The following is a 56,937-nucleotide window of genomic DNA, read 5'->3' on the forward strand; positions in this document are numbered from 1 at the left end:
GGCTATACGCCGCTGTCGGAAAATCCAGGTCTATGGTTCAAGTCGATGATCTTCCCCTGCCTGACGCTGGCCTTCCTCTATATCGGCCTCTACGGACGGATGTTGAGGACCGGCATCATCGAAACCTATCAGGAGGATTTCATCCGCACGGCTCGCGCGAAGGGCCTGACCGGGCGCACGGTACTTTTGAAGCATGCGACCCGCAGCGCCATCATCCCCATCGTCATCATGTTCGGAATGGATTTCGGTGTGCTCGTCGGAGGTGCTGCGGTGCTGACGGAGGTGGTATTCGGCATCAACGGCGTCGGCCGCCTGACCTATCAGGCGCTCAAGGTCCTCGACCTGCCGATGATCATGACGACGGTGCTCTATGCCTCGTTCTTCGTGGTGATCGCCAATGCGTTGGTCGACTTCGTCTGTATCCTGATTGATCCGAGAATGAGGCGGGCATGAAGATGGCCTTGAAGGAAGATGCCGCCTTGCCGGCACAGAAGGGCGCAATGCTGTCGATCCGCAACCTCAACGTTTCCTTTCTGGGGGCGCGGGGCAAATGGAACCGCGTGGTCAAGGACCTGTCCTTTGAGATCGCCGCCGGTGAGACCGTGGCGCTGGTCGGGGAATCCGGGTCGGGCAAGAGCGTGACGTCGCTGTCGATCATGCGGCTGCTCGATCCGGCGACCAGCCGGCTGGAAGGCGAGATCGTCCTGGATGGCAAGGATATCCTCAAGCTCGACGAGGCGGGGATGATCCGGGACATTCGCGGCCAGACCGCCGCGATGATCTTCCAGGAGCCGATGACCAGCCTGCACCCCATCTATCGGGTGGGCGAACAGATCATCGAGGCGCTGACCTCCCACCGCAGATTGCCAAAGTCTGAGGCACGCAAGGAAGCGATCGCGCTGCTGGAGCGGGTTCGCATCCCCAATGCCGCGCAACGGATGGATGACTATCCGCATGCCTTTTCGGGGGGGATGCGACAACGGGTCATGATTGCCATGGCTCTCGCTTCGCGCCCGAAACTGCTGATCGCCGACGAGCCGACGACTGCGCTTGACGTGACGGTGCAGGGAGAAATCCTGGATCTGCTGAAGGACCTTCAGGCCGAGTACGGCATGGCCATGCTTTTCATCACTCATGACATGGGTGTGGTGGCGGAAATGGCCGATCGTACCGTGGTGATGTATCGCGGCAACCCGGTGGAGCAGGGGCCGACCGCGGAGATATTCGCCAATCCGCGCGAAATCTATACAAGGGCATTGCTGGCAAGCGTATCGACGCTTGGCAGTATGAAGGGAGAGCCGGCCCCGCTGCGCTTTCCGGAAGTCGACATGGGAACCGGCGAGATAAGTGCGCCTGCACCCCTGGAGCGGCAACCGGATATGAGCCGGCCGCTTCTGGACGTGCGAAACCTCGTGACACGTTTCGATGTCCGCGGCGGTATGCTCAACCGACGTATTGCGCGTGTGCATGCGGTGGAGAATGTTTCGTTCTCGATCTTTGCGGGTGAAACACTGTCTCTGGTCGGTGAATCCGGCTGTGGCAAGTCGACGACCGGCAGATCGATCATTCGGCTCAACAATCACTCGACCGGCAGCGTCCGTCTTGACGATGACGAACTGTTCAAGCTCCCAGCGGCAGCGATGCGCCGCAAGCGCTGCGAAATCCAGATGATCCCGCAGGATCCGCTTGCGAGCATGAATCCGCGCATGACGGTCGGTGACGCTCTGGTGGAGCCGTTTCGCGAGCACGGGCTGGGCAGCGCGGAAGAGGCAAGGGCCAAAGCCGTCAGACTGATGGAGCAGGTCGATCTCTCACCGTCGATGCTTGAACGCTATCCGCACGAATTCTCCGGCGGGCAGCGCCAGCGCGTCTGCATAGCCCGGGCGCTGATGCTGGACCCGAAGGTGATCATAGCGGACGAGTCCGTCTCGGCGCTGGATGTTTCGGTCAAGGCGCAGGTGGTGAACCTGCTCCTCGATATCCAGGACAGAATGGGCATCGCGTTTCTGTTCATCTCGCACGATATTGCCGTGGTCGAGCGTATCAGCCACCGCATCGCCGTGATGTATCTTGGCGAGATCGTCGAAATCGGGCCGCGGGCCGAGATACTTGAGCGGCCGCAGCATCCCTACACACAAAGGCTGATCGGGGCGGTGACCGTGCCGGATCCTTCCCGCAGGCACCTGCGGCGAAACCAGCCGATCAACGAACTGCGCACGCCCCTGCGTCCGCTTGACTTCGTATCCCCCGAGCGGCGCTACAGGGAAATATCGCCCGGACATCTGATACGGGTCGACGGCTGATCGATGTTGATACGAAAAGGGCGGCTCTAGCCGCCCTTTCTGTTTTCTGATCAGCCCAGCTTTCGCAAGCCTGCGCTATTGCTGGTGATCCATTCTTCCAGAAGCTGTACGCCGAAGCCCGCGCCGCCCGCCCGCGCCAGGAGCCGATCCTCGCCGATCAGTTCCTTGCCGGCGATATCGAGATGCACCCACGGACGGCCTTCAGCGAAATTCTTCAGAAAAGCTGCCGCAAAGAGCGCATCGCCATCTTCAAGATCGCGCGAATGCTGGCGCAGATCGGCCACATCGGAACGGAGGCCCTCGTCATAGGCCGCGTCGAGCGGCAGGCGCCAGAATCGTTCGCCCGTCTTCTCGCCGGCCGCCAGAAGGCCCTGGGCCAGTTCGTCATGGGTGGCGAAGAGGCCGGCGAAGGCATGACCGAGCCCGCGCATCACCGAATAGGTCAGCGTGGCCAGATCGACGATCGCACAAGGGTCGAAACGCGTCGCCGTGTAATGCAGCGCATCCGACAGCACCATTCTGCCTTCGCAGTCGGTGTCGTATACCTCAACCGTCCGGCCCGACATGGTCGTAACGATATCACCCGGTTTGTAGGAGTTGCCGGAAAGCATGTTTTCTGCAACGGCCAACACGCCGACCACATGGACGGATGTCTTCTGACGCGCCAGAGCCAGCATGGTGCCGACCACCGCGGCCGCGCCGCCCATATCCGCTTTCATGGTGAACATCTGCGGGCCGGTCTTTATGCACAATCCACCTGCATCGAAGCACATGCCCTTGCCGACCAGGGCCAACGGCTTGCCGGTTGCACCTTCGCCCCGATAGGTGAGCGCGAACAGGCGCGGCTTGCGGTCGGAGCCGTTGCCGACAGCGAGGATCGCCCCCATCCCCAGACGTTCGAGTTCGGCGAGCGACAATTCCTCGACCTTGATTCCGGCTTCGCGAAGGGGCGAGAGGTGGTCGCCGAAATTGTCGGGGTGCAGATGGCTGGCGGGATAGTTCACAAGCGTGCGCGCCAAACTCACGCCATCGGCAACCGCAGACAGCCTGTCGATGGCTGCCTGGTCAACCTCGTCGGATACAAGGGTCAGCGCGATATCATGCGCGGTTTCCTGCTTCGACATGAGCGCGAAGCGATAGTTTCTTAGCCGCATGCCCAACAGCAGGCGCGCCATGATTTCGCCTGCCGGGAACGCAGCATCCGTCACCTGATCCGCCAGCAATGTCGCAGCTGACTCGGCTTCCGTCTCCAGTCTCCTGGCCAGTTCAGCGCCGGCCTTCATTGCAGAAAGCGCAGTGATCTTCGACTTTGACCCCAGATCCAGAACGATGATGCGGCGCGCAGATACGCCGACCGGCGCCAGCAGATCGATGATCTCGCCTGACTCGCCTTTGCAACGTGGGCTGGCGCATGCGCGGCTGAGCATGCCGCCGGTCTGTTCGTCCAAGGCCGCTGCACGCCTGCCGAAGCCGCCGTCAAGGCGTAGCGCTACGATTACGGGGGAAGCCGGCGCAACAGCGTCAGAACCGGTGAGTAGACTGAGCGAGATTGACATTCACAGACCTTGTATTTGTTTGTGCTGCCCACCGTCTTAAACTTGGCGGTTGCAATTGGAAAGGAGGCACGTGACAGCGACGGAACGAGGTCCAAGTCGTCAGGGCAACAGCGTTGCCTTCTGACCGAGATCGAGATAGTGACCCGACGACGCGATATGTTCGGCACCGACCTTGGAACCAGATGAGGCTCTATGATAGCGCTATACGCTGACTATATCGCGAATTTGAGGGCGTTGTTTTCCGAGCTGGATCGCCGTCCTGAAGACTTTCAAACCTTCAATGTTCGGCTGGAGTTGGCCGCAGCCGGTGGCCTCATCGTCTACGAGACGACAAGGCGCAAAGGTCAGACAGACAGCCTGTACTATGGGCGCTCCGCTGCAGGGGCGAATCAGCAGATTTCACAGGCATCGGCCTTCTCGGCGATTGATCGGTTTTTTGCCCTCGGTCAGTTCCTTGCCCTGACGGTCGAGACAAACGGACCTAAAGGGTCGAGTGTAATTGATGCACGGTACCCACACTGCGCAGTGAATTTCTCGTATCGAAAAAAAGGGCAGCCATTGGCCCGATCGATGCTGATGGTTTTCATTGGGTTCAATGACGAAGCAGATGCGCTGCAGTTTGCGGCAGCGACAATAAATTCATCTGCCCTTGTCGCGGAACGGCCGCATTGCATGGAGCGATCCTACGAGTGGAAGTGAAGGCGATTGAGCAACAGATGAATTGCTCGAGCCGCCCAATACGGAACATGCCATGCTGAAAATAGCGGCGCATGCTGATATTTGAGCGAGTTGTGGAAAATGTTCCGGCTCCAATAACTCGATCGAGCGGCTATGCGCCCCCGTGCCGGCGAGCAACGAAGACAAGAATTGTAGGGACATAGCTATTCGCCGCGGGTGGTCTGCGGTCCGAATCCTCTCAAGACTATCGCCTCTGCGTCCAGCCCGATGGCTAGTTTGACGAGAACTCGCTCCGGCGATTCCAGCCTCTCATCGACGGGTGGGAGCTGGTGTTAGTCTCTGATGCATACGGATACATCGCCAAGGTGGTGAGAGGTGCTTCAAAAATTGTAGCCTTCAGAAATGTCTCGCTGGAGCGCTTCGTTCGCGGCCTTTGCATCTCCTGCGACGATCGCGTCGTAGACGTCCTTGTGGTTCTGAGCTGAACTATGGAAGAGCGTTTTGTTGGGTACCGAGTGACGTACGGACGGCCCGATATGCATCCACAGCGGTTCCAGAAGCTGGCCGATGAAGGACAGGCGGCTCATTTCGGCGATCAGCATGTGGAAGTGGTAGTTGGCTTCGAGGAAGAGGTCGAGATCGTCAATTTCCGCCGAGCGGCAAATATCGATGACGTGGACTTTCAACCTTCCGAGTTCTTCGTCCGTATGGTTTTCTACGGCACGCTCAAGTGCGGCGCTTTCAAGGATCGAGCGCAAGATGCGGATATCCTGCAATTGCTTGCTGGTGAAGATCGGCACCATCATCGTTCTGTTGGGCGTTGATACAACGCTGCCGACACTTTCCAATCTCTGGAGCGCGTCACGGACTGGCATCAGGCTGGTGCCGAGGCTTTTTGCCAGCCCTCGCAGGGGAAGCTTCTGCCCGGGCATGAAGCGCCCCATCATCAGGTTGCGCTTCAGCATCTCGTAGATCTGCTCGTGCAACATGTCCCGGGAAACCGGAGACAGTTCCGGCGCGTTGGCCCCATCATACGGGATTTCACGGCTCGTCAATTAGGCTCTCCCTTTGTGCGCAACTCGTCATAACACCCAACATGTGGCTTGACACCAAAAACATGGGAAGGCATGTTCGTTGTGTTATAACACTAGACAGAAGAAAGGACAGTGCCTTCTTTAGCCGGAAGCGGTCCATTCTAGGATAGGACGCCACCACAATCTAGGCGCGCGTTGCCGAGATTGCAGTCGCGTTCAGGCTTCATCTGTCGCAAATCGTCATCGAGCCGTTTCGACGACGCTATCGCGCCGGATTTCCGGGGCGATGACGGGCGAGCGTGCGGCGTGCCACTGCCACCGCTGAAGGCGGGCGCCTGTCAGGCCGCCTTCAGTTCCCGAACGGTCATCCGCGAGGATGTCAAGACAAACATGCGAGCGGCGGAGGCCTTGCTTCCGCCGCCGGGGTTCCGCGCACTCGCGGAAACGCCCCAAGGAGGAACAGACCATGAGCGGCAAGCTCTCCAATTCTTTGGCCCACGCGGACATCACGACAACCCTGCATCCCTACACGGATGCCCGTGCGCATGAGCGCCAGGGTCCGCTAATCGTCGACCACGGCAAGGGAATCTACATCTATGACGACGCGGGCAAGGAGTATATCGAAGGCCTCGCGGGTCTCTGGTCGGTTGCCATCGGCTTTGACGAGCCGCGTCTAGTCAAGGTTGCGGCCGAACAAATGGCCAAGCTGCCCTATTACCATACGTTCAGCCACAAGTCGCATGAGCCCTCCATCCGTCTCTCCGAGAAGATCGTCGAGATGACGCCCGAGCCGCTGACCCGCGTCTTCTTCACCAGTTCCGGTTCCGAAGCCAACGACACCATGATCAAGATGGTGTGGTACATGAACAATGCGCTCGGCCGGCCGCAGAAGAAGAAGTTCCTCGCCCGCACGCGCGGCTACCACGGCATTACCATCGCTTCAGGCAGCCTGACGGGTCTGCCGAACAACCACCGCGACTTCGACCTTCCGGCCATCCCGGTCCGCCATCTGACCTGCCCGCACTATTATCGCTACGGCCTGCCGGGCGAGACCGAGGCGCAGTTCACCGAGCGCCTGATTGCCGAAGCCGAAGCGGTGATCCTCGAGGAGGGCCCGGAAACCATTGCCGGCTTTATCGGTGAGCCGCTGATGGCTGCAGGGGGCGTCATGCCTCCGCCGGCCGGCTACTGGAAGGGTATCGAGGCGCTCTGCCGCAAGTACGACATCCTGCTCATCGCCGACGAGGTGATCTGTGGCTTCGGCCGTCTCGGCACGACCTTCGGCTGCGAACATTATGGCTTTACGCCTGATATCATGGTCATGTCCAAGCAACTGACCTCGTCCTACATGCCGCTCGCCGCTGTCGTCTTCACCGAAGCGGTCTACAATGCGATCGCCGACAACACGGCCAAGATCGGCACCTTCGGACACGGCTTTACCGCGTCGGGTCACCCAGTCGCGACTGCCGTCGGTCTTGAGAACCTCAAGATCATCGAAGAGCGTGACCTTATCGGCAACGCCGCCCGCATGGGCTGCATCTTTCAGGCACGCCTGGCGGAACTGGCAGACCATCCGCTGGTGGGCGAAGTGCGCGGTGCGGGCCTAATCGCCGGCATCGAAATGGTTGCAGACAAGGAGACGCGCCGTCCGTTCGCCACAGCCGGCAAGGCAGGCGCTCGCGCGTTTGCGGCCGGCCATGAGCACGGCCTGATCGTCCGCGCCATCGGCGACGTCGTCGCGCTCTGCCCGCCGCTCGTCATCAACGAGGAGCAGGTGAACGAGACCGTGAACCGTCTGCGCAAGGCGCTCGACGACACCGCGCAGTGGTGCGCCGCCGAAGACCTGAACTGACGCATTGAAGAGCGCCGCGTCGATCGCGGCGCTCTGTTCTTCCATCTTTTACCTGCCTGACCCGGAGAACCAATCCCATGAAGACCTATTCGATCGCGCTCATTCCTGGCGACGGCATCGGCTCAGCCGTGACCGAAGCGGCCTGGGCTGTTCTCGAAAAGGCTGCAGGCAGCGATTTCAGGCTGGCGGGCACGACGCTGCCGTGGTCCTGCGCCTTCTACAGGGAAACCGGCGCGATGATGCCGACCGACGGCATCGAGACGCTGCGTGCCTTCGACGCCATCCTGCTCGGCGCTGTCGGCTGGCCGGCCGAAGTTCCCGATTCCGTTTCGCTGCACGGTCTCCTGCTGCCGATCCGCAAGGCCTTCGTACAGTATGCCAATATCCGGCCGCATCGCCTCCTGCCGGGTGTCAAGGGGCCGCTGTGGGCCGAGGGCTTCGATATCCTCTGCATCCGCGAGAACACGGAAGGTGAGTATTCCGGCGCGGGGGGCCGCGTCCATCAGGGCACGGCGGACGAGGTGGCGGTGGAGACTTCCATCTTCACGCGCACGGGCGTCGAGCGGATCTTGCGTTTCGGCTTCGAGCAGGCCCGTACCCGTCGCGGCAAGCTCGCTTCCGTCACCAAGTCCAACGCGCAAAAATATTCGATGGTGTTCTGGGACGAGATCACCCGGCAACTCGCGGCCGAATATTCCGATGTCGAAGTCACCAGCTATCATATCGATGCCATGGCGGCCCGTATGGTGATGGCGCCGGAAAGCCTTGACGTCGTCGTCGCCTCGAACCTCTTCGGGGACATCCTGACCGATCTCGGCGCGGCGATCCAAGGCGGGCTCGGCTTTGCCGCTTCGGCCAACATCAATCCCGACCGAAGCGCGCCCTCGATGTTCGAGCCGGTGCACGGCTCTGCGCCTGACATTGCCCATCTCGGTATTGCAAACCCGATCGCCGCCATCTGGTCCGGCGCCATGATGCTCGATCATCTGGGCGAGCGCGATGCCGCGGCCCGCGTCATGGCCGCCATCGAGCGGACGACCGCGCGGGGAATCGGCGTTGCGCCGGGCCAGGACAAGACGGATACCATCGCAGCCGCCGTCCTCGCTTCGTTCGACTGAGACTATTGAAGCCGTGGCACTTCCTCGTCCTTGAAACGGTGGAGGCGCCACGAACTTTCAGATGGCGCCGGGGAAGGGGCAATCGAGCTTTATTGCCCACGGCCGGATGTCCTCAACGATCGTATCGATGAGCCCAACGCCGTTTTCGAGCTGGTCGCGCTTCAGGGCAAGCGATCGATCTCCGGGAATGCGCACAGGCTCGTGGCCGGGAGCCACCGCACTCGCTCTGCATTGCTCGGCAAGCTTCCCCATTTCGTGTTCGAATGCTGTACGGCCAGCGAAATGGGCGGGGTCGATCGCCTGTACGAAGACTCCATTTGCCTCGCTGTCACCCGTCTGCGAAGCACGGCCGAAACCACCGAGCGCCCCGGAAAGCGCTTCGGTGAGAAGGGCGATGCTGAAGCCCTTGTATCCTTGCCCGGCGCCTCCGATGGGCAGGATGCCGCCATCTCTCTCGAGGAATTCGGCAGGATCGTCGGTGATCTCTCCGCTTTGCGAGACGATCATGGGCAGCGGCAGCTTCTTCCCGAGCCGGTAGCTGCGGTTCAAAGGTCCCTGCGCGGACATCGCGGCCGTCGTATCGATCAGAATGGGATCCCGGTCTGTCGGAATGCCTGCGGCAATCGGATTGCAGGAAAAGACTCGGCTCAATCCGCCGTGAGGCACCACGACCGCCTCGGTTGGCGTGCTCGCCGTGATCATCACCATGATGCCGCGTCGAGTTGCGCGTTCCAGGTAGCTCGCCAGGCAGGCGATGTGCTGTGCCCGGCGGATGACCACGGTTCCGGTCCCTTCCGCCTCCGCGATGTTGCAGGCGCGGTCCACCGCCTTGGCCGTGATCCACGGGCCGGGCAAGAACTGTGCATCCCAGACCTCGCTGCTGCGTGCAGCGCTCAGAACCTCGTGGACACCGTCCCGGCGCGTTTCTCCGCTGAGCAGCCACTCGACATTCGTCGGCAAGCGCTGCATGCCGTGGGTCGAGTAGCCGAGCAGATCGGCCTCGAGGAACAGCGAGCCGACGGTTTCCGCCCGCTCGTGTGCAAGGCCAGCGCGGTTGAGCAGCCGCGTGGAGAATTCCATAAGGTCCGTATAACGGTATCGTTGCATGAATGCTCCCCTTGGCGGCTGTCTGTGATGTGATGGTGCGATCCTAGTGCAGGATCTGGCTGAGGAAGAGCTTCGTCCGCTCGTGCTGCGGATTGTCGAAGAAGGCGGCGGGCGTGTTTTCTTCGACGATCTGGCCCTGGTCCATGAAGATGACGCGGTTGGCGACCTGGCGGGCAAAGCCCATTTCGTGCGTCACGCACAGCATGGTCATGCCTTCCTCGGCGAGCGACACCATGGTGTCGAGCACTTCCTTCACCATTTCCGGATCGAGTGCCGAGGTGGGCTCGTCGAAGAGCATGATCTTCGGCTTCATGCAGAGCGAACGGGCGATCGCCACGCGCTGCTGCTGGCCGCCGGAAAGCTGGCCGGGATACTTGTGGGCCTGTTCCGGAATCTTGACGCGCTTCAGATAGTGCATCGCGATCTCTTCGGCTTCCTTCTTCGGAACCTTGCGTACCCAGATCGGGGCAAGCGTGCAGTTTTCGAGGATCGTCAGGTGTGGGAAGAGGTTGAAGTGCTGGAACACCATGCCAACCTCTCGGCGCACTTCGTCGATCTTCTTCAGGTCATCGTTGAGTTCGATGCCGTCGACGGCGATCCGGCCCTTCTGGTGTTCTTCAAGGCGGTTGATGCAGCGGATCATCGTCGACTTGCCGGAACCCGAGGGGCCGCAAATGACGATGCGCTCGCCCTTCATGACCTTGAGGTCGATATCCCTGAGAACATGGTACTCGCCATACCACTTGTGCATCTTTTCGATCGCGATGGCGACATCGGTCGCCGAGACCTGCATTTTCGTGGTGTCGACGTGAAGATCGTCGGCACGTATGATATTTTCGCCCGCCATTCGAGCATCCTCCTGCATTGCGCGCCTTGCCTCCTCGGCGGCGCGGTTGATCTTTATTCCACGCTATGCGGCTCAAAGGGTCGCAAGCACCTCGTCGCAGACTTGCACCAGTTCGTCCGCATCGGCGATGGAGAAGGGCAGCGGCGGCCTGATCTTCAGGACATGGCCGAGCGGTCCCGATGCGCTGATGAGCACGCGGCGGCGACGCAGGGCATTGACGAGGTCGCCTGCTATGCGGGGGGAGGGCGAACCGTCAGCGCTCAGAATATCGACGCCGAGAAACAGACCTTGGCCGCGGATTTCGCCGATGGCGGCGTGGCGACTTGCCAGCGCCTCGAAGCCGGCCCTCATATACGAACCGACGCTGGACGCATTCGCCAGCAGGTCCTCGTCCCTGATGATATCGAGGACGGCGGTGGCGGCGGCGCAAGCGACGGGATTGCCGCCGAAGGTGTTGAAGTAACGCGCTTCGCGGGCGAAACGCTCCAGCACCTCCTCGCGCGCCACCACGCCGGCGATCGGGTAGCCGTTACCCATGGGTTTGCCCATGGTAACGAGGTCGGGCACGATCCCGTGACGCTGAAAGCCCCACATGTGCGAACCCATGCGGCCGAAGCCCGCCTGCACCTCGTCGGCGATGAAGAGGCCGCCCGCCTCGCGGATCGCGTCGACTGCGCCGGCAAGGAAGCCGGCCGGCTCGGCGAAGACGCCGTCGCTGGAGAAGATCGTGTCCACCAGAAGCGCAGCGGGACGAATGCCGTGGCGCTGCATGTCGGCAATGGCCGCCCGCACCTCACGCTCGAAGAAGGCGCCGACCTCTTCCGGTGAACCGGCAAGGCGCGGATCGGGGGCTGCGACGGTGCGCACGTCCACGGCCAGCGGCACGTTCAGGCCGAGTGAGGGGGACATGGCGGCAATCGCGTGGCTGATGCCGTGATAGGCATTGGCGGTGACGATGAAGCCGGTGCCGCCGGTGTGGTTGCGGGCGATGCGCAGAGCAAGGTCGTTGGCCTCGCTGCCGGTGCAGGTCAGCATCAGCCGGTTGGTCTCGGCAGGGAAATGGCCGAGCAACCGCTCGGCATAGCCGACGATGCTCTCGTCGAGATAGCGCGTGTGCACATTGAGCCGCGCGGCCTGCTCGGCGATGGCCGCAACGACGCGCGGGTGGCAATGGCCGACGCAGGGCACGTTGTTATAGGCGTCGAGATAGGCATTGCCCGCAGCATCGTAGAGACGCACGCCGCTTGCCCAGTCGAAGTGGACCGGCTCCTCGTAGAACATGCGATAGGGCTGGCCGAGAACGCGCTGGCGGCGCTCCACGAGGTCGCGCGTGCGCTCGTCCAGGTTGGCGGCGTTCTTGCTGTCGAACGCATTGATCATCACGGGTACGCTCATGGCATGCACCTTCGTTCTCTAGAGGGTGTTCCTGAATGGATTTCGCGAAAGCGACGACAGCCGCTCCAGCCGCATCCAGGAGGCGGGGTTGTTCTTCATGATATAGGGTCGGTTGGCCGGGTCCCGGTCCGCAAGAAATTCCGTGACCACGACGTTGATGACGCAGCGCGCGATCATGAATTCAGGCAGAAGCTCGATCTCAACATCCTGCAGTGGCGAGGCCTGGTGGTAGGCGCGGATGACGTCGGCGGCATTTTGCAGATCGTCCTCGTCAGCGCGAACCTGCAGCAGCGCCGCGCCGGCGAGATCGACGAGGCGGGGCGCGTGGACGAGGTCGCCGAAATCGAGAAAGCCCGCAAGACGATCCCTCGCATCGCTGTCGACGAGGATGTTCTGGCCGTTCATGTCGCTATGCACGGCCTGCGCGGGCAGCACGGCGATATGCGGTCTCGCGACCGTCTCGAAGCGGTCGAGCATCGCCTCGGCAAGCGGCCGGCGCTTCTCGTCGATCAGTATGAGGGAGGGGCGCAGGCGCGCGATGTTCTTGACGTCCCAGATGAGATCGCGCTGGCGCGAGAAGGGATGGTCGAAGCTTGCGAGCGCCGCGTCGAGGCGAGCGACGGCCTCTCCGATGGCATGGCGCAGCGCCGGCGTCGGTGCGTCGATGAAGGAAAACGGCGTGCCTTCGACGTAGGTCAGCAGTCGCAGGTAGCGGCCGTCCTCGGCCCCGAGGAAAACGGAACCTTCGCCGGTGAGGGCGGGCACGACACGCGGCGCGGCTATGTTCGGGGCGGCGTGCTCTATGTGCTGAAGTGCGGCACTTTCAAGTAGAGTGCCGTCCGCGCTCTCCTGTGGGTCCGAGACCTTGAGCGTGAAGGTAGTGCCCATTGGCGTTCGGATGCGGAAATTCTGGGTGCGTTCGCCGCCAAGTTCGCTCGCGCGACCACTGACGCCGAAATGGCGGAGGACGACGGCCTCAGCTTCGGCGGTGTCGAAACGCGCGGTCATTCGTCCGCTCCCTGGAAGGCATCCGCAAGGATACCGAAACAGTTGACGACATCGGACACCACGGCCTTGCGGGCACCAGTGGCGTCGTTTGCAGCTATTGCCGCAAATGCCGTCTCGTGGTCGGGAATGGCGTCGGTCAGCTTGCCGGGCTCGGCCTTGGCGAGGCGCACCGAGGGACCCATGCGCAGCCACAGCGGTTCGATCATGTCGCGCAGGATCGGCGAGTTGCTCATGTCAGCGATATGCAGGTGGAAGCGGGCATTGGCGCGCAGGAACCGGCTGGTGTCGTTGGCGTGCGCAGCCTCGGTCATGGCGTCGAAATGGACGCGCAGGCCCGCGAGGGTCTCGGGCGTTGCTGCCCGTGCCGCGCGGGCGGCTGATAGGCCTTCGAGGGCGACGCGGATATCGCGGATTTCCGTGAGTTCCGCGATGGTCAGCCGGGGGACGACGAAGGTGCGTTCAAGACGCAATGCCCCAAGGCTTTCGAGCTTCTGGAGCGCATCGCGGACGGGAACCACGCTGGTACCAAGGGCGGAAGCGAGGTTTCTCAGGACCAGCCGGTCACCGGGGCGGAATTCCCCGATGATCAGCTTTTCCTTGATCTGCTGGTAGATCTGCTCGTTGAGCGTATCCTGGACGAGCGTCTTGTAGGTCTGCATGAAGCCCCCGTCCGCCTGCGATATCTCCTTGCCGTCCATCCTCAATGCTTCTCGTTGGCGAACTCCCGCTCAAGGCGGCGGGAATGGATGGAGAGGATGAAGCAGAAGACGAAGAAGGCGCCGCCGACGACGAGATAGGCCTCGCGATAGAAGCCCAACCAGGCACCGTCGGCGATCGCTCCGCGTGCTCCGCCAAGCACGTCGATGAGACCGATGATGCTGATCAGCGTCGTGTCCTTGATGGACTCGATGAAGGTATTGATGATCGCGGGCAGGGCGATGCGGAAAGCCTGCGGCAGCACGATCAGGCGGGAGATCAGGCCATTGGAAAGGCCGAGGCTGTGACCGGCCTCCGACTGGCCGCGCGGCACGGCTTCGAGACCGCCGCGGATCGCCTCGGCGAGATAGGCCGCCTGGAACAGGATCAGCGCCACCTGCGCACGCAGAATATTGTCGATGAGGTTGCCGCCCGGGAGAAGGAAGGGCAGCATTGTCGAGGCGATGAACAGCACCGCGATCAGCGGCAGGCCGCGTACAATTTCCACATAGAGCGAGCAAAAGCGACGGATCACGGCAGCCTTGGACCGGCGGCCAAGCACGATGAAGACCGACAGTGGAAGAGCCAGCACGATGCCGAAGGCCGACAGGCCGACGGTGAGCGGCAGGCCGCCCCAGCGGCTGGTGGAAACCGAAGGCAGGCCGAAGATGCCGCCGCCCATCAGGATCAGGCTGATCACCATAACCGCAATCCAGGCGAGCGCGAGGGCCGGTTTCCAGAAGCGGCGGAAGCCGCTGAGGATGAGGATGGCGAGCACTAGCACGACGGCAAGCGTCGGCCGCCAGTACTGGTCGGCCGGATAGCTGCCGAAGAGGATGATGTGGTAGCGCTCGTGCAGGAAGGCCCAGCAGGCGCCAGCCGCCGCACGGCAGGTTTCGGGCGACGCCTGCCCGAAGACCGCGTCGGTGACGGTCCACTGGTAGAAGCGCGCGAGCAGGTAGAAGAGGCTGCCGGTAATCGCCACCGTCAGCAGGGCGTGCGGCCACGGATGGAAATAGGGGCGCAGCCAGCCGGTGAGGCCGCCATTGGAGGGGCGGGGGAGTGCCGCGGTAATTTCGCTCATGACTTCACCAATTGCGCGCGCTTTTCCAGCCAGCGGATGACCGCGGAGGTCATCAGGCTGAGCGACAGGTAGATCAGCAGATAGATGGACACGGTCTCGATGGCCCGGCCGGTCTGATTGAGTGCGGTGTTGCCCACGGAAACCAGGTCCGGATAGCCGATGAGAACGGCCAGCGTCGTGTTCTTGATGGCGTTGAGATACTGGTTTGCGAGTGGCGGCAGCATGAGCCGCAGCGCCTGCGGGGCCAGCACCAGATAGAGCGTCAACAGGGGGCTGAGACCCAGTGAATGAGCCGCTTCCGACTGGCCCTTCGGCAGCGCCGCGAGACTGCCGCGGACGATCTCGGCGATGAAGCCGGACGTATAGAACGAAAGCCCCCCGAGCATTGCCAGATATTCCGGCGTCATGCCCATGCCGCCGCGGAAATTGAAGCCCATGAGCGTCGGTTTCTGGATTTCGCCCCAGCCAAGCGCATAGACGATGACGCCGACAAATGCGGCGATCGAGAGGAACAAGCCGCTGGTCGCCGGCCGCGGGAAATGGCCCATCTCGTTACGGCGGCGCACCATGATGCGCCAGAAGAGGAAGCCGCAGACAAGGGCGAGCACAGTGATGGCGGCCAGAATTGGTCCGGCATCACCGACCAGCACCGTCGGAATGTAGAGGCCGCGGCTCGAAATGAAGATCGATTCCCCGAAGGTCCAGGCCTGGCGCGGCGACGGCAGTACGCGGACGGCGGTGGCGCAGACGACGAGAATGAGCAGCAGCGGCGTGTTGCGCGTCACCTCGATATAGGCTTTCGCGAGGGCGCGGAGCTGCGGATGGGCTGTGCGTCCCGCAAGGCCGATCAGAAGACCGAGCACGGTGGACAGCACGATCGCTGCAAAGGCCAGCTTGACGGTGTTGAGCAGACCGACGAGCAGGGCCCGGAAATAGCTGTCGCCCGAACCGAAGGAAATCAGCGACTCGCCGATCGGGAACGACGTGGCATTCCAGAGGAAACCGTAGTCGATGCTGACGCCGCGGGCGGCGAGGTTGGACGCAAGATTGTGCGACAGCCACGCAAAAACTGCGATAGCTGCCGCGACAAACAGCGCGTTTTGAAGGCGCTCGCTACGCATTAACGCAACGGTGCTGCATACATGAGGCCGCCCTTCGTCCACAGGTCATTGAGACCGCGGTCGAGCTTGAGAGGCGAGGCCTTGCCAAGGTTGCGTTCGAAGCTCTCGCCGTAATTGCCGACGGACGAGACGATCTTGACGACCCAGTCTTCAGACAGGCCGAGGTCCTTGCCGTTGCCCGGGGTCGTGCCGAGGAGCTGCTTGACTTCCGGATCGGGCGAGTTCTTGGCGAGGTCGGCGACATTGGCCTGCGCGATGCCGAGACGCTCGGTTTCGACGAGAGCGAACATGACCCAGCGGGCGATGAGGAAGAGCTCTTCGTCGCCGCTCTTTACGGCCGGCGCATAGGGCTCCAGCGTAATAAAGTTCGGGAAAATGATGTAGTCGTCAACATTGCCGTTACCGGCGCGGGAGCCGGCGAGGTTGCCGTAGTTGCCGCCGAATGCGTCACAGCGGCCGCCGAAGAAGGCAGCGTCGAGCTGTTCCCAGGCACTGAGGACGAGCGGCGTATAGTTCAGGCCGCGCGACTTGAAGAAGTTCTCGGTGTTCACTTCGAAGGTCGAACCCTGCAGGATGCAGACGGTGGCGTCAGCGAGCTGGTCTGGGCTGTCGACGCCGAGGGACTTCGAGACCATGAAGGTGTAGCCGTCGAAATAGTTCGGCGAAGCGAAGCGTGCGCTCTGGGCGCCTTCACGGTTGAGCGTGGTCGTCGTGTCGTGGGCCAGAACGTCGATTTCGCCGGAAGACAGCAGCACGAAACGTTCCGAGTAGGACGCCTGGCGATAGGTTACCTTGGAAGCGTCGCCGAGAATGGCGGCGGCCATCGACTTGCAGTAGTCGATGTCGATGCCGGCGAGTTCGCCATTGGCAGCCGGTGCGGAGAAGCCCGGAACGGCCTGGCCGACGCCGCAGACGAGATTGCCGCGGGCCTTGATGGCGTCGAGCGCCGCGCCAGCCTGTGCGGAGCCGGCGAAGGACATCGCACCCATAAGCGCGGTAGCGCAGGCCAGAACTCCCAGTTTCAATGAATTCGCAAGTTTCACGTATTTCCCCTTTTTCATGCGCGTTCAGATGTGGCCCGCAAGCACCATTGCCTGCGAGCTGCGTTTTCCGGCCGGCCGTCAGGCTGCCGATTGGGTGATGCAGACGTATTTCAGCTCGAGGAATTCCTCGATCCCGTATTTCGAGCCTTCGCGGCCGATGCCGGATTCCTTCACGCCGCCGAAGGGCGCAACCTCGTTCGAAACCAGGCCCTCGTTGACGCCGACAATGCCGGATTCGATCTGCTCGGCGACCCGCCACATGCGGTCGAGGTCGCGGGTGAAGATATAGGCGGCAAGGCCGGAAGAGGTGGCGTTTGCGGCCTTGATGACGCTCTTCTCGTCCGAGAAGCGCTGAACCGGGGCGACGGGGCCGAAGGTCTCCTCGCTCTCGAAGAGCATGGTGGCGTCGACATTCGTCAGCACGGTCGGCTCGTAGAAGGTCTGGCCGAGGTCGTGGCGCTTGCCGCCGACGACGACCTTGGCACCCTTGCCCAGAGCATCCGCCACATGGCGCTCCACCTTCGTGACGGCCGCTTCGTTGATCAGCGGACCCTGCTGCACGCCATCAACGAAGCCGTCGCCCACCTTGAGTGCGCCGACAGCCGCCGAGAGGCGCGCTACGAAGTCGTCGTGGACATTTTCATGCACATAGATGCGGTTCGGGCAGATGCAGGTCTGTCCGGTGTTGCGGAATTTCGCGTTGATGACGCCTTGCACGGCGACGTCGAGGTCGGCGTCGTCGAAGACGATGAGTGGGGCGTTGCCACCGAGCTCCATCGCCACCTTCTTCACCGTATTGGCCGACTGTTCCAGAAGCAGCTTGCCGACGCGGGTCGAGCCCGTGAAGCTGATCTTGCGCACGATCGGATTGGAGGTCATCTCACCGCCGATAGCGGTGGCGTCGCCCGTGACAATATTGAAGATGCCCTTCGGAAGGCCGGCGCGTTCGGCAAGCTCGGCCAGCGCCAGAGCCGAATAGGGCGTGAATTCGGACGGCTTCACCACGACCGAGCAGCCAGCGGCGAAGGCCGGGGCACATTTGCGGGTGATCATGGCGGAAGGGAAGTTCCAGGGCGTAATAGCGGCAACGACCCCGATCGGCTGCTTGAGCACCATGATGCGCGAACGGGCGCGCGGCGCGGGGATGAGGTCGCCGTAGGCGCGCTTGGCCTCCTCAGAGAACCACTCGACAAAGGAGGCGGCATAGCGGATTTCGGCCTCGCTTTCGGCGAGCGGCTTGCCTTGCTCTGCCGTCATGATGGCCGCGAGATCGGGAAGGTTGGCGATCATGAGGTCGAACCAGCGGCGCAGCACTGCGGCGCGGTCCTTGGCTGCAAGAGCCGCCCAGTCCTGCCGGGCCTCCTCTGCCATCTCGATGGCGCGGCGGGTCTCATCAGAGCCCATGTTCGGCACAGTGCCTATCTCAAGGGCCGTAGCGGGGTCATTTACCGTGATCGTGCTGCCATTGTCGGCACTCATCCATTCTCCGCCGACATAGGCTTGATTCCTCACGAGCGAGGGGTCCGCCAGACGACTGAAAAGGGGATGGCGCAAAGTCCTGTGCACGGTCATGGTATGGCTTCCTGTAGAGCAATTCGTATAGTGTTATAACAAACGACAAATAACGTTTAGTCAAGCCCGGTTTGTCAGGTGAAGGGATATGCACCGCAAAAAATCTGAGGCCGAGGGGCGCCGGGTCGCTGAGCGTGAACGATCCGTTTGCGTATGAGCGGAAGCTCGATTTCCTTCCGGCGCTCGGAAGTTCGAGCCAAGAACCGAGAATGCGCCTCAGGGCCTGACGCTCGACGCCTCTGCGGCAAATCGAGCCCTTGAGTTGCCCATGAAGTGGGCGCGGCCCGGCCGACGGGGCCGTCGCGCTTCTGCTGCACGGCTGGCCCTATGACATCTACAGCTATGTCGATGTGGATCCGGTTCTTGCCGAAGCGGGCTATCGTGGCATCGTGCCCTATCTTCGCGGCTACGGCGCAGGCGTTCGCCCAGGCCGTGATCGACGTTGCTCGGATGTGAGATGCCACGTCGGATCACCGTCAAGACACGGCGGTATGAATGGAGAATAGAGTCGGAGCGCTCGATGTTTCCTGTCGATTGCGCCAACTACCGCGATCACTGACACACTTAAGTGAGGGCGCACCCCGCTACATATCGATATCTATTTCGATTTGAAATGACATCTCTATTTGGCGCATAAAAACTCGCCATCCCTAGTTTCCGCCCAAAATATGAGCATTTTTAGTCAATTTTACGTCCGAAAAATAATTCCCTCTTGCCTTTCGGGCAAAATTGGTGTGATTTCCGCCTCGGCATAATGATATCATTAGGAGGGCTTAGTGGCATCAGACATGGCCTTGAGCGGAGCCAGGACACTGGAGCCATACACAGCATTTGTACTGCTGTGCGGTAGTGGCCAGGCCAGTGCAGCTCAACGGAGCCGCGAGGGCGTCGATCCGTGCCGTTAAATCATCCGTCTTGATCTTCGGCGTCACCACAGGCGCTTGTCTATTCTCACTGGAGGACGTCCTCATGAATCTGCGGCAGATCGAAATCTTCCATGCGGTGATGACCAACGGTACGGCCTCTCGCGCTGCTGAGGTCCTCAGGATTTCGCAGCCCGTCGTTAGCAAGGCCATTCAGGAACTGGAGCACAGTACCGGCCTCGCCCTCTTCCACCGCACCAACGGCCGCCTATTGGCGACCTCGGAGGCTCGGCTATTCTTTCGCGAGGTTGAGCAGTCCTTCACCGGACTAACTCGCCTTCGCAGCGCTGCGGCGCGCATCGGCGATTTCGGCTCAGGCGAAATTCGCTTTGCCAGCCTGTCGGAACTGAGCACAAATGTAATTCCAAAGGCGTTGCATGCTTTTCAGAAGCGCCACCCCGAGGTGACGATTACATTCCAAACCCAGAGGTCCACTCTGGTGAAAGATCTCGTTGCCTCCGGACAGCTCGACGTCGGAGTGGTAGCAGACGAGACAGAACTGGCCGGTGTCGATGCCCGGCCTTTCACGAACTACCGCGCGGTGGTTGCGCTTCCGGCCGACCACCGTCTAAGGGAACGGGCAGTCGTACTCGCGAAGGACCTGCACGGCGAACCATTCGTTGCGCTTTCTCCCGAAGACACGATTCGCCGGCAGGTAGATGCCATTTTTGAGACGGGAGCGATAAAGCCCAAAATCGTGCTTGAGACTCAACACTCGACGACGATCTGCGCGCTGGTCAATGCCGGACTCGGTTGCGGCGTGGTGAACCCTATAACGGCTGAACCTTATCTCGGCAGGAACCTCATTGTCCGCCCCTTCGAGCCGGCTATATATTTCCGCACGCTCCTGCTACTGCCGGCAAATCGCCAGCCCTTGAAAATTGTCACAAACCTTATTAGCGACCTGAAAAACCACGCCAGTTTGGATGACGCGACCACTCATCAAACAGTGCCCTTGCTTTGAAGGAGCACCCGTTCAATTCCTTGCGACGAAATCGATATTCCGACGCGGACAGGTAAGCCGCACCGCGCCATCGACTTCTGATGTTCCTCGTCGACACAAATGTCATTTCGGCGCTCGCGCCGTCAAAGCGGGGAGGGGAGGGCGCCCTGGTCAATTGGCTGGACCGCGCCAGTCCATATCTATTTCTCTCCGTCGTGTCAGCGGCAGAGGTTGCAGCAGGCATCGCAAAGGCGCAACGCGAAGGTGCGACGACGAAAGCGCGCGCCCTTCGCGACTGGTGGAGCGCCATTGAGTATCTCTATTCGGAGAGGCCGCTGCCATTTGACCTGAAATGCGCGAATGCGGCTGGCGCCATCCTTGATCACGCCCGTGCGCATAAGCCTGGTTTCGAAGACATCGCTATCGCAACGGCTCAGTGCTGGGGCTCACCGTTTTGACAAGGAAGACGTGCCATTTCGAGCCGCTCGGTGTGCCGGTAATCGATCCCTTCGATACGCTGCCCAAGCTGCCGTGACGCCGACATCGAAGAGGTCGCTCACCGCCCCGTCGCCGGGAGGCGAGAGCCGTGCCGGAACAACCAATGTTCACCACTATCCTCTATGTTGCCTCCCGGGAGGGGGCCGAACATCCAACTTGCCACCGCTTTCTCCGGTTAATCGGATCTCCTTGACCGACAGGGCAGCCTCAATCTGCAAGGGAAGCAGTAATCTCGATTTCGACTTTTGCACCGCGTGCAGGAATTTGACATATTAAGAACGTGCTGGTGGGTCGAATATCCTTGAATACCTGTGCAAGTACCGGCCCTACGGCCTCGGCCGCTTCGAGGTCGGCTACGTAAACGCGACTTGCCACGGCATTGGCGAGGGTGGCCCCTGCTTTGTTCAATGCATCCTCAATATCCGCGAATGCATTGCGTGCCTGATCTGCCGCATCCGGAGGAAACAGACCCGTGGCCTTATCACGACCTGTCGTGCCGGAAACATAAATCGTTGTCCCATCAATCACAGCCTTGGCGTAGCCTGCGGTCGTTTCGGAGGGGGCACCGGAAAAGATTCTCTTTGGCATTTTAATCTCCATGTTCATGGTCGCCGATGTCGTCAGGCGGATCGAGTGCTGTCGGTTCATTTGGGTGGTTGTTGGAATCGCGCCGGCGAAAGAGCCGAAATATCGGCCGACGGGGTTTGGCCTACTGCGAGTTCGGCCATGATTTTCCCAGCCATCGGTCCCAATCCGAAACCGTGTCCGCTAAATCCGGTAGCGACGAGAAGCCCCTCGACGGCTTTGACCTGACCTATGACGGGAACCACGTCGGGGAGGGTATCGATGATGCCTGCCCATACGGTTTCGATAGCAACCTCCGCCAATGCAGGTATAAATCTCTGCAATTCATCTTGGGCCTGCCGGACGCGGTAATGGGCAGGCTGCACGGCTTCTCGGGTTGGTGCGATATCCGCTATCGGTGCGGAGCGATGCGACCGGACAAACGGCTGAATTGGACCAAGATAGTTGATCCGCGCCGCATCTGGATTGCTTCTTCTCGTTTCCCGATAGTGGCGCATGTATCGCCAGGAATCGAGCCGTACGTCATATTCCCCCCCCGCCACCGACAAAACGATTGCCCCGTTCACATCCTGCCGAAGGCCAGTCTGGGGCAGCGAGACACAGGGATGGATGGTGAGGCCCGGCAGCGGCAGGGAACGCGCCACGGTCGCCCGTATCTTTTCCTGGGGAAGAACGTATCCGATCGGGCGCAGGAGCTTGCCGCTTCCCGTGCCGGCGGCGCAGAGGACCGTGTCGGCACGATAGAGCTTACCGTCGATCCATACCCCATGGATGCGCCCGGCCTGAACATCCAGGCGCTTCACGCTCCCGCCAAGAATAACCGAGACCCCAGCTTCGACCGCGGCCTCGAACAACGCCCGCGTGGCGCGTCCCGGCTCAGCCCGCCCGTCCGAGGCGGTGAACATCGCGCCTCGAATGCCGGCTTTTTCGGAAAGGATGGGAAGTTTTCCGGCGACCTCGGCCGGCGTCAGCAGCTCGGTGTCGAGACCGAAATCCTTCGCTTTGGCCTGCCAGTCCGCCTGATGCGCCATGTCGCTGTCATTGACCGCCAGAACGATGTTGCCGCCGCGAAACCAGCCGACGCTGCGTCCGATATCCTTTTCGAGACCGTTCCAGAGGCGCAGCGAGGCCATGGCGAGAGGAAGCTCGCGGAAGTCTCGTCCCTGTTGGCGAACGAAGCCAAGATTGCGGCCCGATTGTGCGGAGCCTGGCATGTCACGCTCGACGAGGAGGACGCGCAGGCCGGAACGCGCCGCGTAAAATGCGGCCGAACACCCGACGATACCTCCGCCGATGACGATCATATCCCACTTGCTGGATATGTGGACGTTTCTTCGAGCATCCATTTAATGAACCTTCGCCATGAAGGAGCGGGTGCGCTCGAAGGCGGGGCTGCTGAATATCTCGGAAGGCGCCCCCAATTCCACGATCCTTCCCGACTGCATGAAGGCGATTCGATTGCAGACCTCACGCGCGAAAGACATCTCGTGGGTGACCACCATCATCGTAAGGCCCTCGGCCGCCAGCGATCGCATGACGTCGAGGACTTCGCCGACCAGTTCCGGGTCGAGCGCGCTTGTGGGTTCATCGAAGAGCAGGACCTTGGGCTTCATCGCCAGCGCCCGTGCAATGGCAACGCGCTGCTGCTGGCCGCCGGACAACATTCGGGGATAATTCTGCATCTTGTCAGCCAGACCGACGCGCGCCAGAAGCTCGCCCGCGAGCGCTTTGGCCTCCCGTCTTCCGATGCCGAGAACATGGACGGGCGCTTCCATGACGTTCTCGAGAGCGGTCTTGTGTCCGAACAGATTGAAGTTCTGGAACACCATTCCGATCCGCGCCCGTTGCCGCGCAATTTGCTTCTCCGATAGCTCGTAGGCGAAGTTTCCGTCACGGCGATAACCGATCAACTCCCCGTCGACAGTGATGCTTCCCTGCTCGATCCGTTCCAGGTGATTGACACAGCGCAGGAGGGTCGACTTGCCGGATCCGGATGGGCCGATCAGGCTGATGACCTCTCCCGCGGTGACTTCCAGATTGATGTCGTGCAGCACCGGCAAGCTGCCATATCTTTTCGATACCCGGTCAAAGACAATCATCGGATCTGACATTTTTATCGAACCTTCCGGCGAAACAGGCGTCTCATTGGGGTGATGGCAGTTACGGTCGATCGGCTGAAATGCCGCTCTATTCGCACCTGGGCGGCGCTCAGGAGCGTGGTGGCCGCTAGGTACCACAGGCAGGCCACGATCAGCAGCGGGATGGTCTGGAAATTCCGGGAATAGATCGTCTGCGCGGAGTAGAGCAGATCGGCCAGCGAGATCACGCTGACGAGGGACGAAGTCTTCAGCATGCCGATCGTCTGATTGCCGGTCGGCGGGATGATCACGGGCATCGCCTGCGGCAAGATGATGCGCCACAGCGCCTTTCCACTGGTCATGCCCAGCGATTTCGCAGCCTGCCTTTGACCCGGATCGACCGACATCAGGCCGCTGCGGATGATTTCGGACATATAGGCGCCCTCATTCAGTCCGAGCCCGAGAACGGCCGCTGTAACGGGCGATATGAGTGTATTGGTGGGAACGGAAACCCACAGGGACGTGAACGGGATTCCGAGGGAAAGTTCCGGAAAGAGAGCGCCGAGATTGTACCAGAATATCAGCTGGACAAGAACCGGGGTGCCGCGAAAGAACCATATATAGGCATTGGCGACGGTCGAGATGACAATATTGTCCGTCATCGCGAGAATGGCGAAAATCGTTCCCAGGACGACGCCGATCGCCATCGTGACCAGCGTCAACCACAGCGTCAGGGAAAGGCCCGAAAGAATACGTGCGTCGAACAGATAGTCTCCGACGACAGCCCATCCGAAATTGGGATTTGCCGCGATCATATTCGCGCAATACAGCACGAAGATGATCAGTAAGGCTGCGGCCAGCCGCGTCTTCCAGGCCGTGGCCGGGACATATGTCAGCGCCGGTCGATCCGATGGGGCCGACAACGCCAGAGTTGAATCATTCGACATGATCGCTGTCTCTCAATAATGGCCGGTTGGATACGGCCGGTGGCCGGAGCCACCGACCGCGTTTTTCATTCCGCAGCCGGAACCGTGGCAAGGTTGATGCCCGGCTCGTGTTCCATCGCCATCGGCGAGACCGTCCATTTCTCGTAGATCTTGTCGTAGTCGCCGCTCGCCCTGACCTCCTTCAGAGCCGCCAGCACGGCCTCGCCGAGGTCCGTTTCATCCTTGCGAAACGCGATGCCGCTCGGCATGCGGGCGAGGACCGGCATCTTGAGGACCTTCACGGGACGCGGCGCCGCCTTCTGGATTTCGCCGGCCAAGGCCGCGGAGGTCAGAACGAAATCGCTACGCCCGGAATAGAGGGAAAGCAAAGTCGCCTCCGACGTTCCGAATTCGGAGACGGAAGGCTTCTCCTTGCCGGCGGCGGCGCAGGCGTCGCCGATTTCCGTCGTGATCATGCCGACCCATTCGGTGCCGCTTTGCGCGGCTCCCTTCAGGCCGCAAAGGCTGAGATGGTCGTCGATCCCGCTGCCCTTTTCCTCAAGGACATAGGCGGAGGAAGTGGTGTAGCCGTAATCGACGAAGCTGACGACCTTCTGCCGCTCCGCATTGTCGGTGATCCCTTCCATGGCGAGATCCCAACGACCGGACTGGACGCCGGGGATGAGCGAATCGAATGCGACGGACGTTACATCGATCTTCACCCTGAGGCGCTCTGCGATCGCGTCCCAGAGATCGACTTCGAAGCCGACCATCTCGCCTGCGTCGTTGATGGACTGAAAGGGAGGATATTTCGCATCGGTCACCAGTTTGATGACCCCGGAATCCTTGTATTTCTGGGGCAGAATGTCGGCCGCCGACTGCGCATTCGCGGCGCCTGCCACGACAAGCAGGCCGATTGCGGTGATGGCACCCACCGCGGAGACATAACTGTAGCGTTTTACTCTCTCGAAAATCATGGCGTCCTCCCGTTTGTGGCCTCAGGTTGGCGACGAGCCACTCGGCCTGTTGCGGCTCGTCGTTTGTGTGCGGATGAAATCGGCGCCGCGCTTCAACCGATCACGAAGGGATTGGCGATCTCCTCCGCGGTCGAGAGCCAGACGGCCTTGGTCTGGAGATATTCGTAGATCCCCGCCACGCCGTTCTCGCGCCCGATGCCGCTTTTCTTGTAGCCGCCGAATGGCGTGGTGTAGGAAATGTCGCGATAGGTGTTAACCCAGACGCTGCCGGCCTCGAGCTGTTCGGACATCTTCAGGGCAAGGCGCATGTTCGAGGTCCAGACTCCGGCGCCGAGGCCGAATTCGCTGTCATTGGCGATGGCGACGGCCTCTTCCGGCTCGTCAAAGGTTATGGCCGAAAGAACCGGGCCAAACACCTCTTCCTGCGCGATGCGCATATCGTTGTTGACGCCGGTGAAGATGGTCGGCTCGATGAAGAAGCCGGCGCCGCATTCTGCAAGGTCCGGGCGCTTGCCGCCGAGGACGAGTTCAGCGCCTTCCTGGCGAGCGATGTCGATATAACCGAGCACCTTTTCGAACTGCATGCTGTTGGCGATCGGCCCGATCTGGGTCTCGACCTTGCGCGGATCGCCGATGCGTGCCGTTTTCGTGAAGGCGGCGAGCTTTTCCAGAAAGCGGTCCTGGATAGAGCGATGCACGAGGAGACGCGAGCCAGCGATGCAGGTCTGGCCGACTGCGCCGAAGATCCCGCCCACCACGCCGCGCACGGCATTGTCGAGATCGGCATCGGCGAAGACGATGTTGGGGGACTTGCCGCCGAGTTCCAGGCTGACACGCTTCACGTCCCTCGCCGCCAGCGCGGACAGATGGGCGCCCGTCTTCGTCGATCCGGTGAAGCCCAAGTGCCGGGTCAGCGGATGCGTAACCAGCGGCTCGCCCACCTCTGGGCCGTAGCCGGTGACGACGTTTATGACGCCGGTCGGAAAACCGGCCTTCTCGACTAGCTCCATGAGCTTGAGCGCGGTCGCGGAGGTAAATTCTGCGGGCTTCATCACCAGCGTGTTGCCCGCCGCCAAGGCGGGGGCCGCCTTGAGGGAGAACAGCAGCAACGGCGCATTCCACGGCACGATGCCGACGCAGACGCCTAGCGGCTCATGGCGCGAGAAACTGAGCGCCGGCTTGTCGCAGGGATGGACCGCGCCCTCGATCTTGTCGGCATAGCCAGCATAATAGTGATACCAGTGCGGAATGTAACGGATCTGGTGCCGCATCTCCTCCAGCAGGCGGCCGTTGTCGCGCACCTCGATTTCGGCAAGCGCATCGGCATGTTCCTCGATGAGGGCGGCGAACCTCTGGATAATACGTCCGCGCTTGGTCGGGTGCATCCTGCCCCAGGGGCCTTCCGTGAAGGCGCGATGCGCCGCGCGCACCGCACGGTCGGCGTCCTCTGCATTTCCGCGCGGGATCAAGGCCCAGGGCTTCGCGGTAAAGGGATCGACTGTCTCGATATACTCCCCCGAGGCCGGGGCGACCCATTCGCCGTCGATGTACATAGACAGTTTCGGTAGGTCTTGCATGGGCATGGTCTCTCCTTTTCGCGGCATGAAGTAACGCCTTGAGCGGCATAGCGATATCTGTTTCGATTAAAAATGATATGCCTAATCGCTGTCAAGAACAGAATTGCCGATCTGATAAATTACTTTGCTGCATAAAATTTAACCAATACCGCAGCGCAATGCATAAATAATAAGCAACTACGCTGAGTTTTCACAAAAAAATGGATTCCCTCTTGTCTTCTGGGCAAAATTGGTGTGATTTGCGTTCAGCATAATGATATCACTTTGGAGGACACGTTGGCGTCAGACCAGCCCCTATACGAGCGCATCAAATGCGTGATCGATCGCCGTATTGAGACCGAGGAGTGGCCGCCCAACTTCCAAATCCCCTCGGAAGAGGATCTTGCCAGCGAATTTGGCGCGTCCCGCCTCACGGTGCGCCGGGCCTTGCGCGAATTGCAGACAGATGGCGTGCTGCTACGCGTCCAGGGCCGCGGCACGTTCGTCATAGGCCCGCGCATGCAATGCGCCGTGTTCAATCTCGCCGACATATCGGAGGAGATCGCTTCCGGCGGCGGTGCCCATAGCTGCCGGCTGCTCCAGCATTCGATCCTCACCAGGGACGATCCTGGCTGGAACATGCTCCAGCTCGGCGCCGGCGATACCGTTTTCCATTCGCGGCTGCTTCATCTGGAGGACGGCAGCCCGATCCAGTTGGAAGATCGCTATGTGAACGCCGTGGAGGCGCCGGACTACATCGAGCAGGATTTCTCGAAAACTAGCCCGCATGCCTGGCTGCTGCGCGAGACCGCCGTCACGACCGTCGACAACACAATCCGCTCCATCCGTGTCGACGACGAAATCCGTCTGCACCTGCAGATAGGCGCCGACCAGCCGTGCCTCCTGCTGGATCGCTCAACCTGGCGTGACGGAGTTCCCGTCACGCGCAGCCGTTTCATCTATCCCGGCGACCGCTACCGCATGCGCTCCACACACGAGGCGCGCACCAACCGCATCGTCACCATTCCCGCCCTATCCGGCACAAGCCGCTGAAACCCTGACAATAGGAGCCGCCCATGAGAAATTTTGTTCGCAAACTCCAGGAACGCGGGGACCTGCTGGTCGTCGACCGCGAGATCGACCCCGCCCATGAACTTGCCGCCGTCACCCATCTGGCGCAGAAGAAATGGGCAAAGCCCGTGATGTTCACCAATGTGAAGGGCACGCGCTTTCCGGTGGTCACCAATGTCTACAGCACCCGTGAACGGTTGGGTGAGGTGATCGGCATCGACGCGAACGATTTCTGCCGACAGTGGAGCAAGCTATCCTCGCTCGGCTCGGCCGAGATGCGCGACCCCCTCGTGCCGGCGAACGAGGCCCCGGAATACGAGGAGGTCAAACTATCCGACCTGCCGCTGATCACCTATTCGGACCGAGACGGCGCACCCTATTTCACCTCTGCCATGTTCATCGCCAAGGACCCCGAGACCGGGGTGGGCAACCTCTCCTATCACCGCTCGATGTTCATCAGCGACAACGAGCTGCGCTGCCGCCTCGCGCCGCGTCACCATCTGACGATCTATCACGAGAAGGCCGAGAAGATGGGGCGGCCGCTCGAGGCGGCCATGCTCATCGGCCCGCCGGCCCACGCCTTCCTGACCGCCGCCGCTCCGCTGCCCTATGACGTGGACGAGTTGGAAGTGGCTGCGCGCCTGCGAGGCACGCCGATTGCCATGCGCAAATGCAACCATATCGACCTTGAAGTGCCCGCCGAGACCGAGGTGGTGATCGAGGGCCGGTTCCTGCCCAACGAGCGCCGCCCGGAAGGCCCGTTCGGCGAGTTCATGGGCTATTACGTCCCCGTCGGTCCCAATGCCGTCTTCGAAGTGCTTGGCGTGACCGTGCGCAAGGACGCCATGTTCCATTCGATCCTGTGCGGCTCGCCCGAGGAGGTGCTGACGCTGGAGCTTTCCGTCTCGGCCAACATCTACCAGCGGCTGAGCGCGGCGCTTCCCGGCATCGTCAACGTGACATGCCAGCCCTTCGTCAACCATGCCATCGTGCAGATCGAACCGCAGTTCGAAGGCCATGCGCGCCAGGTCATGCTGGCGACGATCGGCGCCGAACCCATCTGGGCCAAGCAGATCACCGTCGTTGATAAGGATGTCGACATCTACGACATGGACGACGTGCAATGGGCGATTCTGACCCGCTGCCGCCCCGACAAGGACACGCTCGTCATTCCCGAGACCCCGTCCTTCTACCGGGATGAGGCCAAGGATCACTGGGGGCGCCTGCTGGTCGACGCCACCAAGCCTTGGGGACGGGAAGAGGAATTCGAGCGTAAGCGGCTGCGCATGGTGAATGACATCCGTCTCTCCGACTGGTTCGCGGGCGCCTGACCATGAGCACGCGGCGGCTGATTATCGGGATCACGGGCGCTTCGGGTGCGGCCTATGGAATCCGCGCCCTTGAGCTTGCGCGGGCGGCGGAGGTGGAAACGCATCTCGTCGTTAGTCGCTCGGCCCTTCTCACACTGAACCAGGAACTCGGCCTGCAGAAGGCCGATCTCGAGGGCCGGGCCGATGTGATCTATCCGGTCGCCGACATCGGCGCGACGATCGCCAGCGGATCGTTCCGCACCATGGGAATGCTGATCGCCCCCTGTTCCGTGCGGACCATGTCGGAGATCGCCACGGGCGTGACCCCCACCCTGATGAGCCGGGCCGCCGACGTGGTGCTGAAGGAGCGCCGTCGCCTCGTGCTCATGCTGCGGGAAACGCCGCTGCATCTGGGGCACATCGAGACGATGGGGGCGCTCACCCGGATGGGGGCCATCATCATGCCCCCCGTCCCCGCCTTCTATGCCAAGCCGCAGAGCATCGAGGAACTGGTCACCCATTCCAGCGCCCGCGCCCTTGACCTCTTCGACATCGATACCGGCGCCATACGGCGCTGGGGCGGCCTGAAGGGCAGCCTGATGGAGGATACCTCTGACCCGCGCGCATCATAGTCTACGGCACGATGCTTTCCGCGCGGCGATCGACGATCTCATCCCCTCGAACTGTACGGCGATCGCTACCGGTTGCGGCTTTCTCGCCGAAGTGCCGTGATGCCCATCACGGCACTTCGGCGAGTCGTTCGCGGGAACGAAGGCCCGGGGCCATCCGGCCTTCCGATGGCGGCCGTGTCGCCGCGGTTCGGCCTGCCAGGCTTCGATATAGTCATCCTGGCGTCTGCCGCCGAGATCGTGGCATGCCGGTGCGAGGGGGCACCCGCGGCGAAATCCGTGTGGGGATGCGCAGGACGCTTCCCGCGCTGCGGCATGGGCCCTTGCCAGGGGTGAATGTGCGGCAACGACGCTGGCTAGCCTAGCCACGTCGGCCCACGGCCTCTCGATCGAGGTGTTGACGCTCCGCCTCATATCGCTCTGGGAGATCGCGGATATTATCGAGCCGCGACGACGCGGGTCCCCCGCGGCTGCCGGAACAGCCGCTTCACCTGATTTTCTTGTGTCCCTTCGGCGTCAATGGTCCATTTGCGTTCACAATGCGGTTCTGGCGCGCTTCGTGCGAGCTCCGCATCCGGTAACGATCGCCCGGGTAGAGGAAGCGGCTGCGGGTCACCGGGGTCCCCTCGCGCCAGGTCGACCGGTCTAGCAGGAGGCACGGTTGGGTGCTGTCTATCTGCAAGAGCCGGCACGCGTCCGCGTCCGGCCTGATGGCGCGGATCGTATTGTCCACGGATGTCACCGTCGTCTCGCGAAGCAGGTAGGCGTGCGGCGTGATCCTGCTGAAGTCCTGCTCCAGGAAGGACGGAGCCTCGCTTGCATTGACGTAGCGATCTTCGAGTTGGATCGGCGTACCATCCTCCAGGTGCAGCAGCCGCGCATGAAAGACAACCCCATCCGGCCCCAGCGCCAGCATGTTCGATTGCGGGTCTTCCCGCGGCACGACGCCGAGCTGGATCACGTTGCAGGCATGGGCGCCGCCGTTGAACACGATTTCCTCGGCCATGTCGGATATATTGAAGATAGCGCATTGCATGCGCCGGCCGACCACGAAGGTTCCGCGCCCTTGGATGCGTATCAGAACGCCCTCGGCCTGCAATTCACGCAAGGCACGTCTCACGGTCAGCCTAGACGCCCCGAACTCCTCCGCAAGCTCGACCTCTGCCGGAACCTGGAATTCAGCGGGCCACTCCTCCGCCTCGACACGGCGATCGATCGTCGCTTTTATCTTCTCATAAAGGTGCTGATCGGGTTCAGGCATGCTCGACCATTGATAATGATATCCTTTTGAAAGACTAACATACCTATTAGTGCGTGTCACCTCTGCAAACAGGAGTTGAATTCAGTAGGTTTTTTCGCCATGCGCCTGGCTTCGATTTCGCTAGGCGAAATCCGGCGCAGAAGACGCGATCGATTATGATATTGTATTCACGAGTTCAGCATCAGCCCCGTGCGAGCGACCACACGGCGTCTGCGATGAGACGGGTTTGCGGCATCTCTTCAGGCAGGGTGCGGCCGGCGAAACGTTCGAGAACCATTTGCGCGACGGCGCTAATCCGGGCCGACCCGACTTCCTGACCTTCATCGCGCGGCAGGTCGGCGATCGCTTCCTCCAACACCGCGATCTCGAGCCTTTCGGCGTCCAGTTCCAGCGTCTTGAGCGCTGAGCGGAAGGACACGACTGGCGCGCGGTTTTCCATCCACGGATTGGTCTTTAACTGCACCCTGATCGCGCGCAGGGGCCGGACGACCTCCGCACGCCATCGGCTGCAGCTCTCGTCAAGTCTCCGAATCGTGTCGGCATCGATGCGGCTGCCTTTCCCGGCCGCCTGGAGCACGGCAAGGAACAACGGCACGTCGAGTTCAAACCGGTCCTGCAATTCCAGGCACGCCTGGGCGACGCCCGGCATTGCGTAGACCTTCGACATCACGGTCCACAGATCGGCAGCAACGGAAGCTTCAACCACTATCTTTTTCCTCGCCTATGGCACTCGCCAGGGCGCCGCATATAAGCATCGCCGGCTCGTATCAATGACTATCCTCTGCGTTTCAATTCAATGGCCCGATCTTCGTCGCTAACTCAAAAGATCGCATAATGCTTTGAGCGCGCCTCGAAAATTACGATAGTGAAGTAAGATTTCCTCGCCGGTTGTCTGCATTTGTAAGGCTGCGTGTGCATACGCCACATTTGCGATGAAGAAAGACGTTTGCTCACATGGTCAAAGGCGGCGCTCGCCCATCGGCCCCAGGTCCTGATCATCTCCCTGGGCTTCGCCGGCAAGCGATCCGGCACGAGGCCTTCGCCTGATCGTCGAGGCCTTCAGGGCGATGGGGAAATACTTGGAAGACTCTATCTGCTGGCCCTGTTGTTCCAAGAGGGCGGATACGATCGGACGAGCCTCAAGAAAGCTGCAACAAGTTTTTGCCTGCCTTTGCACGGCCACCGAATGAACCACGTTAAAGCCGGCAGACGTTCAGTCAGGGAGCTTCGAAGCATGATCCCAACTTAGTATAGCGGTGTGGAGGCAAACACTATGAGTGATGATGGGGCTCAAGCCATAGCCAGCAGGTCCCTAAGCAGCCCCGGGCCACGAGGGTATCTGGGGAACCACGCGGATAGGTTCCATAAGAACGCTTACGCGACTAACATATGTAGGGGCTATTTAGCAATGTGACAGTTGGGCCAGTTAGAAATGCGACAGCTCGCCTCTCGGCGCGCCGGTCAACGTCAACGTTGGGAGCAAGGATAACGACCTTCCGCCTGAAGTCGTGATGTCCTGTTTGATCACCATGTCTCAGAAAGAGTTGCTTCGCCTCGAAGTGGTCCAGAAGATCCGCGATCAGCGCCTGAGCGTCGTTCAAGCGGTAAGCCGCTGGCGTTCTACAGTGACAAGCACGGTGTTTCATCGACCCATGCATCGGAGAAAGACCGGACGAGCGGCCTGACGCAGTTCGGTCGGGCGCGCTATGAGCTGAACATTGACATCATCTGCGCCAACCCCCGCAGGCCAAAGGCCGCGTGGAACGCTAGGCCAAGGCACTGGCGGGTAAAAAGGTCGTCGTCTTTGATTATCCGGACGGTCGCCTCGAGATCATTCCCTTTACCCGAGAAACCATCTCAGTTAAGTCGCGCCAAGGCTTTCCGTCTGGGTCGCGTCAAGGATTGCCGCATAGATCCGCGCGCCGACCGGAATGAGGTCGTCGGGGAAATCGAAATCCGGATTGTGCAGGGCGGGCAGGTCCTCGCCCGAGCCGAGCATCATCAACGCCATCTTCGCGCCGCGGCCGAAGTAGCCGAAATCCTCCGATCCACGCAAAGGAAGCGTGCCCGGGCCGTGACCCATCCCGATGCGGTCGAGCGCGTCGCGAACGATCGAGGCGGCGTCGGCGTCGTTGCGGCAGGTCACGAAGACGTCGGTATAGCCGATCTCGAGCTTGAGCCCGCTCTCCTGCGCGACCGCCCAGGCGAGCGCCTCCACCTTTTCGACCAGCGCCACCATGCCCTCGTCGGTGAGCGAGCGCAGGGTGGCGAAGAGATTGGCCGCACCGGGAGCAACGCCGAAGGCAGGCGCCCCCATGTCGACATGGGTGATCGTGACGAGCGTGAAGTCGGGATCGCTCGTCGAGGTGCCGACCGGGCTGCTCATCGCCGCAAGCTCCGGCATCAGCCGCGCGATCGCCGGCATCGGCGAGATGCCCGTCTCCGGCTGCGAGGCATGCGCGGTCCTGCCGGTCAGCTTCAGCATGATCCCGCGCGAGGCGCAGCAGATCGGCCCGTCGACGATGTGAACCTGGCCAAACGGAAGGCCCGGCATGTTGTGGATCGCGAAGGCGAGATCCGGCTTCAGCTCGGCGAAGGCGGCGTCTTCGACCACCTTGCGCGCGCCGGAGCCGTCCTCCTCGGCGGGCTGGAACATCAGGATGACCGCGCCGCTTTCCGGGCGCTTCCGGCCGAGCAGGCGCGCCATCGCGGCGATCATCGCCATATGGCCGTCGTGGCCGCACTGGTGGCCCTTGCCGGGAATGGTGGAGCGATGGGGAATGTCGGCCAGATCCTCGATCGGCAGGCCGTCGAGCTCGCAGCGCAGCAGCACCCGCGGGCCGGGCTTGCCGCTGTCATAGATCGCGGCGACGCCGTGGCCGCCGATCCTCGTGACGATCCTGTCCGGGCCGGTCTCGCGAAGCATCGCGGCGACGGTCGCGGCGGTGCGCTCCTCCTCGCCGGACAGTTCCGGATGACGGTGAAGTTCGCGGCGCCACGCGGTCAGTTCCACGATGTCGGCATTGGTCAGGCTTGGGAGATCGATGTTCATCAGAGCGCCTCCGCTGCCTTGCCGTAGCGCTCGATCATGCCGAACAGATCGCGCGGATCGTCCGGATCGGCGAGCATGTCGAGCATTTCCTGGCCCTGATGCTCCTTCAGCACGGCATAAAGGTAGCGAAGGGCGCTGAAATCCTCGGTGGCGAATCCGACCGAGTCGAACAGGGTGATCTGCTTGTCGCCGGTCCGGCCGGCGGCCTCGCCGGTCATGACCTGCCAGATTTCCGTCACCGGATGGTCTTCGGGAAGCTGCTGGATCTCGCCCTCGATGCGGGTTTGCTCGGGATATTCCACGAAGATGTCCGAGCGCAGCAGGATGTCGCGGTGCAGTTCGGTCTTGCCCGGGCAATCGCCGCCGATCGCGTTGATATGGATGCCAGGGCCGACCATGTTGTCGGTCAGGATGGTCGCGTACTGTTTGTCGGCGGTGCAGGTGGTGACGATCTGCGCGCCCTCCATGGCCTCCTCGCCGGTCTTGCAGGCGACGACGCTCAGCCCCTTGCCCTCGAGGTTGCGGACGGCCTTTTCGGTGGCCTTCGCGTCGATGTCGTAGAGACGGACGGTGTCGACACCACAGATCGCCTTGAAGGCGAGGCACTGGAATTCAGACTGCGCGCCGTTGCCGATCATCGCCATGACCTTCGCCCCCTTCGGCGCGAGGTATCTGGCGACGAGCGCCGAGGTCGCCGCTGTCCGGAGTGCGGTGAGGATCGTCATTTCCGTCAGGAGCACCGGATAGCCGGTGTCGACATCCGACAAAACGCCGAAGGCCGTCACCGTCTGGCGGCCCGAGCGGACGTTCTTGGGGTGGCCGTTGACGTACTTGAAGCCATAGCTGCGGCCGTCCGAGGTCGGCATCAGCTCGATGACGCCGTCGGGCGAATGCGCGGCGATCCGCGGCGTCTTGTCGAACTGCGGCCAACGGCGGAAATCTTGCTCGATGTAGTCGGCAAGCTCGACCAGCGTGCGCTCGACACCCCGCTCAACGACGATGCGCATCATGTTCTCGACACTGACGAAGGGCACGAGGCTCATCGGGCCGGGCTTGGGAAGCGGCATGGCAATTTTCCTCTCTTGGCGAGCAGGTGCTCGTTTCACGGGCACGGCGGCAGCGATGCCGGCCGGCCGTCTCAGCTAGTCTGGATGAAGGGAGGTTAGCAACAGGTCCTCATGATGTAAACTGTCAACAGTTGACATTACGTCACAAAATCGTAACCCTGCAGCCGATCGCCGGGAATGCCGGCAGGAAACCGCTGCCAGCGGAAGGTGCAGATGTACAAGGACGTCCAGAGACTGAAATCGCCCAACCTCTCCGAGGTGGTGCGCGACGAGCTGATCAGGCTCATCACCCAGGGCGTCCTGAAGCCGGGCACCCGGCTCAACGAGGTCCACCTGGCCGAGCAGCTGGGGGTGAGCCGCGGTCCCGTGCGCGAGGCCGCGCGCGAGCTGGAAGGGCTGGGCCTGACCACCAGCCGGCCCCGGCTGGGCTTCTATGTGGCCGATTTCACCGATGCCGAGATCGTCGAGCTCTATGAGGTCAGCCCCTGGATCCATCAGGCGCTGGTCCGTGATTTCATGACCTATTCCGATGCCGAGACCTGCAGCGCGATCCTGCGCGACGTCGACAGCATCGCGACCGGCAGCGTGCCGGAGTTCTCCGAAACGCTGCTGCAATTCCGCCAGCGGATGCTGGACCATGTCCACAACCGCTATCTCGCCGAACATGCCTTGTCGCTCTATCGCCGCTTCTACATCGTCGCCGCGCTCGTGCGGGCGGAGGATGCCGCAAGGCGCATGAAGCGGATCATCGAGACGCAGCGCCTCTTCTGGGCGGCGCTGGCGGAGCGCAACCAGCCGAAGGCGATCGAAATCATGGAGGCCGACAGCCGCTATTGGCTGCAGGACATACCGCCGCGCTTTTCCCATGCGGACGATCTGCCGAAGGGCCACGAGTAGCCGGCGCGCATTCACCCCGCCGACGCTCCGGTCTTCAGGCCGGCGCCGGCCTTGAGACCAATTGGAGGTGCCAGATGGATTCAAACAGACGACCATTCCGCGACAGCCTGATCATCGGTTTTGCGATGTTTGCCGTATTCTTCGGCGCGGGCAACCTGATCTTCCCGCCCCAGATCGGCTTTGCCGCCGGTGACCAATGGGCGGCGGCCCTGGCCGGACTGAGCCTGACGGGCATGCTGCTGCCGGTCCTTGGCGTGATCGCCGTCGGCCTTGGCGGTGGCGGCTTCGAGCGGCTGACCCGCCCGATCGCCCCCTGGTTCGGTACGTTGCTGGTCTTCACCACGATGATCGCCATCGCCTGGCTGATCACCATTCCCCGCACCGCCAGCGTCGCCTTCGAGACCGGCATCATGACACTTGCACCGTCGCTCGATCCGAAGATCGGCATCGCGGTCTTCGTGCCGCTCTACTTCCTCGTCTCGCTTTATTTCGCGATCGACCAGAACCAGGTCATCGACAAGGTGGGCCGTATCCTGACCCCCGCGCTGCTCATCCTGCTCGTCGCTATCGTTGTCTGGGCGGTTGTCGATCCGCTCGGCACACCGGTCACAACCGCCGAGACCGCGCCCTTCTACCTCGGCTTCACGACCGGCTACCAGACGGGCGACGTCTTCACCGGCCTCCTGTTCGGCGTGATCTTCCTCGAAGCCATCCGCAATCGCGGCTATCGCGAGGGCAACGGCTTCACGGGCGTGCTGTTGGGCATTTCGGCGGTGACGTTCGCGGGCCTGTTCGTCGTCTATGGCGGCCTCGAATATCTGGGCGCGACGGGCAGCGGGCTCTACCAGGCCGGCATTTCTCCCGCCGAACTGCTCGCCCGCCTCGTATCCGACCTCGCGGGAAGGACCGGCGCGATCGCGCTCGCCGTGGCCGTTCTGCTGGCGTGCCTGACCACGGCAGTCGGCGCGACGGCGGTGATGGCCGAATACATGACGAAATGGAGCAAGGGCCGCATCAGCTACAGGACCGCCGTCATCATCACCACCGCCGTGGCCGGCGCGCAGTCCTTCGGCGGGGTGAGCTACATCATCTCCATCGCCGGACCGATCTTCATGCTGTTCTATCCGGTCGGCATCTGCATCGTCATCCTCGGCCTGTTTTCGCGCTGGTTCAGCAATGACGGCGTCTGGAAGGGCACGGCCCTGATGGCGGTGCTGATCGGCGCCTATGACTGCGCGAACATCCTGTCGGGCATGCTCGGCTTCACCATGCCGGCGGGCCTCGTCCAGACCTACCAGGCGATCCCGCTTGCAGCGACCGGCTTCGCCTGGGTCGTGCCCTCCATCCTCGGCGGCGTTGTCGGCGGCCTCGCCTGGAAGGCCACAGGCAGATCGAGCACCGGCAACCAGCCGGAGGAACTGGAAGCCGCGGCCTGACGCCTAGTGGCGCAACCTATCCATCCTAGACGGAGCGGCGGGCGCAAGTCTGCCGCTCTTTTTGCGTCGGCCAAACGGGCTCCGGGAGTAATTTGCGGGCGGGTTGATGTCAGCCCTGCGGTTCAGTCAGAAAGGCCTTGCCGAGCCTGCCGGGCGCTACGGACACTACCGTCTGGCGGTCGAATGCCTCCGCACCGATCGGAGCGGTGTGCCCGATCACGCGATGCCCGGGCTCGCCGAGCGTGTGAGCCAGGCAATGCGGCCACTGTACTAAGTCGGCAGGCCCGGGATGGGGTTTTCTACTGCGCCTTTCTGCCACGGCGAACTTGGAACGCAGAATCAGCTTCTCGCGCCAGTCCCATCCTCCAAACTCCGATGGCACATCAACGCGGTAGCGTGATTAAGGCCGCGTCGGATATCAACTCTTGAGCGCATTATTGAGCACCGCAAGCGCTGGTTCGCCGCCAAACGTGGTCACGCCTTCGAGCCATGGCTTGGCGACGTCCGGATGGGCCTTCAGCCACTCGGTTGCCGCTGTGGCGGCGTCCTTATCGTTGTTCAGGATGGCTCCCATGATCTCGTTTTCCATCTCCAGCGTGAAGCGCAGGTTGGTCACGAATCTTGCGACGTTCGGACATTCCGCAGCGTAGCCGGCGCGGATATTGGTGTAGACGTCGGCGCCGCCGTAGTTGGGGCCGAAATAGTCGTCGCCGCCGGAGAGATAGTCGATCTGGTAGACCGAGTTCATCGGGTGCGGCGCCCAGCCAAGGAAGACGATCCAATCCTTCTCGCCGATCGACCGGCCGACTTCGGCGAGCATGCCCTGCTCCGAGCTTTCCACCAGCTCCCAGCCGCCAAGGCCGAAGGCCTTCTTCTCGATCATGTCGGTGATCATGCGGTTGCCGTTGTTGCCGGGTTCGATGCCGTAGATCTTGCTGCCGAATTTGTCAGCGAATTTTTGCAGGTCGGCGAAATCCTTCACACCGGCCTCCGCCACGTATTTCGGCACGGCGAAGGTGTATTTGGCGCCCGTCAGGTTCGGGCCGAAAACCTCGATCGCCTTGTCGTCGAGAAAAGGCTTGCGGTCGGTCTCCATACTCGGCTGCCAGTCGCCAAGATAGACGTCGATATCCTTGTTCTTCATGCTGGTATAGGTGACGGGGATGGAGAGCAGCTTGCTTTCCGGTGCATAGTCCAGCGCCTCGAGGATGACGGAGGCGACCGCCGTAGTGGAGGTGATGTCGGTCCAGCCAACATCGGCGAAGCGCACTGCCTTGCAGCTTTCCGGCTCGGTGGCGCGAGCGATACCCACGGTCGAAAGCAGTCCGGCAGTTATGGCAAGCATCATTACAGGCATGTGTCTTGGCATGTGCTGTTCCCTTTCTCATTGCTGGTGCGAACCGGTGGCTCACCAGAGTGCGCCGCCAGAGATCTGTATGTTCTCCATGGTGATTCCGCGGGCCCCCTGCCCACAGAGGAAGACGGCAAGCGAGGCGATTTCGTTGGGCTGGATGATCCGGTTCTGCGGGTTCTGCCGAGCAATGTCGGCCATCGCGTCTTCCAGCGTGCGGCCGCCTCCCTCCCGGTCGATGACCTGCTGCACATTGCGCCGCATCAGCTCTGTCTCCACCCAGGTGGGGCTGATCATGACCGCGGTGACGCCGTGCGGCGCGCCTTCCAACGCCACGCAGCGGGTCAGGCCGAGCAGGCCCGATTTCGAGGCGCAGTAGGCGGGATTATCCTTCCAACCGACGGTCGCCGCCGTCGAGCCGATATTGATCACCCTCCCCCACTTCCGGTCGATCATGCCCGGCAGATAGGTCCGGGTCATGCGGAAGGCACCGTTGAGGTTCGTATCGATGATTTTCAGCCAGAGTTCGTCCGAATGGCCGCTGACCGGCTGCTCGGCTGTGGTGCCGGCCGCATTGACAAGAATGTCTGCCGGTCCGCAGACCGCTTCAGCCGCGGCAGCGAATTCGAAGATGGCCGCGCTGTCGCGCACATCGAGATGTCCGGCATAGACTTTCGTGCCGAACCGGGCGAGTTTTTCGCGCACGCTGGCGATCTCTTGCGGATCGGGATAGGCCGCTGCGTCGCCCTGTCGCCCTGCCGCTTCACGAACGAAGGAGCCGACCGCCACGTTTGCGCCCGCGCTGGCAAGGGCCTCGGCGATCGCCAGCCCCTGCCCCGTCAACCCGCCGGTGATGACCGCGCTGCGGCCCTTCAGGTCTTCCGTCATGCCGTCTCCTTCAAGGGGGCGCCCAAGGGCTTTCCAAGCCAGTCGCGATAGAAGCCTTCCAGATCCGGCTGGAAATCGTGCACGATGGGATAGCCGGGCGCGGCGGCCTCCACCTCGTGCAGGTGCGCGCATTCAGGGCAGAAGAATTCACGGATCTCCATCCATTCGGGGTCCGGCAAGTCGCTGTTCGGATAGATGTCGCGAAGGCTCTCTTCCGTATTGCGCACATTGATCACAGCGGCGAGCTTCCAGTTCCGGCGGTAGTCGCCGAAGGAATGGCCGCATTCGCAGCGTGTCACCCGCCCCTCCCCGCTGTCGCAGATGAAGAGCCGTTCGCCGACGGGCAGCAGGATCGGATCGTCGAACGACACGCGATCCTGCAAGACACTGATATACTTAAAGAAACGATCGTCGTCCTTGTAGGCGCTCATGATCCTGCGGGTCTGCGGCCATGGCAGCGTGCCCTCGACCAGTTCGCGGATGACGTCCTTGGAATACTCGCTCATGACTCAGTTCTCCCCGGAAAAGGCATAGTCGGCATCGAGACCCCAGAAATCCTTGAATTCCTTCGTGAATTTTGGGGAGAGCTGCATTGCGCTGCGATACATTTTTGCGACTTCCGGCGCAAAGTCCCTTGCCCTCACCCGCTCCGCTTCCTTGGATATCCATTCGGAGACCGGAACGGCCTTGGCAAGGCGCGCCATGCGCATTTCGGCGCGCCTTGCGACGGTGGCGTCGACATCGGCCTGCGGATATCCTTCCGCATCATCCTTCAGAATGATGCCGAACACCCTCTCCGCTGCCTCGCGGGTGAGAAACCCATTCTCGACATCCGAGGCGGTCTTTATGGGATCGCGCTCCAGCACGTCACCGAAACCGCCGCCGCCGTTATAGGCATGGCTGAAGATGTCGCCTGTCTTGTGGGGCCTGGTGATGTAGGGCCCTTCCTCGAAAATCTGCTCACCCTGGTAGGTGCGCTCGAAATCGGAAGTAATGGGGTCTGTGCCCGGCGTGTGCGCCAGCGGCTCGCGCCGTTCCGCCTTCGCGAAAATGTCGGAGCCGCGCACCGCATGGTGCTTTTCGCAGGTTGGCGCCGGATAGCCGCCACACAGCCCCCCGTTGTCGAAGACGCGCGACGAATGTTCGGAGGTGACGAGCCGCAGGTGATCGGTCTTGTTGATCAGCCAGGTCGACATGAAGGCGCAGCCGCCACGGTATTTTCCCGCTCCACCGGAGTTGGGCACGATCGAACGGCCGATGTAGACCATCGGCATGTTCTGTTCCCAGATCTCGATATTGCCCATGTCGGACTCCGGGTTCCAGCCGACATAGGCCGTGTCGAGCCCATCCTTGATGGCGAGCGCCCCGGAGCCGGCGGCCGCGCATTCGAAGTGCGCCATGCCGAATTGTCCGCCATATTGGCTGGTGCCACCCATCTCGATCATCGGTGAATTCACCTGCCCGACGAAGGCTTCCTCCACGAAGCCACGGGCGATGAAACCGCGCGAGAGCAGCCGCTGGAAGACGCCGTAGGCTGGCAACAGCAGCGCCCAGGAGGTGGCGGTCGCCGCCATCTCGTTGTCCGGATTCGTCCAGGTGCCGTGCGGGATGTTGATTTCAGTCGCCATCCAGGCGCCGTCATTGACGAGGCCTTCGAAATTCATGTGCTGGGTCAGCGTCACGAACATGCCGCCGTCCATGCCTGCCGGCGTGCAGTTCATCGAGTGGTAGCCCCAGGGCTGGGTGCCGTCGAAGTCCATGCGGATCTTGCCTTCGGCGGTGATCTCCATCTCGATCGGGATGTTGTACAGCCAGTTGGGGTCGGCGAGCGGCTGGAAACCGGGCTTGCCCTCGGTGACATGGCCGTAGAAGGTGTGGCCGCGATAGATGCCGGGCACGGTGAGTTGGCGCGTGCGCGCGAGCTGGGCGCGACGACCCTCCTCGATGAATTCCTTGGAAAGGCGCTGCCAGTAGTCGAGGCCGATTTCCGATATGAGCTGCTTCACGCTCTCGCGCATGTCGATGCAGGCGGCGACCTTCGCCTTTTCGTCCAGCACCCAGTAGATCGGCATGCGCAGGTTGCGCTCGCAGCGGATGATGTAGTCGCGGCGCAGCTCGTCGTTCTGGCCGACCTTTTCGGCGCAGACGAAGAGGCCTTCGGTGAAGCGCTCCTGCGCCAGGCATACATCGCCGCCCGGCGTGATCCCGCCGGCCTCCAGTTCATGGCAGACGGCACCCGCCCAGCCAACCAGCGTGCCGTCGTAGAAGATCGGCACGACGTCCATCACGTCCGGCACCTGCACGGTGCCGATGAAGGCATCATTGTTGGCGAAGATGTCGCCGTCACGGATGCCGGGGTCCTGCTCGTAGCCGTTCTTGATCATCCACTTGATGAAGCGGCTCATCGTGTGGACATGCACCATGATGCCGTTGGAGAGCGCGATGGCGTCGCCCTCCGGCGTGTAGATGGCGACAACCATTTCGCCGACCTCGCGCACGCCAGGAGAAGCGGAGATCCGCCGCGCCATCTCGCGGGCCGAGACGCAATAGGCGCGCAGCTTCGTGTGCAGCGTCTCGAACTTCAGCGGATCCTGTTTCCGGAGCCTCAGTTCCGTGATGCCATCATAGCAGCCGGTCTCGTCCATTAGCCGTTCGGATTCCAGAAGGCGCGTCTGGAGGGGATTTGCGGTTCTGTCCAGCATGGTCTCGGGTCTCCCGCTCAGGCGTGATTATAGTGGAGCAGCGTCCATTCATCGATGAAGACGCGATCGTTGGGATGGACGACCAGCGTGGTCGCCGGGTGCTCGATGATGGCCGGGCCGATCACCTCGTGGCCGGGCTGGAGCAGGTCCATCTCGTAGAGGTTCGCCATGTGCCAGCGCCCGCCGATATAGGCCTCGCGCACTCCCTTGTGGGCGGCCGCGGGGTCGGAGGGTCCAAGCGGCCGCTTGACGAGCGTCGGCTTGATCTTGTCGGCCGTGGCGATGACGCCGAGCTCCATCAGCGAGAAGCCCGCCTCGCCGTAGCGCGAGACGCGATGGTTGGTCTTGGCATAGACCTCCTCGAACTGGGCGAGCACCGTCCGCATGTCGTCGGCCGAGCTGACGACTGGCAACGGTGCGATGACCTCGACGTCCTCAAGCTGGCCGGTGTAGCGCGCCATGAAGAAAGGCACGGTCCTGATCTTTCCTCGGGCATGGCCGTCGGCGAGCAACTCGTCGACCGCGGCCTTTTCGAGATCCCTCCAGACCTTGGTAATCTGCGCGCCGGCGCCGACAAGCGCATCGTCGGAAGCGCGGGCGGGCACGTCGATCTGGGTCGAGACCGAATGGCGACGCATATAGTCCGCCGTGGTGCAGCCGAAGGCGGAGAAGCCGGCCGCGAACTGAAACGTGATGATATCCTTGAAGCCGATGCCCCGGGAGCAGCCGGCGAGGTGCAGCGGGCCGGAGCCGCCATAGGAAAGCAGGGTGAATTCCGAAGGGTGGATGCCCTGGCCGGAGATGACGCGGCGCAGCGCGTTGTTGGCGTCCGCCTCCAGCATCTCGATCATGCCTTCGGCCGCCTCCTCGACGCGAACGCCGAGAACATCGGCACATTTAGCCTTGAAGGCGGCGCGCGCCTTCTCGACCTGGAGCTTGACCTTGCCGCCGAGGAAATAATCCGGATTCAGCCGGCCGAGGATCGCGTCGCAGTCGGCGATCGTCGGCTCGGTGCCGCCGCGGTCGAAGCAGATGGGACCGGGGTCGGACCCGGCGCTTTCCGGTCCGAGCGAGATCTTCTTCGTCAGCGGATCCACCTTCAGGATCATGCCGGCACCGGCGCCGATCGTGTCGAGGTGCAGCGTCGGCACGTTCAGCTTGAAGCGGTCCATCAGCGGTTCGTTCTCGATGCGGGTCTGGCCGCGGCTGATCACGCCCATGTCGAAGGACGTTCCCCCCATATCGGAGCAGATCAGGCTGTCGTTGCCGATCAGTTTGCCGATATAGGCCGCGCCCAGGATGCCGCCGATCGGACCGGAGATCATCGTCTCGTGCAGGCGCGGGTGGTTGATCGAGGTGAGGCCACCGAAGGAAAGCAACGTCTGCACGCCATATTTGAAGCCGTAGGTCTTCGACGCATCCTCGATGCCGCGCAACTGCTTGCGCCCGCGCGAGGTGGCATAGGCCTCGATCAGGACGGAATTCAGCCGCGACTGCTCGCGGATGACCGGGCGCACCTCGTGGCTGGTGTAGACGGTTATCTCCGCGCCAGCCTTTTCGATCTCCTCCCGGCAGATCTCCGCGATGCGCTTCTCGTGCACCGGATTGACGTGGGAAAATATGGTCATGATGCAGATCGCGTCGACCTTGTCCCTGATGAGGGCGCGCGCCGCCTTCACGACGTCCGCGTCATAGAGCGGCAGCACCACGTCGCCGAATTGGTCGATGCGCTCGGTGACACCATGGGTGCGCCGGCGCGGCACGAGCGGATCGGGATGGGCGTGGGTGACGGCGTGCAGGCGGTCAGCATAGGAATAGTCGGCCCAGGCCTGCAGGCCGCGGCCCATCAGGATCATGTCCTCCATGCCCTTCGTCGTGATGAGGCCGAGTCTGCGGCCGGTGCGCGACAAGAGCGTGTTGAGCATGCCGGTGCCGGAATAGAGCACGACGTCGACACCGGAAAACAGGCTTTCCAACGAAATGCCCCAGGCTTCCGCCGCATCGAGCGAGGAGGCGACAAAACCCTCCGCCTCGTTTTTTGGCGTCGTTGCCGCCTTGCCGATCTTGAAGTGTCCGTGCTGATCGACGAGGATCGTGTCGGTCATGGTGCCGCCCGCGTCGATGCCAATCACAATCGGGTTTTCCAAGTCCTTGCCCTCCTGAGACCTTCGATGGGGGAAAGACTAGGCTCGTGCGAGGCAGGGGCGCCATATGCCGAAAGGCACAATGACGAGGGGGCGTTGCGATGCTAGAGGGGAGCATGCGCGGAGAAACATTCTGGCAGACCTTCGCCGCCGCGATCGCCGCGACGGGAACGCTCAATCACGTCGACCGCCTGATCGACACAATCGGCGCAGTCGTCTCGCCCGACCTGATCACCGTCACGCGCTATTCGGCAACGCGCCGGCCGGAATTCGTCAAACACCGCGGCTATTCGGAGGAAATGGTCTCACGGTACCTCGAGACCTACTATGTCTTCGACCCCTTCTACGCCCATTGGCGCGATGAACGACGCACCGGCATCGTGCCGTTGAAAAGCCTTGCCAGCGACCGGATCAAGCGCGGGCGCTACATCGCCGAATTCCTCGCCCAGTCGGAAATCTGCGACGAGATCGGCGTCCTGCTCGAAGACGGCGACGACTGGTGCCTCGGCATCTTTCTCGACCGCTCGCGCCAGCCCTTTCGCGACGCCGATATCGACGTGCTCAACGAACGCTTTTCTGTCTTCGCCGCGCTGCACGCGCTCGACACCCGCACGCGGCAGCCCTCCTACCGACGCACCACCGCCCCCGTCGCGCCGGGGGCGGTGCCGGCGAACGGACCGGTGATCTCGGCCGCCCTCTGGCCGGAGCTTTCTACCCGCGAGCTGGAGCTCGTCGAACTGGTGTTGAACGGTCATCCGACCGCCACCATCGCCGCAAGGCTTGGCATCACCACCGGCACGGTGAAGAACCACCGCGCCCGCATCTACGAAAAGCTCGACATCACCACCGAGCGTGAACTTTTCCTGCAATTCTTCCAGCGCAGCCAGCCGTAATGTCGCCACGGGACCTAGATGTCATCTGTGGCTCAGAACAGCTTCCGAAGCGCCTTTCCCAGCTGAGCCACGACCCACGCGATCTGCTATACGGCATCGTGGTACCGGCTTGAAAAGTTCTACTCCCGACCGTCTTCGAGTCCAAAAGGAAGCCCGCCGAAGCGGGCCAATTTAACCTGGGAGGAAGCGCGTAAACTTTGATCGTCGCGCCAGTAGGTACGGTGCGCCCGGTTGGTAAAGAAGATATTAAGACGGCCACTGACTTGAGATTGCCGCTCACCATGGCTAGAGCGACTATCACTCCCCGTCCGAAAGCGCCGATGGCGATCAGGTCCTCTGCGCCAAATCTAGATATGTCGCCTGGAGGAGACGGGTCACCGGGCCAGGCGCGCCGTCGCCGATGCTGTGTCCGCCAATCTCGATCACGGGCGTCACCAAGCTCGACGCGCTCGTCAGGAACGCTTCACGTGCCGCAAGCGCGTCGTCGATTGTGAAGCGCGCTTCATCCACTGTCAGGCCGAGGGTTTCAGCCACGGACAAGAGCGCGCGGCGTGTACAGCCCGGAAGCGTCGCATGCGAGTTCGGTCTGGTCACGATGCGGCCATCGGCGGTCACGATGTAAGCCGTTGAGGACGCACCTTCGGTCACAAAGCCATCCTCTACCATCCAGGCTTCCGTACAACCCTGGTTCTTTGCCTCGCGTTTAGCCTGCACCTGCGGCAAGAGCATTGTGGTCTTGATGTCCCGTCGGGCCCAACGCCGGTCCTCGACCACTGCGACGCGGATTCCGTTGCAGATTGCTGGCGCGCCACGCAAATCCTTGGCCTGCGTGAAGCCCAACAAGGTCGGCTTCGACGCATCATCGTAGTCGAAGTTGCGGTCGGCCACGCCGCGGGTCACCTGCAGGTATATCAGCCCTTCCTCCAGCTTATTGTGCGTGATGAGGGCATTTTGAATTTCGGCGATGCCTTCAATGCTTGCCGGCATAGGAATTCCGAGTTCTGCGAGCGAACGCTGCAGACGGGAAAGATGAAGGTCGTTATCGATCATCCGTCCCTCGATGACGGCAGTCACCTCGTAGATACTGTCGCCGAACAATAGGCCCCGATCGAAGACCGAAACACTGGCATCCTGCTCGGGAACGTATTTTCCGTTGACATAGATGATACGGCTCATGAATTTTCTCGCAAAATCGATGTGTGGGCGGAGCTATGCTCGCCGTATTCAGGTGAAGTCGCAGTCGAATTTTTGGCGCCTTGCGTCCGGAGAGCCTGGCAATCCAGGCCCTCCGGGCGCAAAACGGAACGTCAGGGATGCAGAAGCATGCTGTCGACGGTAGCTTGCGCACGCGGCCACAGGATCGCGGCATCGGCGGGGGGTTGGTTCGGCTTGGTGTACTGGATCACGAAGATCGGAACCTCCGGCCACTGCTGGAACTTCCAGGCCGGATCCGTGGTTTGCGGGAAGTTGATCTTTCCACGGGTACCGTCCCATTCGACCTTGCGCATGGCCTCCTGGATCGCCACGCGGTCAGTGCTGCCTGCCTTCTTGATCGCCTCGGCCACGACCATCAGGCCGTCATAGCCTTCCATGGCAACCGCATTCGGCGGCCTGTCGAACTTGGCTTCGAAAGCCTTGGTGAAGGCGCGCGAGATTTCCGTGTCAGGTTTTCCCGGCAAGCCGGCGGGGTTGGCGAGAACACCGACGCCACCGTCGCCCACAACATTCCAGAATTCCGGTTCGAGTGCGTCGGAGCCGGCGGCAAAGATCGCCGTGTCCTTGCCCGGTGCGACGCCGAGGTCGGCGGCCTGCCGCAGCATGAGGAGCAGGTTGGATCCGGTGAAGCCAGCGACGATCAGATCGGGCTTCGGGTCAGCCCGCTTCAATTGCAGAAGCTGCGGGGTGAAGTCGCTGACGGTTCGCTCCGCGGTGAACGACGTGATCTTTGCTCCCGTGGACTCGAGATTCTTCGTAAATACGTCGATGACGCCGAAGCCCCAATCCGAGTTCTCCGCGATAATCGCAATGTTCTTGAAGCCAGCTTCCTTCACCCAGTCTGCAGCCACCGAATAGACCAGCGAGTTGGCGACGGTGATGCGGAAAACCTGTGGCAACTTCGCCGCCGTCACCGCGTCCGACCAGCATTCGGACGCGACAAAGGCGACATCGTGCTTTTGTGCTGACGGCAAGACGGCCGTGCAGACGGCGCTGTGGGCTTCACCGGTGATGGCGACGACGCCCTCCTTCGATGCCAGGCGCTCGAAAGCCGCGATACCCTTTTCGGGGACGCCGGATGTATCCTCGACGATTACTTCCACCTTCTTTCCAAGAAGGCCTCCGTTCGCGTTGATCTCCTCTACGGCGATCGTCATGCCGTCACGCAACGACTCTCCGCTCTGGACGCCGCCGGGTGGCGACAGAGGCGCCAAGCCGCCGATCTTGATCGTGTCTTCGGCAGCAGCCTGGTTCAGGCCGGACAGCGCCAAAAGGGTCGCAGTGGCTAAAACTCTCATAGGTTTCATGCTTTTTTTCCTCTCTGGGGCCGTTATTGGGCTCTCAGCCATTTCCTTGTGCGGGCTAAAGCCGCCATTGCAACCAAAGGCTAATCCGTCAGTTGCGCGGCGGGCAACAGTCGAATATCACTCAACCTGACGCTAACTGACGCGACAAAGGATACAAAAATGGACGAGCAGGATTTCGCCTCCGAGAACTTCGTGGCCAATCTCAAGCTCGCCTGCAGCTATCACCCCTCGACCTCCGAGGTATGCCGTCGCCTTGGCGTCAACCGGCAGCAATTCATGAAGTATCTGGCCGGAACGGCGTTTCCCACGCGGCGAAATCTGCGTCGGATCTGCGATTTCTTCGGCATAGACGAGTATGAAATTCTGATGCCGCGCGACCAGTTTCGCGAGATCATCCGCCTACGTCCGCATCCGAAGGCCGACGATCTCAATGTACCGCCGCTTTTGCGGTCGTTGCTCGTTCAGGCGCAGCGCCAAAAGGCCCAACTCTCGAAGCACATCGGCTACTACTACAAGTATTACCCCTCATTTACGTCGCCCGGGAACATCCTGCGGTCCCTCGTCTGCGTGTTTCCAAAGGACGATTACGTTTTCTTCAAACGGATCGAGCGACTTGAGGCGCGCGGCGGCAACACGCGTTACGTGTTCAAATATCTTGGCCTTGTGACGCGCATAGGGGATCGCCTTCATTTGATCGACCACGAGGCGATCGTCGGAAGCGAAACCACGCAAACAATTCTCTATCCGACATATCGCAACCGCATACTGACGCTTGCCGGAATGGTGATGGGCATATCCAGCACCGAAGCTCACCAGCCGACCGCCTCGCGGGTCGTACTCGAATATGTGGGGCGCTCCATCAACAAGCGCGAGGCGTTGTCGAATTGCGGCCTGCTCTCACCTGAGTCCGGCGCTGTCCCGGCGGCGGTCCTCGATTATCTGAACGCGCCGTCGCCGCGGTCGTCGATCGTGCTGCGTGCGGAATTGCCGTAGGAGGCAATTCAGGCGCCAGCCGATCTGAGCATCGCCTCGACCTTTGCGGCGAAGGACAAGAGACGGAGGTCGTCTCCTGCCCTTCCGAGGATCTGCAGACCCACCGGCAGCTTGTGCCAGTTGCCAATGGGGATCGAGATCGCGCACAGCCCCAGGTAGTTGCCGACGCGTGTCAGCCGCGACATGGGGATCTGGCTCTCGTCGGCTTCGGCAAGCGGAACTGCCGGTAGCGGAGTTGTCGGCAGGAGCAGGAAATCGAAGGCCTCGAATGTCTGACGAAATGCTTCGCACATCGTCGCTCGTTCACTCAGGACCTCTTGGTAGCGGGCCTCTCCGACCGCTCGCCCGGCCAGAATGCGATCACGCACATAAGGGTCGATTGGTGTATCGGGATCATCGACCAGATGTGCAAGGTGTTGATAGCCTTCATAGGCAATGATCTCGCCGGACAGCTTCTGATAGGTCGCCATGTCGGTGGGGAAACGGAAAGCCCCAGGGGTGCCCAACTCCGCGGCAATCATCTCCACCGCGCGGGCAAACGCCTCCTCGACGCCACGATCTAGAGGTTGCAGTTGGCCGTGATCGATGACGCCGATGCGCAAGCGTTCCATGAGCGTACGGGAGTCCGGTGCTTTCGCGTCTGCAAGTGCAGAGTATATCAACCGGGCGTCTTCGACATCGTTGGTAATCGGGCCGATCGTATCGAGGGTTGGAGCCAGCGGCGCCACCCCGTCATTGGATACCGCTCCCCATGTGGGCTTGAAGCCGACGACGCCGCAGAGCGACGCCGGTATGCGAATCGAACCGCCCGTATCGGATCCAATGGCTGCAGGAACGAGACCCGCCGCGACGGCAACCGCCGAGCCGCTGCTCGATCCTCCCGGCACCCTGTGAAGATTGCGATCGACCGGGTTCCAGGGAGTGCCAAGCGAATAGTTCGTTCCCCAGCTTCCCATGGCGAACTCGACCATCTGGGTCGTCCCCACGATCACTGCTCCCGCTTCGACGAGCCTGGATACGAAGGCCGCTGATTGCAGGGCGGGAGCCTTCCCGTACGCGCGGGATCCAAAGCCGGTCACATGCCCCTTGATGTCGGCCAAGCTCTTCACGGCAACTGGAATGCCGTGCAGCGGCCCGCGGCAGGTCCCACGGCGACGTTCGTCATCGCTTCGCCGGGCCGCTTCGATCGCCGACTGCTCGAAAACCTCGACAAAGGCATGCAGAGTCGGGTCGACCGCCGTGATCGCATCAATGCAGCGGCGAACAAGTGCCTCGCTGGTCGTCCTGCCTTCAGCGATATCATCTCCCAACTGCCAAACGGTCCGGTGCATCTCTCATCCTTTTCCGACATTGGTGCCAAGCCCCAAGATTGGAGTCGGGCACTCGCCCAATTAACAAGCGAACCGGTCCGTCCGGAATGGTGAACTCCACAACTGCCTGTCGCGAACTGTCGCTACAGAAGGTTAAATTGGCTTAATTTCGCCTGAGCGTTTCCGATAGCTCTCCCGGACAAGCGCCGTCATAGTTGCCGAAAAACAACTTCACGTCGGTGGGGAGTCGTCATGACATTTATGGAATTTGGAGAGCAGGCGTTGAACGGACTGATCGTCAGTTCTTTCTACGCGCTCACCGCATTGGGGCTTGCGCTGATCTTCGGCGTCCTTCGCATCGTCAACTTCGCCCACGGTGAGCTCTACATGCTTGGCGGATATGCGGGCTATCTCGCTGTGAGCGTGCTCGGGCTGCCGCCGTTCATGGGGGTGCTGGTCGCTGCGGCAGCGCTCATGCTGCTCGGCGCCTTCATCGAACGGGCCCTCATCAAGCCGGTCCACGAAGGCAAGGTCGACCGTCCTGACGAATATGCGATCATGATTACCTTCGCGCTGTCGGTACTGTTGATCAACCTCGCCAACAGTCTGTTCGGGCCGTGGCCGCAGCGGCCAGCCCCCATCTACAGCGGGCGTGTCACGATCGGTGAACTTATCGTAAGCGGCGACAGATTGGCGGCCGCTGCGGCCGCTATCCTGCTGATGGTCGGTCTCCTTCTGGTGCTGCGCTACACCTGGATGGGACGCGCCGTGCGGGCGGTCAGCCAGGACAGGTCGGCCGCCGAAACATTCGGCATCGATGTCAACAAGGCCTCGATGCTGGCTTTCGGTGCCGGAGCGGCGCTGGCTGGCGCAGCGGGCGCGCTGATCGGCCCGGTCTTCAATGTCACGCCGGCGATGGGCGTCATCCCATCCATCAAGGTCTACGTCATCGTCGTTCTCGGGGGGCTCGGCTCTGTCCCCGGCGCCATCATCGGAGCACTTGTCCTCGGACAGGTCGAAAGTTTCGCCACCGTCCTGATCCCCGATACGAGCCGGGCGCTCGCCTACAAGGACGCCTATGGTCTCATCGTGCTTGTTGGCGTGCTGCTGTTGCGCCCGCAGGGTCTCTTTGGCCGCGTGGAGCGCAGAGCATGAAAAAGAAAAATGTTGGAATGGCCATGCCGATCGCTGCGGTCGGCATCCTGGCCTTGCTGCCGCTCACGGGTTTGCAGGAATATTGGATCTACACCCTCACGATCGGTTTCTACTACGCGCTTATGGCGGCGAGCTGGGCACTCCTTGTCGGCTATGTCGGCAGGATAAGCTTTGCTCAGGCGGCCATGGCAGGGCTTGGCGCCTATGCCTCGGCTCTCAGCATCATTCATCTTGGTCTGCCCATTCCCTTGTCAATCCTGACGGCGGTAACCGTGGCCGCATTGACGGGTATCGTCATCGGATGGCTCACGTTGCGGCTGCATGGAGCCTATCTCGGGCTCACGACCATTGCATTTTCGGAGATCCTCCGCATCGCCGTCACCGCCGAGCATCAGGTCACCGCTGGCAGCCTCGGCCTGAAGGTCGCCCCATTGCTTCCGAACGGCACGACGACCGGCTACTACTATCTGTTTCTCGGTGCAGTCGTCGTCAGCGTTCTTCTCATGCTGGTGCTCCTGCGTTCGCGCATCGGCCTGTTTTTTCAGTCCATACGCGAGGACGAAGACGGTTCGGCCAGTCTTGGCGTGAACACGACCGCATGGAAGATCGCGGCTTTCGCCATTTCGGCTGCTTTCGCCGGGTTCGCCGGTGCCCTCTACGCTCATTTCGTCCAGCTGATCACGCCCTCGATGATGAGCATTCAGGAGATGGGCTACGTTCTGGCCATGGCCGTGATCGGCGGGTTTCACAACGTCGTTTATGCGGCTTTCGGCGGAGTGCTACTGCAATTGGCTCTCGAAGCCTTGCGGGAGGCCGGGGAGTGGCGACTTGCCATATTCGGCCTTGCCGCCCTGCTGGTCCTGCGGTTTGCGCCAAACGGACTGTTCGGCACGCTGGCGACGGCGCTGCGCAAGGGAGGGCGCGGGTGATGACGACACAGCTTCGCATAGACGGATTGCAGAAGCGCTTCGGTGGTCTGGTCGCGCTTAAGAAGATCGACCTGGCGATAGGCCGAGGGGAACTCGTTGGTCTTATCGGCCCGAACGGCTCCGGCAAGACAACGCTTCTCAACATTGTCGGTGGATACTACACGCCAAGCGCCGGCTCCGTGCATTTCGAATCCCACCGGATCGACGGCCTCGCGCCCAACCGGCTCGCACGATTGGGCATTGGGCGGTCGTTTCAGATGACCAAGGTTTTCCGCCGCCTGACGGTACTCGAAAACATGCTGGTTCCGGGTTTTCTGGATTGGAGCGTTACGCCGGCAGACGCGAAAGCCAAGGCGATGGAAATTCTCTACCGCCTCAAGCTGGCGCCGCTGGCCGACCAGTTGGGCGGCCGCCTGTCGGGTGGCCAGGCCAAGCTCTTGGAGTTCGGTCGCATCATGATGCTGGAGCCAAGGATGGTCTTGCTGGATGAGCCGTTTGGCGGCGTGCATCCCGAGCTCAAGCGGTTCATGTATGACACCATTCGCGAATGGAACGACAGCGGCGTCACCATCGTGCTGATCAGCCACGACATGGGGTCGATCTTCGGCCTGTGCCGCCGCGTCGTCACCCTGAGCTACGGCGACATCATCGCCGACGGGGACCCGGATGCGGTACGAAACGATCCAGCCGTGCTCGATGCTTATCTCGGAGATTATCACCATGCTTGAAGTGAACGACGTCGTCGCAGGCTATCTGCCGGATATCGACATTTTGAGAGGCGTCTCCGTTATTGCCAGGCCCGGTCAGTTGACGACGATCATCGGTGCGAACGGGGTCGGAAAGTCAACGCTGCTGAAGACGATCGTCGGCCAGTTGCGTCCCCATTCGGGAACGATCGGCTATTGCGGGCGCGATCTGACCACGCTCGAGACGCGGGATCTTGTGCGAAACAAGATCGCTTATGTCGCCCAGCACCATGCCTTGTTCAAGGACATGAGCGTTGCCGAAAACGTCGAGATGGCGACTTGGAGTTTTCGCAACGACCGCGCGCGGGCGCGGCGTGCCATCGAACGGGCCTATGGGCGGGCGCCCTATCTGAAAGAGTTCGCCAGCCGGCGCGCCGGCCTCATGTCCGGCGGCCAGCAGCGGCTGATGCAGCTTGAGCTGGCGCTGATCAGCGATCCGGACCTCATCCTCGTCGATGAACCCACAGTTGGCCTTGATCCCAAGCGTGCGGCGACAATCTACGAGCACATGCGGCGGCTTGTGACGGAGGAGGGCAAGACCATCCTGATGGTCGATCAGAACGTCATCGCCGGCGTCGACGTCGCAGACTACATCTACGTGCTTGAGCTTGGTGCGAACAAAATCGAAGGCAGCAAGGCGAAATTCGACGCGGAATACCGCGACACGATTGCGACATGGCTATTTTGAAGCGTTCCATGGCAAACCTGTATTGAGCATGCAAAATGCCGCCAACCGTGGCATGCGTCGGCCAATGACCGGTCGGCAAATTCCTATGGGGTTTGCAATCGTGAGCGATTGCAGGCGTACCGCCAGGCCTCGGCGAGCGGGCCGGCGAACCGCACCTGGTTTGCCGCGATGTTCAGCATCAGAACTCGGCGACGAAACTGCGGCCTCGCGCGCCCAAGCAAACCCTATGGCGGCATTGGTAAAGCCCGGACCAGCGCTCAGTCCGCACTGCTCGGAAATGAAATCCGCGCGCAAAATCCATCGCCGCGTTGTTCAAAGGATAGTTGAGCACCCAGTTTGTGGGTCGCCATTTCGACGATTGACAACCCGAGACCCGTCCCCTCGCCTTCGCGTGAACCTCGGTTGAAGCGCCCCATGAGATGCTTTGCTTCAGCGGGGGTCATCCCGGGTCCCGGATCGATTACCTCGATTCGGAGTTCCTCCGCTTCCTGTTCGACGACCAGATCGACATGCGTGTCCGGTGGGGCATGGAGGATTGCATTCTCAAGGACATTCTTCACGGCGAGGTTCAGGAGCATGCGGTCAATATAGGTGGTTCCAACCGCGTCGCCGACGCGAACATTGACCGACACCTTTCTGGCGGCGCGCAGGTTTTCCAGATCGGCCGAAACCTCCCGCAGGATCGCTCCGACGTCGATCGCGTCGCGCGAACGGTCGACATCGGCGGAATCGACCGCCGCCATGTCGATCAGTTGGCGAACCAGCCGCCCCGCGCGATCTACGCTCGTCGATATATGCCGCAGGGCAGCATTGCGGGTGTCACCGTCGTCGCTCCTGAGCGCGATCTGCGCCTGGGTCTTGAGGCCGGCGAGCGGCGTCTTCAACTCATGCGCGGCATAGGCGATGAAGGTTTTTTCCCGCTCGCGCGCTTCGCTGACCCGGCGGAAGAGGGCGTTCAGCGAGCCGAGAAGCGGACGGACCTCCCGCGGCGCCCCGTCTTCTTCAATCGGATGGAGCACATCGGCCGAGCGGCCGGAGAGCGTACTTGCTATCCGGCTGAGCGGGGCAAGTCCCCGGTCGACACTGAACCAGATCAGGGCGGCAAGGATCGGCAGGATGGCGAGCGCTGGAACCAGTTGTCCCTTGACGACATCGCCCACCAGTCGATCGCGCATTTCGAGACTGTCGCCGACAAGGACGCGCACGCCCAGCTTCGGATTGACCACGGCATAGACCCGCCACCGCTCGCCATTGATGACCGTGTCCTCGAAGCCACTCTCATGGTCGGCCAGCGAGGATTTCGGCGCGCTGTCGGAGCGGCTGACAAGCTGACCCTGCAACGACCATATCTGACAGGAGAGCTGCCGGCTGTAATCGCCTTGCGCGACCGTGAAACCCGGCGGAGCGTCGCTGGCCGTGGCCACCTCCACGGCAGCGGCGACATCGACGTGGTGATCGGTGATCAAGGAGCTTACCATCCGCGCCGCCTCGGTCAGCCTGGCATCGAGCACCCGCTCCACCTGGCGCTGCGTGCTGAGATAGGTCCAGAACACCGCGCAGCACCACACCGCACCGGTGGTGGCAAGAAGGATGGCGATGAGACGGAGGCGGATCGAGCTCATTCCGACCTGCCCATGCGATAACCGACGCCGCGCACGGTCTCGATCGACGAGGCGCCGAGCTTGGCGCGCAGCTTGTGCACGTGCACCTCGACGGTGTTGCTCTCCACGTCCTCCTGCCAGCCGTAAAGACGCTGCTCGAGCACCTGCTTCGAATGGATCATGCCCGGATTCTCCATGAGCGTGCGCAGGATCGAGAATTCTCGGCGCGACAGGGGGATGGATATGTCGCCCTTGCGCGCGGCCATCTCTGCCGGATCGAGCACGATGCCGCCGCAGCGCAGCTCGGGCCGCGCCCGGCCTTCCGCGCGGCGCGTGATGGCCCTGAGGCGCGCGGCAACCTCGTCGAGATCGAAGGGTTTGCCGAGATAGTCGTCGGCACCGGCGTCGAGCCCATCGATGCGATCGGAAGTCTCGTCCTTTGCCGTCAGCAGCAGGACGGGCGTCCGGTCGCCCCTTTCTCGTAGCTGAGCCAATACCTCCAGCCCGGAACCATCCGGCAACATGCGATCGAGGACCACGGCGTCGAAACGGTCTGCCATCAGGGCTTCCGTCGCATCGGCGCGCGTCGCCACGGTATCGACCGTGAAGCCGGAGAGGCCGAGCCCGACCTTCAGCCCGTCGAGCAGCACCGCATCGTCTTCGACCACCAGAATACGCATCGAGCCTCCGTGAACACTTGCCCCGCCTCCTGCCTGGGCCGGCCACCTTAAGACTGCCTTAAGGTGGCGGCTGGATCGCTCCGTCCACGATGAAGGACGAGGACGCAAGATCGATGCGGAAAGCAAATCTCCTGGCACTGATTTGGGTTTTGATTGCGGCAGTCCTGCCTGCTCGGGCCCTCGAAGTACCCTTGCCGATGGACGAGGCGTTCGTGCCTGTAATCGCCAAGGAAGACGACGGCCGCCTGACGATCAGCTGGAAGATCGCCGACGGCTATTATCTCTACCGGGACTATCTTTCGGCCGAAAGCGCCGACGATCAACCGCTCACACTTCAGACCGAGCCGGGCAAGATCAAGGACGATCCGGGCTTCGGCACGACCGAAGTCTATTACGGAGAGGCTTCGGCCTCGATCGCCGATGCTCCTCAAACCATTCGCCTCACCTACCAAGGCTGCCAGGACGGTGGGCTGTGTTATCCGCCGACGACAAGGACGATCGATGTCGCAGCAATGACCATCAGCAAACCGGATGGAGGCGGTTTTGCGCTCCCCCCGACCGGGGACGCTCGCCCGGCGGCGGACGCGGGCAAAACCAAGGCTGATTTCGCCATCGCCGGTGACAGCGGCGAAACGACGGTCGACCGACTCTTGACCGGCGGCGGACTTGCCTTGCTTCTTGCCGGCTTCCTCGGCTTCGGCCTGCTGCTCGC

The 56,937-nt window shown here is 61.8% G+C and carries 49 protein-coding genes and 3 pseudogenes (2 of these 52 only partly in view); 21 read left to right on the top strand and 31 right to left on the bottom strand.

The genetic code is table 11. The features are described from left to right. A protein-coding gene (locus AC1DDS_RS08940; protein ID WP_477478559.1) for an ABC transporter permease crosses the window boundary here: on the top strand, positions 1 to 453 show its 3' portion. It extends 519 nt beyond the left edge of the window; only the last 453 of its 972 coding nucleotides appear in the window; its start codon lies beyond the left edge, outside the window; its stop codon occupies positions 451 to 453. A 2-nt stretch (positions 454 to 455) separates the two neighbouring features. Further along, entirely contained in the window at positions 456 to 2,303 is a 1,848-nt protein-coding gene (locus tag AC1DDS_RS08945; RefSeq protein WP_477478638.1) for an ABC transporter ATP-binding protein, read from the top strand. Positions 2,304 to 2,353: 50 nt separating this feature from the next. On the opposite strand, the gene AC1DDS_RS08950 is transcribed toward AC1DDS_RS08945, so the two are convergent. Further along, positions 2,354 to 3,751, bottom strand: coding sequence for a leucyl aminopeptidase family protein (locus AC1DDS_RS08950; protein ID WP_477478560.1), 1,398 nt, complete (start codon positions 3,749 to 3,751; stop codon positions 2,354 to 2,356). A gap of 300 nt (positions 3,752 to 4,051) precedes the next feature. On the opposite strand from AC1DDS_RS08950, the gene AC1DDS_RS08955 reads away from it, so the two are divergent. After that, entirely contained in the window at positions 4,052 to 4,558 is a 507-nt protein-coding gene (locus tag AC1DDS_RS08955) for a hypothetical protein (RefSeq protein ID WP_477478561.1), read from the top strand. A 359-nt stretch (positions 4,559 to 4,917) separates the two neighbouring features. Here the strand turns inward: AC1DDS_RS08955 and AC1DDS_RS08960 are convergent, their stop codons facing one another. Then, positions 4,918 to 5,526 carry a GntR family transcriptional regulator gene (locus tag AC1DDS_RS08960; RefSeq protein ID WP_477478639.1) on the bottom strand — a complete coding sequence of 203 codons (609 nt, stop codon included), beginning with the start codon at positions 5,524 to 5,526 and terminating at the stop codon, positions 4,918 to 4,920. Positions 5,527 to 6,037: 511 nt separating this feature from the next. On the opposite strand from AC1DDS_RS08960, the gene AC1DDS_RS08965 reads away from it, so the two are divergent. Both AC1DDS_RS08965 and AC1DDS_RS08970 read left to right on the top strand, forming a co-directional pair. Next, positions 6,038 to 7,423, top strand: a complete 1,386-nt coding sequence (locus tag AC1DDS_RS08965; RefSeq protein WP_477478562.1) for an aspartate aminotransferase family protein — start codon at positions 6,038 to 6,040, stop codon at positions 7,421 to 7,423. Positions 7,424 to 7,500: 77 nt separating this feature from the next. Continuing rightward, positions 7,501 to 8,541: a tartrate dehydrogenase gene (locus AC1DDS_RS08970; RefSeq protein WP_477478563.1), complete on the top strand. Its 1,041-nt coding sequence runs from the start codon at positions 7,501 to 7,503 to the stop codon at positions 8,539 to 8,541. Between the two features lie 57 nt (positions 8,542 to 8,598). Here the strand turns inward: AC1DDS_RS08970 and AC1DDS_RS08975 are convergent, their stop codons facing one another. The 9 genes from AC1DDS_RS08975 to AC1DDS_RS09015 form a co-directional block, all read right to left on the bottom strand. Continuing rightward, positions 8,599 to 9,648 carry an Ldh family oxidoreductase gene (locus tag AC1DDS_RS08975; protein WP_477478564.1) on the bottom strand — a complete coding sequence of 350 codons (1,050 nt, stop codon included), beginning with the start codon at positions 9,646 to 9,648 and terminating at the stop codon, positions 8,599 to 8,601. Between the two features lie 43 nt (positions 9,649 to 9,691). Continuing rightward, a complete protein-coding gene (locus tag AC1DDS_RS08980; RefSeq protein WP_477478565.1) occupies positions 9,692 to 10,495 on the bottom strand; it encodes an amino acid ABC transporter ATP-binding protein in 804 nt (267 codons plus the stop codon). 72 nt (positions 10,496 to 10,567) lie between these two features. Further along, a complete protein-coding gene (locus AC1DDS_RS08985; protein ID WP_477478566.1) occupies positions 10,568 to 11,890 on the bottom strand; it encodes an aspartate aminotransferase family protein in 1,323 nt (440 codons plus the stop codon). Positions 11,891 to 11,908: 18 nt separating this feature from the next. Next, complete coding sequence (locus AC1DDS_RS08990; protein ID WP_477478567.1) at positions 11,909 to 12,898, bottom strand: phosphotransferase; 990 nt, start codon at positions 12,896 to 12,898, stop codon at positions 11,909 to 11,911. Next, a complete protein-coding gene (locus AC1DDS_RS08995) occupies positions 12,895 to 13,596 on the bottom strand; it encodes a GntR family transcriptional regulator (protein WP_477478568.1) in 702 nt (233 codons plus the stop codon). The genes AC1DDS_RS08990 and AC1DDS_RS08995 overlap by 4 nt, the downstream gene beginning before the upstream one ends. Positions 13,597 to 13,598: 2 nt before the next feature. Beyond that, positions 13,599 to 14,678 (bottom strand): amino acid ABC transporter permease, encoded by a 1,080-nt coding sequence (locus tag AC1DDS_RS09000; RefSeq protein ID WP_477478569.1) that lies wholly within the window; start codon positions 14,676 to 14,678, stop codon positions 13,599 to 13,601. Beyond that, a complete protein-coding gene (locus tag AC1DDS_RS09005) occupies positions 14,675 to 15,799 on the bottom strand; it encodes an amino acid ABC transporter permease (protein ID WP_477478570.1) in 1,125 nt (374 codons plus the stop codon). The genes AC1DDS_RS09000 and AC1DDS_RS09005 overlap by 4 nt, the downstream gene beginning before the upstream one ends. Continuing rightward, positions 15,799 to 16,842, bottom strand: coding sequence for a transporter substrate-binding domain-containing protein (locus AC1DDS_RS09010; RefSeq protein WP_310417721.1), 1,044 nt, complete (start codon positions 16,840 to 16,842; stop codon positions 15,799 to 15,801). Before AC1DDS_RS09010 ends, AC1DDS_RS09005 begins: the two co-directional genes overlap by 1 nt. Positions 16,843 to 16,920: 78 nt before the next feature. After that, positions 16,921 to 18,414 (bottom strand): NAD-dependent succinate-semialdehyde dehydrogenase, encoded by a 1,494-nt coding sequence (locus AC1DDS_RS09015; RefSeq protein ID WP_477478571.1) that lies wholly within the window; start codon positions 18,412 to 18,414, stop codon positions 16,921 to 16,923. Between the two features lie 281 nt (positions 18,415 to 18,695). Here AC1DDS_RS09015 and AC1DDS_RS09020 point away from each other — a divergent pair. From AC1DDS_RS09020 to AC1DDS_RS09030, 3 genes and pseudogenes are all read left to right on the top strand, one after another. Continuing rightward, a pseudogene (locus tag AC1DDS_RS09020) lies at positions 18,696 to 18,827 on the top strand (alpha/beta fold hydrolase); the annotation flags it as partial. A 556-nt stretch (positions 18,828 to 19,383) separates the two neighbouring features. Further along, complete coding sequence (locus tag AC1DDS_RS09025) at positions 19,384 to 20,301, top strand: LysR substrate-binding domain-containing protein (protein ID WP_477478572.1); 918 nt, start codon at positions 19,384 to 19,386, stop codon at positions 20,299 to 20,301. Between the two features lie 80 nt (positions 20,302 to 20,381). Beyond that, positions 20,382 to 20,815: pseudogene (locus AC1DDS_RS09030) on the top strand (PIN domain-containing protein). A 170-nt stretch (positions 20,816 to 20,985) separates the two neighbouring features. Here the strand turns inward: AC1DDS_RS09030 and AC1DDS_RS09035 are convergent. The 6 genes from AC1DDS_RS09035 to AC1DDS_RS09060 all read right to left on the bottom strand — a co-directional run bounded on the left by AC1DDS_RS09035 (position 20,986) and on the right by AC1DDS_RS09060 (position 26,921). Beyond that, positions 20,986 to 21,384 (bottom strand): RidA family protein, encoded by a 399-nt coding sequence (locus AC1DDS_RS09035; protein ID WP_477478573.1) that lies wholly within the window; start codon positions 21,382 to 21,384, stop codon positions 20,986 to 20,988. A gap of 38 nt (positions 21,385 to 21,422) precedes the next feature. Beyond that, positions 21,423 to 22,667 (bottom strand): NAD(P)/FAD-dependent oxidoreductase, encoded by a 1,245-nt coding sequence (locus tag AC1DDS_RS09040; RefSeq protein WP_477478574.1) that lies wholly within the window; start codon positions 22,665 to 22,667, stop codon positions 21,423 to 21,425. 42 nt (positions 22,668 to 22,709) lie between these two features. After that, complete coding sequence (locus tag AC1DDS_RS09045) at positions 22,710 to 23,474, bottom strand: amino acid ABC transporter ATP-binding protein (RefSeq protein WP_477478575.1); 765 nt, start codon at positions 23,472 to 23,474, stop codon at positions 22,710 to 22,712. A gap of 2 nt (positions 23,475 to 23,476) precedes the next feature. Beyond that, positions 23,477 to 24,388 carry an amino acid ABC transporter permease gene (locus AC1DDS_RS09050; protein ID WP_477478576.1) on the bottom strand — a complete coding sequence of 304 codons (912 nt, stop codon included), beginning with the start codon at positions 24,386 to 24,388 and terminating at the stop codon, positions 23,477 to 23,479. 65 nt (positions 24,389 to 24,453) lie between these two features. Further along, a complete protein-coding gene (locus AC1DDS_RS09055) occupies positions 24,454 to 25,344 on the bottom strand; it encodes an ABC transporter substrate-binding protein (RefSeq protein WP_477478577.1) in 891 nt (296 codons plus the stop codon). 92 nt (positions 25,345 to 25,436) lie between these two features. After that, positions 25,437 to 26,921: an aldehyde dehydrogenase gene (locus AC1DDS_RS09060; protein ID WP_477478640.1), complete on the bottom strand. Its 1,485-nt coding sequence runs from the start codon at positions 26,919 to 26,921 to the stop codon at positions 25,437 to 25,439. Positions 26,922 to 27,197: 276 nt separating this feature from the next. On the opposite strand from AC1DDS_RS09060, the gene AC1DDS_RS09065 reads away from it, so the two are divergent. The 3 genes from AC1DDS_RS09065 to AC1DDS_RS09075 are packed head-to-tail and all read left to right on the top strand — an operon-like array spanning position 27,198 to position 29,913. Continuing rightward, positions 27,198 to 27,953 carry a UTRA domain-containing protein gene (locus tag AC1DDS_RS09065; protein ID WP_477478578.1) on the top strand — a complete coding sequence of 252 codons (756 nt, stop codon included), beginning with the start codon at positions 27,198 to 27,200 and terminating at the stop codon, positions 27,951 to 27,953. 23 nt (positions 27,954 to 27,976) lie between these two features. Next, positions 27,977 to 29,302 (top strand): UbiD family decarboxylase, encoded by a 1,326-nt coding sequence (locus AC1DDS_RS09070; RefSeq protein ID WP_477478579.1) that lies wholly within the window; start codon positions 27,977 to 27,979, stop codon positions 29,300 to 29,302. A 2-nt stretch (positions 29,303 to 29,304) separates the two neighbouring features. Then, positions 29,305 to 29,913, top strand: a complete 609-nt coding sequence (locus tag AC1DDS_RS09075) for a UbiX family flavin prenyltransferase (RefSeq protein ID WP_477478580.1) — start codon at positions 29,305 to 29,307, stop codon at positions 29,911 to 29,913. A 484-nt stretch (positions 29,914 to 30,397) separates the two neighbouring features. On the opposite strand, the gene AC1DDS_RS09080 is transcribed toward AC1DDS_RS09075, so the two are convergent. Both AC1DDS_RS09080 and AC1DDS_RS09085 read right to left on the bottom strand, forming a co-directional pair. Further along, positions 30,398 to 31,171, bottom strand: coding sequence for a UTRA domain-containing protein (locus AC1DDS_RS09080; protein WP_477478581.1), 774 nt, complete (start codon positions 31,169 to 31,171; stop codon positions 30,398 to 30,400). 181 nt (positions 31,172 to 31,352) lie between these two features. Continuing rightward, entirely contained in the window at positions 31,353 to 31,877 is a 525-nt protein-coding gene (locus AC1DDS_RS09085; RefSeq protein WP_477478582.1) for a TIGR02444 family protein, read from the bottom strand. 897 nt (positions 31,878 to 32,774) lie between these two features. Here AC1DDS_RS09085 and AC1DDS_RS09090 point away from each other — a divergent pair. After that, positions 32,775 to 32,938: pseudogene (locus tag AC1DDS_RS09090) on the top strand (ISNCY family transposase); the annotation flags it as partial. Between the two features lie 94 nt (positions 32,939 to 33,032). Here AC1DDS_RS09090 and AC1DDS_RS09095 read toward each other — a convergent pair. After that, positions 33,033 to 34,223, bottom strand: a complete 1,191-nt coding sequence (locus AC1DDS_RS09095) for an amidohydrolase (RefSeq protein ID WP_477478583.1) — start codon at positions 34,221 to 34,223, stop codon at positions 33,033 to 33,035. Next, positions 34,223 to 35,290, bottom strand: a complete 1,068-nt coding sequence (locus AC1DDS_RS09100) for an ornithine cyclodeaminase (RefSeq protein WP_477478584.1) — start codon at positions 35,288 to 35,290, stop codon at positions 34,223 to 34,225. Before AC1DDS_RS09100 ends, AC1DDS_RS09095 begins: the two co-directional genes overlap by 1 nt. 213 nt (positions 35,291 to 35,503) lie before the next feature. Between AC1DDS_RS09100 and AC1DDS_RS09105 the strand changes: the two genes are divergently transcribed. Both AC1DDS_RS09105 and brnQ read left to right on the top strand, forming a co-directional pair. Then, positions 35,504 to 36,187, top strand: coding sequence for a GntR family transcriptional regulator (locus AC1DDS_RS09105; protein ID WP_477478585.1), 684 nt, complete (start codon positions 35,504 to 35,506; stop codon positions 36,185 to 36,187). Between the two features lie 74 nt (positions 36,188 to 36,261). After that, positions 36,262 to 37,623 carry a branched-chain amino acid transport system II carrier protein gene (gene brnQ / locus AC1DDS_RS09110; protein WP_477478586.1) on the top strand — a complete coding sequence of 454 codons (1,362 nt, stop codon included), beginning with the start codon at positions 36,262 to 36,264 and terminating at the stop codon, positions 37,621 to 37,623. A gap of 418 nt (positions 37,624 to 38,041) precedes the next feature. Here the strand turns inward: brnQ and AC1DDS_RS09115 are convergent, their stop codons facing one another. From AC1DDS_RS09115 to AC1DDS_RS09135, 5 genes are read right to left on the bottom strand one after another with little or no spacing between them, the layout of a single operon-like run. After that, positions 38,042 to 38,980, bottom strand: a complete 939-nt coding sequence (locus tag AC1DDS_RS09115; RefSeq protein WP_477478641.1) for a choline ABC transporter substrate-binding protein — start codon at positions 38,978 to 38,980, stop codon at positions 38,042 to 38,044. A gap of 51 nt (positions 38,981 to 39,031) precedes the next feature. Then, the gene (locus AC1DDS_RS09120; RefSeq protein ID WP_477478587.1) at positions 39,032 to 39,862 is read right to left on the bottom strand and encodes an SDR family NAD(P)-dependent oxidoreductase; all 831 of its coding nucleotides are present in this window, start codon (positions 39,860 to 39,862) and stop codon (positions 39,032 to 39,034) included. After that, the gene (locus AC1DDS_RS09125; protein WP_477478588.1) at positions 39,859 to 40,368 is read right to left on the bottom strand and encodes an acetone carboxylase subunit gamma; all 510 of its coding nucleotides are present in this window, start codon (positions 40,366 to 40,368) and stop codon (positions 39,859 to 39,861) included. Before AC1DDS_RS09125 ends, AC1DDS_RS09120 begins: the two co-directional genes overlap by 4 nt. A gap of 3 nt (positions 40,369 to 40,371) precedes the next feature. Then, positions 40,372 to 42,564 carry a hydantoinase B/oxoprolinase family protein gene (locus tag AC1DDS_RS09130; RefSeq protein WP_477478589.1) on the bottom strand — a complete coding sequence of 731 codons (2,193 nt, stop codon included), beginning with the start codon at positions 42,562 to 42,564 and terminating at the stop codon, positions 40,372 to 40,374. 17 nt (positions 42,565 to 42,581) lie between these two features. After that, positions 42,582 to 44,711: a hydantoinase/oxoprolinase family protein gene (locus AC1DDS_RS09135; RefSeq protein WP_477478590.1), complete on the bottom strand. Its 2,130-nt coding sequence runs from the start codon at positions 44,709 to 44,711 to the stop codon at positions 42,582 to 42,584. Between the two features lie 113 nt (positions 44,712 to 44,824). Here AC1DDS_RS09135 and AC1DDS_RS09140 point away from each other — a divergent pair, with 113 nt between their 5' ends. Then, the gene (locus AC1DDS_RS09140) at positions 44,825 to 45,601 is read left to right on the top strand and encodes a helix-turn-helix transcriptional regulator (protein ID WP_477478591.1); all 777 of its coding nucleotides are present in this window, start codon (positions 44,825 to 44,827) and stop codon (positions 45,599 to 45,601) included. Between the two features lie 327 nt (positions 45,602 to 45,928). Here AC1DDS_RS09140 and AC1DDS_RS09145 read toward each other — a convergent pair whose 3' ends face one another. Together AC1DDS_RS09145 and AC1DDS_RS09150 are read right to left on the bottom strand one after the other, a co-directional pair. After that, positions 45,929 to 46,777 carry a D-amino-acid transaminase gene (locus AC1DDS_RS09145; protein WP_477478592.1) on the bottom strand — a complete coding sequence of 283 codons (849 nt, stop codon included), beginning with the start codon at positions 46,775 to 46,777 and terminating at the stop codon, positions 45,929 to 45,931. A gap of 131 nt (positions 46,778 to 46,908) precedes the next feature. Then, complete coding sequence (locus AC1DDS_RS09150; RefSeq protein ID WP_477478593.1) at positions 46,909 to 48,123, bottom strand: ABC transporter substrate-binding protein; 1,215 nt, start codon at positions 48,121 to 48,123, stop codon at positions 46,909 to 46,911. A 159-nt stretch (positions 48,124 to 48,282) separates the two neighbouring features. Between AC1DDS_RS09150 and AC1DDS_RS09155 the strand changes: the two genes are divergently transcribed. Then, positions 48,283 to 49,116: a helix-turn-helix domain-containing protein gene (locus tag AC1DDS_RS09155; protein ID WP_477478594.1), complete on the top strand. Its 834-nt coding sequence runs from the start codon at positions 48,283 to 48,285 to the stop codon at positions 49,114 to 49,116. An 8-nt stretch (positions 49,117 to 49,124) separates the two neighbouring features. Here AC1DDS_RS09155 and AC1DDS_RS09160 read toward each other — a convergent pair whose 3' ends face one another. Then, entirely contained in the window at positions 49,125 to 50,447 is a 1,323-nt protein-coding gene (locus tag AC1DDS_RS09160) for an amidase (protein ID WP_477478595.1), read from the bottom strand. A gap of 231 nt (positions 50,448 to 50,678) precedes the next feature. Between AC1DDS_RS09160 and AC1DDS_RS09165 the strand changes: the two genes are divergently transcribed. The 4 genes from AC1DDS_RS09165 to AC1DDS_RS09180 are packed head-to-tail and all read left to right on the top strand — an operon-like array spanning position 50,679 to position 53,944. Next, complete coding sequence (locus AC1DDS_RS09165; RefSeq protein ID WP_477478596.1) at positions 50,679 to 51,581, top strand: branched-chain amino acid ABC transporter permease; 903 nt, start codon at positions 50,679 to 50,681, stop codon at positions 51,579 to 51,581. Next, on the top strand, positions 51,578 to 52,510 hold the full coding sequence (locus AC1DDS_RS09170; protein ID WP_477478597.1) for a branched-chain amino acid ABC transporter permease: 933 nt from the start codon (positions 51,578 to 51,580) through the stop codon (positions 52,508 to 52,510). Before AC1DDS_RS09165 ends, AC1DDS_RS09170 begins: the two co-directional genes overlap by 4 nt. Then, on the top strand, positions 52,510 to 53,238 hold the full coding sequence (locus AC1DDS_RS09175; protein WP_477478598.1) for an ABC transporter ATP-binding protein: 729 nt from the start codon (positions 52,510 to 52,512) through the stop codon (positions 53,236 to 53,238). Before AC1DDS_RS09170 ends, AC1DDS_RS09175 begins: the two co-directional genes overlap by 1 nt. Beyond that, complete coding sequence (locus AC1DDS_RS09180; protein WP_477478599.1) at positions 53,231 to 53,944, top strand: ABC transporter ATP-binding protein; 714 nt, start codon at positions 53,231 to 53,233, stop codon at positions 53,942 to 53,944. Before AC1DDS_RS09175 ends, AC1DDS_RS09180 begins: the two co-directional genes overlap by 8 nt. 257 nt (positions 53,945 to 54,201) lie before the next feature. On the opposite strand, the gene AC1DDS_RS09185 is transcribed toward AC1DDS_RS09180, so the two are convergent. Together AC1DDS_RS09185 and AC1DDS_RS09190 are read right to left on the bottom strand one after the other, a co-directional pair. After that, positions 54,202 to 55,566, bottom strand: a complete 1,365-nt coding sequence (locus AC1DDS_RS09185) for an ATP-binding protein (protein WP_477478600.1) — start codon at positions 55,564 to 55,566, stop codon at positions 54,202 to 54,204. Continuing rightward, the gene (locus AC1DDS_RS09190) at positions 55,563 to 56,225 is read right to left on the bottom strand and encodes a response regulator transcription factor (RefSeq protein WP_477478601.1); all 663 of its coding nucleotides are present in this window, start codon (positions 56,223 to 56,225) and stop codon (positions 55,563 to 55,565) included. The genes AC1DDS_RS09185 and AC1DDS_RS09190 overlap by 4 nt, the downstream gene beginning before the upstream one ends. A 113-nt stretch (positions 56,226 to 56,338) precedes the next feature. Between AC1DDS_RS09190 and dsbD the strand changes: the two genes are divergently transcribed. After that, a protein-coding gene (dsbD, locus tag AC1DDS_RS09195) for a protein-disulfide reductase DsbD (RefSeq protein ID WP_477478602.1) crosses the window boundary here: on the top strand, positions 56,339 to 56,937 show its start. The gene runs 1,216 nt beyond the window's last position; 599 of the gene's 1,815 nt are visible here — the first part of the coding sequence; it begins with the start codon at positions 56,339 to 56,341; its stop codon lies beyond the right edge, outside the window.

It is taken from the genome of Mycoplana sp. 10N416 (genome assembly GCF_056394765.1).

Bases quoted from the DNA above. Each gene is read 5' to 3' on its own strand.
- AC1DDS_RS09150 (WP_477478593.1), bottom strand. From the start codon at position 48,123: ATGAAACCTATGAGAGTTTTAGCCACTGCGACCCTTTTGGCGCTGTCC.
- AC1DDS_RS09160 (WP_477478595.1), bottom strand. From the start codon at position 50,447: ATGCACCGGACCGTTTGGCAGTTGGGAGATGATATCGCTGAAGGCAGG.
- AC1DDS_RS09015 (WP_477478571.1), bottom strand. From the start codon at position 18,414: ATGACCGTGCACAGGACTTTGCGCCATCCCCTTTTCAGTCGTCTGGCG.
- AC1DDS_RS08955 (WP_477478561.1), top strand. From the start codon at position 4,052: ATGATAGCGCTATACGCTGACTATATCGCGAATTTGAGGGCGTTGTTT.
- AC1DDS_RS09115 (WP_477478641.1), bottom strand. From the start codon at position 38,980: ATGCCTGTAATGATGCTTGCCATAACTGCCGGACTGCTTTCGACCGTG.
- AC1DDS_RS09120 (WP_477478587.1), bottom strand. From the start codon at position 39,862: ATGACGGAAGACCTGAAGGGCCGCAGCGCGGTCATCACCGGCGGGTTG.
- AC1DDS_RS08995 (WP_477478568.1), bottom strand. From the start codon at position 13,596: ATGGACGGCAAGGAGATATCGCAGGCGGACGGGGGCTTCATGCAGACC.
- AC1DDS_RS09125 (WP_477478588.1), bottom strand. From the start codon at position 40,368: ATGAGCGAGTATTCCAAGGACGTCATCCGCGAACTGGTCGAGGGCACG.
- AC1DDS_RS09165 (WP_477478596.1), top strand. From the start codon at position 50,679: ATGACATTTATGGAATTTGGAGAGCAGGCGTTGAACGGACTGATCGTC.
- AC1DDS_RS09105 (WP_477478585.1), top strand. From the start codon at position 35,504: ATGTACAAGGACGTCCAGAGACTGAAATCGCCCAACCTCTCCGAGGTG.
- AC1DDS_RS09155 (WP_477478594.1), top strand. From the start codon at position 48,283: ATGGACGAGCAGGATTTCGCCTCCGAGAACTTCGTGGCCAATCTCAAG.
- AC1DDS_RS08960 (WP_477478639.1), bottom strand. From the start codon at position 5,526: ATGTTGCACGAGCAGATCTACGAGATGCTGAAGCGCAACCTGATGATG.
- AC1DDS_RS09180 (WP_477478599.1), top strand. From the start codon at position 53,231: ATGCTTGAAGTGAACGACGTCGTCGCAGGCTATCTGCCGGATATCGAC.
- AC1DDS_RS09140 (WP_477478591.1), top strand. From the start codon at position 44,825: ATGCGCGGAGAAACATTCTGGCAGACCTTCGCCGCCGCGATCGCCGCG.
- AC1DDS_RS09170 (WP_477478597.1), top strand. From the start codon at position 51,578: ATGAAAAAGAAAAATGTTGGAATGGCCATGCCGATCGCTGCGGTCGGC.
- AC1DDS_RS09070 (WP_477478579.1), top strand. From the start codon at position 27,977: ATGAGAAATTTTGTTCGCAAACTCCAGGAACGCGGGGACCTGCTGGTC.
- AC1DDS_RS08980 (WP_477478565.1), bottom strand. From the start codon at position 10,495: ATGGCGGGCGAAAATATCATACGTGCCGACGATCTTCACGTCGACACC.
- AC1DDS_RS09130 (WP_477478589.1), bottom strand. From the start codon at position 42,564: ATGCTGGACAGAACCGCAAATCCCCTCCAGACGCGCCTTCTGGAATCC.
- AC1DDS_RS09175 (WP_477478598.1), top strand. From the start codon at position 52,510: ATGACGACACAGCTTCGCATAGACGGATTGCAGAAGCGCTTCGGTGGT.
- AC1DDS_RS09055 (WP_477478577.1), bottom strand. From the start codon at position 25,344: ATGATTTTCGAGAGAGTAAAACGCTACAGTTATGTCTCCGCGGTGGGT.
- AC1DDS_RS08990 (WP_477478567.1), bottom strand. From the start codon at position 12,898: ATGACCGCGCGTTTCGACACCGCCGAAGCTGAGGCCGTCGTCCTCCGC.
- AC1DDS_RS08945 (WP_477478638.1), top strand. From the start codon at position 456: ATGGCCTTGAAGGAAGATGCCGCCTTGCCGGCACAGAAGGGCGCAATG.
- AC1DDS_RS09145 (WP_477478592.1), bottom strand. From the start codon at position 46,777: ATGAGCCGTATCATCTATGTCAACGGAAAATACGTTCCCGAGCAGGAT.
- AC1DDS_RS09190 (WP_477478601.1), bottom strand. From the start codon at position 56,225: ATGCGTATTCTGGTGGTCGAAGACGATGCGGTGCTGCTCGACGGGCTG.
- AC1DDS_RS09035 (WP_477478573.1), bottom strand. From the start codon at position 21,384: ATGAACATGGAGATTAAAATGCCAAAGAGAATCTTTTCCGGTGCCCCC.
- AC1DDS_RS09185 (WP_477478600.1), bottom strand. From the start codon at position 55,566: ATGAGCTCGATCCGCCTCCGTCTCATCGCCATCCTTCTTGCCACCACC.
- AC1DDS_RS09080 (WP_477478581.1), bottom strand. From the start codon at position 31,171: ATGCCTGAACCCGATCAGCACCTTTATGAGAAGATAAAAGCGACGATC.
- AC1DDS_RS09060 (WP_477478640.1), bottom strand. From the start codon at position 26,921: ATGCAAGACCTACCGAAACTGTCTATGTACATCGACGGCGAATGGGTC.
- AC1DDS_RS09000 (WP_477478569.1), bottom strand. From the start codon at position 14,678: ATGAGCGAAATTACCGCGGCACTCCCCCGCCCCTCCAATGGCGGCCTC.
- AC1DDS_RS09100 (WP_477478584.1), bottom strand. From the start codon at position 35,290: ATGCCGCTTCCCAAGCCCGGCCCGATGAGCCTCGTGCCCTTCGTCAGT.
- AC1DDS_RS09045 (WP_477478575.1), bottom strand. From the start codon at position 23,474: ATGTCAGATCCGATGATTGTCTTTGACCGGGTATCGAAAAGATATGGC.
- AC1DDS_RS09095 (WP_477478583.1), bottom strand. From the start codon at position 34,223: ATGAACATCGATCTCCCAAGCCTGACCAATGCCGACATCGTGGAACTG.
- AC1DDS_RS09040 (WP_477478574.1), bottom strand. From the start codon at position 22,667: ATGATCGTCATCGGCGGAGGTATCGTCGGGTGTTCGGCCGCATTTTAC.
- brnQ (WP_477478586.1), top strand. From the start codon at position 36,262: ATGGATTCAAACAGACGACCATTCCGCGACAGCCTGATCATCGGTTTT.
- AC1DDS_RS08975 (WP_477478564.1), bottom strand. From the start codon at position 9,648: ATGCAACGATACCGTTATACGGACCTTATGGAATTCTCCACGCGGCTG.
- AC1DDS_RS09075 (WP_477478580.1), top strand. From the start codon at position 29,305: ATGAGCACGCGGCGGCTGATTATCGGGATCACGGGCGCTTCGGGTGCG.
- AC1DDS_RS09050 (WP_477478576.1), bottom strand. From the start codon at position 24,388: ATGTCGAATGATTCAACTCTGGCGTTGTCGGCCCCATCGGATCGACCG.
- AC1DDS_RS08985 (WP_477478566.1), bottom strand. From the start codon at position 11,890: ATGAGCGTACCCGTGATGATCAATGCGTTCGACAGCAAGAACGCCGCC.
- AC1DDS_RS08965 (WP_477478562.1), top strand. From the start codon at position 6,038: ATGAGCGGCAAGCTCTCCAATTCTTTGGCCCACGCGGACATCACGACA.
- AC1DDS_RS09005 (WP_477478570.1), bottom strand. From the start codon at position 15,799: ATGCGTAGCGAGCGCCTTCAAAACGCGCTGTTTGTCGCGGCAGCTATC.
- AC1DDS_RS08970 (WP_477478563.1), top strand. From the start codon at position 7,501: ATGAAGACCTATTCGATCGCGCTCATTCCTGGCGACGGCATCGGCTCA.
- AC1DDS_RS09025 (WP_477478572.1), top strand. From the start codon at position 19,384: ATGAATCTGCGGCAGATCGAAATCTTCCATGCGGTGATGACCAACGGT.